Origin of the sequence: Roseibium sp., from assembly GCF_048260565.1 — a bacterium.
GTDB lineage: Bacteria > Pseudomonadota > Alphaproteobacteria > Rhizobiales > Stappiaceae > Roseibium.
Genome location: NZ_JBLXGP010000009.1, coordinates 56,893 through 113,408, shown reverse-complemented (window position 1 = coordinate 113,408; position 56,516 = coordinate 56,893). Strand labels below are relative to the sequence as shown.

Here is a 56,516-nt window from a genome sequence, read left to right as displayed (position 1 = left end):
GGGCAAGCATGGCGCCAACGAGCTCAATTATTCGTCCGATATCGACCTGATCGTTCTCTACGATCCCTACAAGACGCCGATGGTCGGCAATGCGGAAGCGCCGGTGGAGTTCGTTCGCCTGACCCGGCGGCTGGTCAAGATGATGCAGGAGCGCACCGCCGAGGGCTACATCTTCCGCACCGACCTGCGCCTGCGTCCCGACCCGGGCGCGACCCCGCTTGCCATGTCCGTGCCGGCGGCTCTGGCCTATTACGAATCCCTCGGCCAGAACTGGGAGCGGGCGGCCTTGATCAAGGCGCGCCCCTGTGCCGGCGATATTCCCGCCGGCGAAGCGTTCCTGCGGGAGATCGTGCCGTTCATCTGGCGAAAGTATCTCGACTTCGCGGCGATCGCCGACGTGCAGTCGATCAAGCGCCAGATCCATATGCACAAGGGCCATGGCAAGATTGCGGTTGCCGGCCACAACGTGAAGCTCGGCCGCGGCGGCATCCGCGAGGTCGAATTCTTCGTCCAGACCCAGCAGCTCATTGCCGGTGGCCGCAATCCGGCGCTGCGTGGCCGGCGCACGCTCGACATGCTCAATGGTCTCCTGGAGGCGGGCTGGATCGAACAGGACGCACGCGACGAGCTCGACGAGGCCTATGTCTTCCTCCGGAACGTCGAACACCGCATCCAGATGCTCAACGACGAGCAGACCCAGCTGCTGCCCAAGGACAATGAAGGCCTGACCCGCGTCGCCTACCTGATGGGCTTCGAAACCCTGGAGGCGTTCGAGGCGGCTCTGTTGCAGCGGCTGCAGACGGTGCAGGGCCATTACGCCGGCCTGTTCGAGGACGAACCAGAGCTGGCCTCCAATCTCGGCAATCTGGTCTTCACCGGCGACGACAACGATCCCGACACGCTGGAGACGCTCTCACAGCTCGGCTACAAGCAGCCGTCGGAAGCGGCCAACATCATCAAGTCCTGGCACTTCGGCCGCTATCCGGCGACAAGATCCACCAAGGCGCGCGAACGGCTGACCGAACTGCACCCGGTGCTGATCACCGCACTGGCGGAGACCGACAATGCCGATGCCGCGCTTCGGGCCTTCGACAGCTTCCTGGCGAAGTTGCCCGCTGGCGTGCAGCTCTTTTCCCTGCTCAAGTCCAATCCACAGCTCCTGACCCTGCTCGCCACGGTCATGGGCTCCGCGCCGCGCATGGCCGAAACCGTGTCGCGCCGGATCCACGTGCTCGACACGGTGCTGGACCCGGCCTTTTTCGGCGCCATGCCGAGCGTCGACGAATTCCGTGAAGGCCTGGACCGGACGTTGGCCATGGCGCGTTATTACGAGGAGGCGCTGGACCGGGCACGGATCTTTGCCCAGGAACAGCAGTTCCTGATCGGCCTCAGGCTTATCTCCGATACGCTGGGCGCGGAAAAGGTCGGCTTTGCGCTGGCGCGCCTGGCGGAAGTGGTGGTCGACCGGGTGCTCGCCCGCGTCGTCGATCATGTCGCCGAAAGCCATGGCATGGTACCCGGCGGAAACCAAGCGGTGCTCGCCATGGGCAAGCTCGGCGGGCGGGAAATGACCGCCGCCTCGGATCTCGACCTGATCCTGCTCTATGAGGCGCCTGCCGACGCCAAAGAGTCCGACGGCGCACGCCCTCTGGCAATCTCGCAATATTATATCCGCCTGACCCAGCGGCTGGTCACAGCGCTCAGCGCCCCGATGGCGGAAGGCAGCCTCTACGAGGTCGACTTCCGCCTGCGCCCCTCCGGCAACGCCGGGCCGCTTGCCACCAATCTGGACGGCTTCGTCGCCTATCAGAAAAAGGAAGCCTGGACCTGGGAACATATGGCGCTGACCCGTGCCCGTGTCATAAGCTCCTCGTCGCAAGGCTTCGAAGACAAGATCGACAGCCTCCTGCGCAAAACCCTGGCCACAAAGCGTGACAAGGCGAAACTCGCCAATGACGTCCGTTCCATGCGCGCCCGGATCGAGAAGGAAAAGGGCACCAAGGACGTCTGGGACCTGAAACAGGTCGCCGGCGGCCTGGTCGACATCGAATTCCTCTCCCAGTTCCTGCAACTGGTCTATGCCCATGACCATCCGGAGGTCCTGGCCCAGGGCACGGAAGACGCGCTGGAAAACCTGCGCGCGGCAAAGCTGCTGGAGCCGGGCGACGCCGACCTGCTCCTGCAGGCGCTGCGCCTCTACCACCGCCTGACTCAGGTGTTGCGCATGGCGCTGTCGGGCAAATTCAGCGCCGCAGAGGCCCCCCGTGGCGTCATCGACCTCCTCACCCGCGCCGGCGGTGCGCCGAACCTCGCCCACCTGGAACTGGAACTCGCCGACATCCAGAAATCGGTCCGGGCGAAGTTCGAGGAGATCGTCGGCAAGGTGGAGATGGGGGAGGGGAGCTAACCCCTCACGCAAACGGATCGTTCATCCCGAAAAAACTGCGGACCGGGCGTTCCAGGACCATGCAGCAGGTGAGGAAGAAGACGCCCAGACTTAGGATGAGCATCGTGTTGCCTTCCTCGCGAATGGCGCCTTTGGTGATTTCCGTGACGTCCGGCTTTTCCGGGTCGTAAGGGACGTCGATCGTGTCGCCGATATCGTGGCTTTCATAGGTCAGCCGTTCGACATTGGCGATGCTGGTATAGGTCGTCGGGCTGCCGGGTTCGGCAAGTGTATATTCCAGCGTGAAGGCCAGCCCCGGCTTGCTCACGCTGCGACCTGACCGATATTCCTTGGCAACGATTTCCGCAGTTACATGCCCCGGATCCGCCGCAAGGCGTTTGGCCGAAGCCATGGTCTCGGACCCGAGGTAAACCATGTAAAGGCCGACCATCAGGAGCGCGCCGATGAAAAACCACGGGTATTTGTAATAGAAACGAAACTTGGACATGACGGATTGGAAGGAATTGCGGACCGGAAATCGGCATGGCGCCTTGAGCGCAGTCAATCACGAAGCGCCCAAGAAACCGTTTTCCTGCCGAATGCTCCGCCTGTGTCCGGGCCGAAAAACCGTGCGCAGCCCACTTTATCCGGGACCGGTTTTCTCATATAAGCCCCCCGTTCCCCGCGTTTTGCGGGGCACCGGCGGCCAAATTCGTTCACCCTCAATGATTTCAACGCGTGGGCGATGTGCGTCCGCGCTGCATCTGGATTCCTTTCCCATGACACTTACAGACAACGGGCCCGCGATTCGTCCGGCGGAGCGCCGCAATACGCTTATCCGTCCCGGCAACCGCAAACTGGCCTGGGCGGAATGGGGGCCGGTGGATGGCCGCCCGGTCCTGTTCTTCACCGGTGCGGGTATGGGGGCTTCGCTCGGCTTCGGTCTCGAACACCTCGACAGCCTCCGCATTCGCTTGATCGTACCCGATCGTCCGGGGCTCGGACAATCCGGTCCCGATCCCGAAAAGTCTCTCTTTAGCCTGTCGGAAGATATGTCGGCACTCCTGGACGAGCTTGGAGTCGAACGGATTCCGGCGGTCGGTTTCTCACAGGGCGCGGTATTCGCTTTTGCCTTCGCCATGACCGGGCGGATCTCGCGGCTCGCCGTCGTGGCCGGTCAGGATGATCTCGGCAGAGGGGAGTTCGCCGGGATGCTGCCGCAAGAGGTCCGCTCGATGGTGGAAACGGCTGCCTCCGATCCGGAGGGATTTATGGCTTTCCTGGAAGGCTTCGCCGATGCCGAAGGCCTCTACGATCTGGTATTGGGCATGAGTTCCGACGCCGACCGGGAGATTTATTCCACCGATCCTGTGGGGCCGGCCTACAGGGCCGCGCTTGCGGAGGGGTTTGCCCAGGGCAATACCGGTTACGTTCGCGATACGCTTCTGGCGCTCGGGCCCTGGCCGTTCGACGTGGCGGAGATGCCGGTGCCGGTCACCCTCTGGTATGGGGAGAAGGACACCAGCCCGGTCCACGCGCCGGATTTCGGCCTCTCGCTTTCAAAAAGGCTGCCGCAGTCCCGCCGGGTCGTTGATCCCGACTGCGGCAGCGCGATCCTGTGGCGGCGGGCGGATGAGATCCTGACGGATCTGCTCGACTAGGCGGAAAGCCAGGCCTCCAGCTTCTTCCCGTCCGGCAGCCCGCCCGCATGAACCAGCTTGCCGTCGATGGCAATGCCCGGGGTCGACATGACGCCAGCCATGGCGATTGCGCGCGGGTCGGTGACCTTTTCGACCGAGACGTCGACGCCGAGCTTTTCTGCCGTCTCCTTCACCATGGCTTCGGTGGTTTCGCAGCGCTTGCAGCCGGGGCCGTAGACCTTGATGTCTTTCATGGGGGTAGTCCTCTTAGAAGATGAGATTGAACAGGTAGCCGACGGCGAGGATGCCGGAGGCGACCACGCCGATGAACACGGCGATCAGACGCAGGGTGAGCACCTGGCGCAGGATCAGCATTTCCGGCATGGACAGCGCGATCACGCTCATCATGAAGGCGAGCACGGTGCCGAGCGCCGCCCCCTTGCCGAGCAGGGCTTCCACGATCGGGATCACGCCGGCGGCATTGGTGTACATCGGGATGCCCATGACGACGGCGGCGGGAACGGACCACCAGGCGTCGGCGCCCATGATCCGCGCCATCAGGTCCTGGGGAACATAGCCATGGATAAGCGCGCCGGCGGCGATGCCGAGTACGATCCAGAGCCACACCTTGGCGAAGATCTCGCGCACGGCCTCGATGCCGAGCCGGTATCTGTCTGACAGCGTCAGGTGGTCGCCCTCGATGGCCTCCACTGTGGTGGCGCCGGAGTGAATGTCTCGCACCCAGTCCTGCAGCCAGCCTTCCAGGCGCAGCTTGCCGATCACCCAGCCGGCGACAATGGCAACGCCGAGACCGAAACCGAGATAGGTCAGTGCGACCTTCCAGCCGACGAGACCCACCAGCAGGGCCAGCGCGACCTCATTGACCATCGGCGCGGCGATCAGGAAGGAAAAGGTGACGCCGAGCGGAATGCCGGCGGAGACGAAACCGATGAAGAGCGGTACGGCGGAGCAGGAGCAGAACGGCGTCAGTACGCCGAGGCACGACGCCAGCACATTGCCCGCACCCTCGCGCTTGCCGGAGAGAAACGCCCGGGTTTTTTCCGGGCTGAAGAAACTGCGCACCACACCCATGGCGAAGACGACACCGGTCAGGAGCATCATCACCTTCGGCACGTCATAGAAGAAGAAGGCCAGTGCCTCGCCGGTGTGGCTTGAACGCTCCACGGGCAGCAGCGAGACCAGCCACTCCGCGAACGGTGACAGTTGCTGGTAGATCAGCCACCACAGAACGGCGAATGCGGCAACACCGACGCTCCACAGGAGCGCCTCGTTACTTTTCGGTTGCGGTTCGGAAACGGGGAGGCTCATGCGGCTTTCCTTTCGGCGCCTTGTTGGCCGGCGGCAACGGCGGCTGCCACGATGTCGTGGACGCTTGCAGGCATTGTCGGGTTCAGCCGGTAGCGCACCCACTGGGCGTCACGCCGGTCGATGACGAGACCTGCCGTTTTGAGCGTGGCCATATGCCGGGACATGCGAGACTGGGTGGCGGAAAGCTTGCTCATCAGCTCGCAGACACAATGCTCGCCGCCGTCGAACAGAATGCCGATTGCGGCAAGGCGGGTAGGCTCTGCAAGGGCGCCCAAGACCCTGATGGTATCGGTCATCTTCGCTTATCCGTTTATGCGCTTGTGCGCATATACATGAGCCTACGACCCGGCCCGGTCAATCGGCCGGACCGGTGACAGGGTGTCACATCGGGAAGATACCTATACGGCGTAAGGGGGACTTTAGAGCAGTTCGGCCTGTGCCGGGACGGTGGTGCTGGAGGCTGCCAGGGTGAAGCTGACGGCCGTGCCCTTGGAGACTTCGGAAGCAATTTCCAGTTCGCCGCCGTGCAGCTCGATCAGCGAGCGGGCAATCGCCAGACCCAGACCGGAGCCCTTGTGCGACTTGGTGAACTGGTTCTCGACCTGGACGAACGGCTTGGCGAGGCGTTCGATGTCGGCTTCGGCAATGCCGATGCCGGTGTCCTCGATGGTGAAGCGGATCCGGTCGTCGGCCCTTTCGGCGGTGAGCGCGACCATGCCTTTTTCCGGCGTGAACTTGACCGCGTTGGCAAGCAGGTTGAGCAGGATCTGCTTCAACGCGCGCCGGTCGCCCAGCACGGTCAGGTCTTCCGCCACGTCGCAGCTCACGGTGATGGCCTTTTCGGCGGCGGCGGCGGTGATGATCCGTGCGGCGTCGGCGGCTGCCTCGGCCGCGTTGATGTCTTCCGAGTTGATGGACATACGTCCGGCTTCGATCTTCGACATGTCCAGAATGTCGTTGATTACGTTGAGCAGATGCCTGCCGCTTTCGTGGATGTCGCGGCTGTATTCCGAGTAGCGCTCTGTGCCGAGCGGGCCGAACATCTCCTGGGTCATGATGTCGGAGAAGCCGATGATTGCGTTGAGCGGCGTCCGCAGCTCATGGGAGATATTGGCGAGGAACTCCGACTTTGCCTTGTTGGCCTCTTCGGCCTTGGTTTTTTCGTGGGCGTATTTGTCGGCCAGTTCCACGAGTTGCTGGGCCTGGACTTCGAGCGTCTGGCGGGACTTGCGCAGGTCCGTGATCGTCGCCTTCAGCTTGCGCTCGCTGTCCATCAGCTTTTCTTCATGCCGCTTGAGCGCGGTGATGTCGGTGCCGACGGAAACGAAGCCGCCGTCCTTTGTGCGGCGCTCGGAAATCTGCAGCCAGCGGCCGTCGTCGAGCTCGACCTCGTAGCTGCCGTCGGAAGCTGTGTCACGCTGGCTGACCGACATCGCCCGCGGTGCGATCTGCGTATTGGCGGCGGCGCTCATCACGTCCTGATAGGGGGTGCCCGGCTTGATGACATTGGCCGGCAGGCCGTGCAGGGCCTGGTAGTTGGAATTGCAGATCACCAGCTCGTTGCGGGCGTTCCAAAGCACGAAGGCTTCCGAAATGGTCTCGATGGCGTCGCGCAGGCGCAGGTCTGCGGTCCGGCTCTGTTCGGCGAGTTCATGCTGTTCGGTAACGTCGATGCAGATGCCGATCAGGTGCGGTTCGCTTCGGCCCGGCTCGCGCTGGATCTCGCCGCGGGCGCGCAGCCACACCCAGTTGCCGTCCTGGTGGCGCATGCGGAGCATCTGGTCGATCATGGTCTCGCCGCTCTGCAGCAGGTGCTCGGCCAGGGCCATCAGGTCGACGTCTTCCGGGTGGGCGATCGCGTTGACTTCGGAAAAGCTCAGGATGTCGTCCTTGGGCTCGCGCCCGAGCAATTCGTAAAGCGAGGCCGACCAGAACATCCGGCCGCGCGACAGGTCCCAGTCGAACAGGCCGCAGCGGCCATGGGTCAGGGCGGTGTCGATCCGGCCCCGGGTCGCGGCATACATCTCGTCCGCCTGTTCGGCGCGGGTAGCCTGGGCGAAGAAGGCATAGATCAGGACCAGGAGAACGGAGGCTGTGCCGACGAACAGGGTCACATTGGCCGATACGTCCGCATGCCACTCGGCATAAATGTCCTCTTCCGGCTGCAGCACGGCGATCATCCCGAGGCGACCGTCCAGATGATGGACCGTGGCCATCGTGTCTTCGCTGACCCCGTTTCTCAGGAGCGCGGCCTTCACCGTCAGGACGCCGGCACGGGCGCCGAAGACGGTGAGTGGCTGCGACGCGCTGAAGATGTCGGTGATCTGCATGCCTTCGAGCGTCGGCTGCAGGGGCGCGCTGGCGACGATGGTTCCATCCTTGTTGGCGACGAGAATGGTGCGCCCGTTGCTGGTCGCGCCCGCCGGAAGGCTGTCGGCGAGCACACGCTGCAGGGCGGAACGGTAGCCGAGTTCGGGAAGGTTGTTTTCCTCACTGGCCAGGTGCGACGAGATAACGGTGGCGGTCAGGGCGATTTCGTCGCGTGCCTGACGGGCGGTGGCCTGATGGTCGTAGTAGAGCTCCAGGCTCCGGTAGACGGCGAGGCTGGCGATGAAGACCAGGCAGAGCGCGGGGATCAGGCGGCGCATGAACGGCTCGGAACGCAGCAGGCGCTGATAGGTCGGCTCGGCGAGCATGCGCAGGTGGCCGGTCAGCGACGTGCGGTCGCCGTTCTGGCCTAGAAGCTGTCCCTTGATTTGGGCAAGGCGTCGCATGGACGCGCTGCCGGCAAATGCCCGCGCCATCGGAAAGGTGTCCCGAATGTTTGTGATGTCCCCGCTCAGGCGAATTCTGTCGCCCGAATCAGTTTCATTTGAATCCAGCTTTTCCGTTTTGTCCAGAGGCTTTGAAGAAAAAAATGGTTAACGGATCAAGCATTTGACGGGCTTTGTATTAACCTTTTCCAGTAACGTCAGGATCAGCAGTCTGTTTGGCGCAGATTATGGGGCTTTGAGCCAAATTATTGCAGACATCTATCTGCGATATCCCGGCTGTCACGCGACAGATTATCTGTCTCCGAGATACGTAGAAGCGCGGATTTCGCAAGCGCTGCGCGTTCAGATTCATAGGCGCGCCAGGAACGGAAGCAGGTCAGCAGCCTGGACGCGACCTGCGGATTGCGGGCATCGAGCGTCAGTACATTGTCGGCGACGAAGTCGAAGCCTTTACCATCGCTCCGACCGAACTGGGTCGGATTGCCTGTGGCAAAGGCATGGATCAGCGACCGGGCCCGGTTGGGGTTCGAAATGTCGTAGAGCGGATCGGCGGTCAGCGCCTTGACACGCTCAAGCCCGTCGGCAAGGGGCGCCGTCGCCTGGACCATGAACCATTTGTCCATGGCGAGAGACATCGTCTCGTAGCGTTTGCGGAAATCGTCGAGGGCTTCGTCGGCTCCGGAAAGTCCCTGGTGCACGAGCACGGTAAGAGCGGCCAGCCGGTCGGTCATATTGGTCGCGTCGCGGTAGCGCCGTTCCACAAGCGTCTCGGCGGCTTCGTTTCCGCTCAGGATGGAATAGGAAAGAGCCCGGTTGGCGAGCGCGCGCCGCCCGGCGGAGGCCGCATCGGGCGAAAATTCCGCGGACGTGTCGGTATCATCGGCAAGCGCCATGAACGTCTCCGCATGCGCCTTGGCCATGGCCTCGCGCAGGGCATTGCGGGCACCATGGATCGCATCCGGATCCACGTCCCGACCGATCTCGCGGGCAATGTCCGCTTCGCCCGGAAGATCGAGGACTTGCGCCTTGAAGGCAGGATCCAGGTCCCGATCGGCGAGAATGGCGCCGAAAGCGGTCACAAGCGCCCCGTCCGTCTCCGCCTTGCGGCCGGCACGGATATCCGACGTGAGCCGTGTCAGGTCGTGGCTGGCGAGCGACTGGACCGCCTGCCAGCGATTGAACGGATCGCTGTCGTGGCGCGCCTGGAACAGGAGGTCATCGGTGGTCTGGTGGAAGTTCAACCGGACCGGCGCGGAAAAGCCGCGCAGCAGGGAGACCACCGGCCGGCTTGGAACATCCGAGAAGGTGACTTTCTGGCTCGCTTCCTCCAGCACCAGAACGTCGTCCTGCATCTTGGCGCCGGTAACCCGGCCGAGGGGCATGTCGGAGCCGTTCGGGCCGATCAGCCCGAAGCGGATCGGAATGACCGAAGGCTCGCTGGTGTCCTGGCCCGGCAGGGGCGGGATTGCCTGGGACAAGTCCAGCGTCAGCTCGCGCGCCGTCTTGTCATAGTGGCTTTTGACCTCGACATGCGGCGTGCCCGCCTGGTCGTACCAGCGGGCGAACTGACCGAGATCCGTCGCCGTTGCTTCCGAGAAGCAGGTCAGAAAGGCCTCAATGGTGGTCGCCTCGCCGTCGTGGCGCTGGAAATAGAGATCGATGCCGGCACGGAACCCGTCGTCGCCGAGCAGCGTTTTCAGCATGCGCACGACCTCGGCGCCTTTTTCGTAGACGGTCGCCGTGTAGAAGTTGTTGATTTCCCGGTAGCTTTGCGGGCGAACCGGATGGGCGAGTGGTCCGGCATCCTCGGGGAACTGATGCGACTTGAGCAGCCTGACATCGCCAATGCGCTTCACCGGCCGGGAGCGCTGGTCGGAGGAGAACTCCTGGTCGCGGAAGACGGTCAGGCCTTCCTTCAGGCACAGCTGGAACCAGTCCCGGCAGGTGATCCGGTTGCCGGTCCAGTTGTGGAAGTATTCGTGGGCGATCACGGCCTCGATATTGGCGTAGTCCTGATCGGTGGCGGTCTGCGGATCGGCCAGCACGTATTTGTCGTTGAAGACGTTGAGGCCCTTGTTTTCCATCGCACCCATGTTGAAGTCGGAAACGGCGACGATGTTGAACACGTCTAGATCGTATTCGCAGCCGAACACCTCCTCGTCCCATTTCATGGAGCGCTTCAGAGAGTCCATCGCCCAGCCGCACCAGGGCTCGCGGCCGTGTTCGACATAGATCTTCAGGTCGACCTTCCGGCCCGAGCGGGTCGTGAACGCATCGGCCACATGGCCGAGGTCGCCGGCGACCAGCGCAAACAGATAGGACGGCTTCGGGAACGGGTCGTGCCAGACCGCATAGTGCCTGTCGGTGCCTTCGATGTCGCCGGACGCCACCGGGTTGCCGTTGCCGAGCAGGACCGGGGCCTCCGACTTCCGCGCCTCGATCCGGGTGGTATAGACGGCAAGCACGTCCGGACGGTCGAGGAAATAGGTGATCCGGCGGAAGCCTTCGGCCTCGCACTGGGTGCAATAGGTGCCGGACGAGCGGTAAAGCCCCATCAGTTCGGTGTTGGCATCCGGATCGATGGTGGTGCGGATCTCCAGTTCGAACGGATCCTCCGGCAGCTTCGTGATCTCCAGCCGGTCCGGCGTCACCGTATAGGCGTCATCGCTCAACGGGAAACCGTTCAGGGACAGGCCTTCGAGGACCAATCCGTCGCCGTCAAGGACGAGCGGCGTTCCGGGGACGGTGTCTTCCTGCCGGCGCAGGGAAAGTCGCGCCGTAACTGTTGTCGCCTTGGGAGCAAGGCGGAAGTTCAGGTCGACCTTGTCGATCAGGTAAGGCGCGGGTGTGTAGTCGTCCAGGCGAATGACTGGGGCCGCTTCCGGGCGCATGGGGAACTCCTGATCGGGTGATGACGGATGCGAAAAGAACAAACAGGACTTAGGCGACGCCCGGCGATGCGGCAAGGGCGAGATCGCATAATGCTGCAACCAATGCGCTTTGCGGGTCGGCCAGCGGGTTGATCACCGTGAAGTGGTCGGCGCCGTCCTGGATGTCCAGGCTGCCGGTCAGTCCCGGTCCGTTCCAGGTCTCGACCAGCATACGGCTCTGGCGCAGGTATTCAGCCGATTCCTTTGCCCCGACGACCGCGCGGAAGTGCCCGCCTTTCGGCTTCGGCCACAGGATGGGCGAGGCTTCCCGGGCCGTTTCCGCCGTCATTCCGACCGCCTTGTTGATGCTCGTCTCCACCAGCGGCTCCAACTCGAACAGGCCGGAAATGGGCATGCCGGCCGAAACGAGATCGGCGGGAAGCCCACGGTCTGCCCAGTCCGTCGCCATCAGCGCCGCGGTCAGATGGCCGCCGGCGGAGTGGCCGGTGACCAGAAGCTTCTTGCCGAAGGTATTGTACAGATGGCTCGCAAGCTCCTGCATCTCCGCAATGATGTCGCCAACGGCGACCGCGGGGCACAGGCTGTAATTGGCGAGCGCCACGTCGAACCCGTGGGCATTCAGGCCCCGGGCCATATGGGAGAAGGCGCTTTTGTCGAGTGCCTGCCAGTAGCCGCCGTGGATGAAGAGGGCGAGCAGGGGCTGTTTTTCCTCGGTGGAGGCGGGGAACAGATCGTAGCAGTTGCGCGGTGCCGGCCCGTAGGGCTGGTCGAGTACGGCATTTTCCTGCGCACTTCGATAGGCCTCGGCGTCTTCCTGCCAGCCTTCGATAATCGCCGGATGCTCGGGAACCCGCGCCCTGTTGTTGTATTCCGCTTCCATGTCGACCGTGGTCATTCCTTTCCTCCCCAGAAACCGGCCTGAAGCCGGAATCCCCTTCAAACATCACCGGCGCGATCTGGCAAGCCGGAAGGTGCGCGCGAAGTTGTGATCGCAGCGGCAAGCCGACCCACTTTAAAGCCTGTTTACCGGCCCTAAGTACAAGTCTCCCATCTCTTTCGTAAGGGACATTTGAGCATGAATTCCTTCAATCGTACTCTACTGGCCGCCGGCGCGGTTCTGATTCTGGGCAGTGTCGCTGCCCAGGCCCGTCCGAGCCTCTACACCATGTCCTGTAGTCAGGCTCAGGCATTTGTCCAAAAGCAGGGCAGCGTTGTGGCCAACACCGGTCCCATGACCTACGAGCGGTTCGTTTCGGACGGAAAATACTGTGACCGGAGCCAGAGAGCTGTTTCCGCCTATGTAAAGACCCGCGACAACGGACAGTGCCGGATTGATTATCGTTGTGCAGGCCGGCCTCGGGACACGAACGGCCGTTGAACTCCGAACCAGGTATAGGGAAGAGATCCATGCGATCAGCAACAACAGCCGTGGCCGTTACGGTGCTGGCAATCCTTGCTGCGTCTCCGGCCGGCGCGCGTCCCAGCGTCTATACGATGACCTGTGCCCAGGCGCAGGCCTTCGTCAAACAGCAAGGCGCGGTCGTGGCGAATACCGGCCCGCAGACATTTCAGCGGTTCGTCACCGACCAGCGCGGCTGCAGCCGACAGGAGGTCGCCTGGCCGGCCTACGGCAGGACCCGTGACAATCCGCAATGCCTGATCGGCATGAAATGCATCGACGCGCCCGAAGCCGTCGGCGACGCGCGTTAAAAAGCAAAGGCAGCGATCGAGCCAAGTGCCTTGGAGCCAAGAGCCATCAAGAAGGAGAGCAAACATGCAACCGATAGCCCGTAAGGTGTTTATCGCGGCTCTGGTTATCCTGAGTGCCGGTGCCGCACAGGCTCGCCCGAGCCTCTACACCATGACCTGTTCTGAAGCCCAGGCCTTCATCCAGAGCAAAGGCGCGGTCGTTGCCGACACGGGGCCGCAGACCTCTGCCCGGATCGTAGCGAACGGCAGTTATTGCGACCGCATGCAGATCACAAAGGTATTCTTCGGCAAAACCCGCGACAATCCGCAATGCCGGATCGGTTTCCGCTGCGCGAATGACCAGATGAGTGTGGAATGACGACCGTTTAGGGCTTTCCCGCGGCGAAGCGGGTATCGGCAGGCGGTCGGGACCGAAAGGGAGACCATCCATGCGACCCTCTGCGTTCTCGACCGCCGGATTTGTGATTGTCGCGGGCATTTCCCTTCTGGGTGCCACTGCCACGCAGGCCCGTCCGAGCCTCTACACCATGACCTGTTCTGAGGCTCAGGCCGTCGTCCGGAGCAGAGGCGCGGTCGTGGTCGATACGGGGCCGAATGTCACGCGGCGGCTGGTTTCGAACGCAAGCTATTGCGATCGCCTGCAGAAGACGAAACCGTTCTTCGGCAAAACCACCGACAATCCGCAATGCCGGATTGGCCTCCGCTGCGCCACGGAGCAGATGAGCGCGGAATAAAGACCCCACCGAATTTTGACGCGGCTGCCTTGCCGGGCTAAGAGACAGGTCTTACCCGATTACTCGCCCGACAGAACAGCAGGGATATCTCCATGAGTCGCCTCGACAGCTTCATTCGCCGTCTGAACGCGCAGAAAGCGCTGCTGGAAAACGTCGCCGCGCGTCTCGGCGATCTGGAGGGGCCGGTGCTGGAACTCGGCCTCGGCAACGGCCGGACCTACGATCACCTGCGCGAAATTCTGCCCGACCGGGAAATCTTCGTGTTCGACAGGGACCTGTCCTGCCATCCGAGCTGCATTCCCGATAGCGAACACATGATCTTCGGGGAAATCCATGAAACGCTCGCCTTCTGCGGGCCGCGCATCGGCTCCCAGGCGGCCCTTATCCATGCGGATATCGGCTCCGGCGATCCGACCACCGATCTTGCCACGTCCTCATGGCTGTCGCCGCTTGTGGGTATCCACACCAAGGCCGGAGGCTACGTGCTTTCCGGTCTTGCGCTGGACCTCAAAGATTTTAAAGAGCTGGATCTGCCCGAGGGCATCCGTCCCGGACGCTACCACATCTACCGCAAGGTCGACTGACAGACGTCGGTCGTTCCTCTTTTTCAGGAGACACTCCATGACAGCCCCGCTTCACGGCGTGAAGGTCGTCGAATTCGCCCGTATACTGGCGGGCCCCTGGATCGGTCAGACCCTGGCCGACCTCGGCGCCGATGTCATCAAGGTGGAAGCTCCGCAGGGCGATGATACCCGAGGCTGGGGCCCGCCCTTCGTGGAAGGCGAGAACGGCGAACAGCTCGATGCCGCCTATTTTCACGCCTGCAACCGGGGCAAGCGGTCGATCACCGTCGATTTCCGCGCAGAGGAAGGCCAGCGGATCGCGCGCAAGCTGGTCGAAGGCGCCGACATTCTGGTCGAGAACTTCAAGGTCGGCGGGCTGGCCAAATACGGCCTCGACTACGACAGCCTGAAAGAAGTGAACCCGCGCCTGATCTACTGTTCGGTGACCGGCTTCGGCCAGGACGGGCCTTACGCCCATCGGGCGGGCTACGACTTCATGATCCAGGGCATGGGCGGCATCATGGACCTGACCGGCGACCCGGACGGCGAGCCGCAGAAGATCGGCGTTGCCTTCGCCGACATCTTCACCGGTCTCTACGGCGTGATCGGCATCATGGCGGCCCTGAGAAAGCGCGACGAGACGGGCAGGGGCGAGCATGTCGACATGGCCCTGCTCGACAGCCTCACCGGCGTGCTCGCCAACCAGGCGCTCAACTATTTCGTCTCCGGCAAGTCGCCGAAACGCCTCGGCAACGCCCACCCAAACATCGTGCCCTATCAGGTCTTCGCCGTCAGCGACGGCCACATGATCCTGGCCGTCGGCAACGACGGCCAGTTCAAAAAGCTCTGCGCCATTCTGGGGAGGCCGGAACTCGGCGAAAACCCGACCTACGCCACCAACGCCGCCCGCGTCGCCAACCGCGCGGACCTGGTGCCGATCCTGGAAGCCGAAATCGCCAAATTCACCCGCGACGACTTCCTGAAGGCGCTCGAGGACAAGGGCGTCCCCGCCGGCCCGATCAACTCCGTCGCCGACGTCTTCGCCGACCCGCAGATCGCCCACCGCCACATGAAGGTCGACCTGCCGGCTAGCGGAGTCAAAGGCGGCACCATCCCCTCGGTCCGCACCCCGATCACCTTCTCCGACAGCGAGCTCGTGCTGGACCACGCAGCTCCGGCGCTGGGCGAACATACGGAGGAGATTTTGAAGGAGATCGGGGAGGGGGAGTGAGGTGCTTTAGGGGTTTTCGCATGAGGCCGTTTATGGAGCAATTCTAGCTGAAAACTGTCAGGTTCCCGAATGGCTGGTCGGGATGAAATCCACCATCAATAAAAGGCTAACCGGAAGTGCACTCGCAATGATTATTAAAGCTACCAGCAACAACCAAATTATAGTTGCTGGCTCCGCCTGGTCCGGATCGATACCAATCTTCGCGTAATATTTTTTCAGTTCTCGAACATTACCATCGAAAGTCCTTTTGATTACAAACATAGTCGAAAGGCCGACGAGAGCGATTAGCCCAAATCCTATACTGAATAACACTTCCGCACTATCCGAAGATTTCGCACGGGTAGAAAGTGTAACAAGGCCAAAGTTGGCCACTGCTACAAAGGCAGGAACTCGCAAGCGTGCATTTTTTAAGTAATCTATTTTCGTATATAGCCGCTCAATTACCATTTTGTCACGATCTGTTTCGTAACTTCCTTTTTTCATATCTTTAAATCCAATCCGCCTCAGATAAAAAAATAATACTGTAACAAATTCAATTATTCACCAATTGAAATACGCTAATCATTGAGCGCGCAAGACATCAAGGCCTTCGTTAATTCGCATAATGTACGATATGAAATATTTTTAAAACGCGGTTCAACTAATGCTCCGTTTAAATGAAGCAAACAACCAACGAGAGCTTTTTTGACTTATTCTGCAAAATAGATGAAGGTCTGATTTCCAGAAACGAAGAGCCTTGACGCCGCATCTTTGCGAGGTGTTATCAACACTTGAACGGGGATGTGCGCAATGGGAGTATTCGCAGGATATCCAATTTGAATTCGCGCTGAAGAATTAAACATATGAGCGAAGATGTCTTAGCACGCCTTTCGGGAAATCCGTTTTCACCGAAATTCCTCGCGCAAGTGGGCATTGCTGCGCTGCTTCTTTTGGCTTCTTCTTTTCATTTGCTTTTTCACCTAGACAATATTCCGGATATTTCGAGCCTTGGCGCTTTTACGATACTTATTGGCACCCTATTTATATTTGCATCGATTACCGTTTCAACTGTTTTCCCTTATATGTTTTGGATCGGCTTTGGCCGACTTACGGATCATCTAGTTGTATGGATAATGTTTAGCCAATTTTGTAATAAGGGCTTTACCCGACTTCTATTTGCTGGCCTAGTGGGTGAGTTCTCGAAAGGATACTTTATTCCAGAAATATTCAAAAGATTCAGGATAGGTGAAGAAAATTTTATTACAATGTCCATGCGAACAAGCCACATTATTTCGGACTACAAACAATACAAACCTCCATTTAACGAAATAATCTACCTAACTGCAAGCATTCAAATTGTTTTTACGCTTAATTTTCTAGCTTCCATACCTTTTTTATGCGACGTTCTGATGTTATCAAGCGCCGTGACTTCCCTAATAGCATCCATAATTCTGTTGATTGTCTATGTTTTCTTGACTATCGCATCGTATATTGACGCACTTAGAGTAGCGTACCAATACTGTATGGACATATCTAATGATGAGTCTTTAAGCGAGTCTGAAATATATACGAATATTATGAAACCGAAGAAGACTATTGAATCATCAACTGATTCACATCAGAGCGCTTAGGCGGTTTTTTTTCAGGCATGATCAAAAGTGTGCTTCTTTTCGTGAAGGTTTGCTGTTCTAAATCCTTTAGATTGAAAAAATCCTTTCTATGGTCAATAGCAACATAAGGCGAGGCTTCAAATGCAACGCACTGCGCTGTTGGAGAGTAGGTTTTCTCCAAACATTCTCTAAGAGTACGCAGATTTTCCTGTATATCAATGTCCTTGTACTTGTAAGTCAAAATCCCCAACGCACCAATCTGCCAAAGAACCAGATAGGTCGAAGAATCAGCTAGTCGGTCGAATAGAACAAAATTTGTTGCCTCATAAGATATCCAACCGTGAAAAGAGGGGTCAATTTCCAGTGCGGCAAACAACCAGTCTTCGGCAGAGCACCCAGGATAAACGCTAACCGTCGCTTTGTCTCGTGGGCATCTTTCCAAGAACTGAACAATCGGATTCACATAAATAGTAGGGTGTCCGTATATCAGTATTGACACACTAATTGACTCATCAATGACGCCAATTATGTGCTCACATATTTCATCGTAGATCTTATTCCGAGGTACATCTTCTCGATAAAATCGATAGATATTCTCCACATTCGGATTGATCGACTTTATAAAGTCGACTGTACCTGTGTCCGAAGCGAGTATGAGTACTCGTTCGGATATCCGAACGGTTTCGATACAATGATTCGTTAAATCAGTATAATACGCTAGACCGAGGCCAAAGACGCTGACTTCCGTTTTTGCCAACGCTAAGACACTTTCTCGCCGGTAGTCATCGCTGAAAGTGCTATGTATTCTTTCGGGAGCCTTGACATAAGGTGCGAGCAATCCTTCTCGAGGATCTCTACTGATGCACTGTCGTACACTCCTAGGCTATTAGCATAACCCGATTTGTTCCTACGGAACTCCATCAATGCCTTCGGATTCCGGGACAGATCGCGAAGCAATGTTACTACGTCGGGCATCTAATCCACTCCTTGTTGCAATTTTATAATAGCGCAACGTTCCCGATCTTTCAATTGATAGTCAGATCTTGCTCCGGCGCCGGACAGAACAGACATTGGACTGTCGACTCGCAAAGTCGGCTCAGTCCCCATTACGGGCATTCGGTCACACGAATGCGAATGTCCGCTTCGCTACATTCTGAATAGCTCTTAGAATTGTATGTCCACTTAACCTTCTTTCCTCATTTTGAGGCAAAGAGATCGATGCCTCCATTTGCTTTACGTGGCATGCGGAACGTCCGCATTCTCCAGTTCCCACCTTAGCTGCTATGTAGCCGTCTCCATCTTGCGGATAACTGCAGAAAGTCAGCAAAATCCCAAGGAGAGAACAGACATCGGCAAAGACGCGCCCAGTTCCTATTTCGAACTTGCACGACAACTGAATTCATTCGCAATTTTCATATGGCGGTTTTAAGAATGCCTTCGATCCTTGACATTTGTGCCAAACGAAGTTGCGCGGTCTCTCCCGCCGTAGATCGACACTGCCCATCCGAAATAGCCGAATACCGCTAATTATCGGATTTTCTCGGTTATTCCCGAAAAGGCCCTTAGTGCCATCCGTTCTTGCGCGTTACAGGTAGGAGCGTCTGCGGAGGAGGATTCGCATAACGTGGCATATGTAATCTCAGATTGTTCAAATACGTTGAAAATCCAGCGCCCGCAGGTCGGATTCAAACCAGCGATGTTATTCATCAACTCCCAGCGCCGCCTCAATCGCCTCGATCTGCTTCACCGTATCGACGAACACCTCGCTGGTGTTCTGCAAGGCGCGGTCTTCAAGAAACTCTGAGCCGGGATAATCCTGGGCAAAGGCCTCCAGCGTGGTGTCGCGGACTTTCAAAAGCGCTTCCATCTGTGGCCGGTAGAGGGTGACCAAACTGGTCAGCCACCGGTTCACGGCCTTGCTCGGGTGGTCGAGCTCAATGGCGAAGTGGTCGAGCAGGGAGATCACGTCTTCGGCCCGGTAAAGCGTCTCGTTGGTGACCCAGCGGTTGGTGGTGAAGATCCGGATGAGACGGCCCTGATTGTCAACGCTGACTGCGCCGATATGAGCGAAGCGGGCGGTCGGATCTTCGGGGACGACCGCGCCGGGCAGGCTCCACGGCTCCATATCCGGGGCGATTGCCGCCGGGCGCACGAACAGGTGGAAGTGTCCGTTCTCGCCGTCCGCCATCTCGTCCGCCATATGGGCGTGATAGAAATAGTGGCTGTGGTTTTCAAGATCGAACAGATCGCCCTTGGGATACCGTTCCCAGATCAGGAAATCGCCCTGGTCGCGCAGCACTTCCATGACGACGCTTGAGCCCGCCTGCGCAAGCTCCCGCTCGCAGTCGAGCACCGTCGCCGCCGCATCGTGCATGGCTTCCAGTTGCGCTTCCGGAAGACCGGGGAGATCGGCCGGGAAGGGCAGTTGCGGGGCTTTGATTTTCGTCTCGCTCATCGGTTCGGTCCTGATCCCGGAAAATGCGTCTTGATACAGCTGGCGAGCCTGTCGATTTGCGATCTTCCGCCTTGATGCCGGCCAAGGATACCTACCAGACGGCAGGCTCCAACTTACCTCTCCCGTGGGGAGAGGTCGGGCCAACGGCCCGGGTGAGGGGGCTCAAACTCACAGTATGCTACAAACGCTGTATCCCCTCACCCTAACCCTCTCCCCATGGGAGAGGGGACTTTCGGGGCGCCGTCCCCAAAACAAAACAGGGCCGGTGTTTGGCCGGCCCCGCTGTCATTTGTCGCCGAGGCCGGCGCTTAGAGCGCGGGCATGCCGAGCTGTTCGCGCACGGCCTTTTCGCGGCTGGTCTTCAGGCCGACGGTGCGGCCTTCCTGAATGGCGATGTCCTTCGGAATGCCGGTGGAGGCACGGTAGAGCGCCCACAGCGCGCCGACACGGTTGGAGGATTCGCAGTGGACCAGGATCGGATAGTTGTTCGGATCCTCGGCGATCTTGGCGAATTCGGCGACCTGGTCGGCGGTGGGAGCCTTGGTCGGGACGGCGATGTTGATGTAATTCATGCCGGCGTTTTTGACCATCGGGCCTTCCGCGGTCGCGCCTTCGTCGGCCGTGTTCAGGTTGACAATCGTCTTGAAGCCGAGGGCGGCCAGCATTTCCATGCCTGTCGGCTCGATGACGCCGCCGGTGCCGATGTAAGGCGTGGCGCGCAGGTAGTTCTTGACGATGTTCGGCATCTTGTTGCCGTAGGCCGCCTGCGTGTACTTGGTGGTCGTGTCGTACATGTCCTTCGGCAGCGCGGCCTCTTCGGCCTTAGCGGCGGGGGCTGCGGCCGGCGCGCACGGATTGGCGGCCGGCGAGGCTGCCGGTGCGCAAGGGTTCGCAGGTGCCGCTGCCGGGGCGCACGGATTGACCGGGCCGGCCGCCGGAGCGCAGGGGTTGGTCGCCTGGGCAAGCGCGGCAGACGGCACGGCGGCGCCGACGGCAACGGCGGTCACCGGCACGATGGCGGCGCTGAGCAGGCTCTTGCGGATTTTCTTTTTCATGGGTCGCTTCCTCCTTAGGCCTTTAAGGCCTGTGTTGTGTGTGAGACAGACTTCTCAGCGCCCGTCCCGGCATCGGGCGCACAGACGTCCCTGGCGGTAAAGGGACCGCCGCGGGCGCGTTCAAGCTTGGAGCCGAGAACGAAGCCGGCCATCGCGATGACGATCAGCACGGCAAGGATCAGCCATTCCGGCAGACCCAGAAGATCCGGCAGCCGCTGGGCGTCGGGGCCCTTGGCTGCGAAGTAGAAGCCGGTCAGCGGGTCGAACAGATAGGCGAACACGGCGGTGCCGGCGATCATGCCGACGACGAACACCACCGCATCGACCCGCCCCGAGGCGACGCCGACGACCGAGGTGCCCGGGCAATAGCCGCCAAGGGCAAAGCCCGCGCCGATCAGGATGCCGCCGGCGGCGATGGCCCAGAAGAACAGGGTCGGAATGAACACCGCATTGTCGGCGATCACGCCACCGAGTCGGAGCAGGTACAGGCCCACGGCGGTGACCAGAACGGCGGTGAACATTACCTTGAAGACGGCGAAGTCCTTCAGGGAGAACTGGCCGGTCAGCTTGCGGGGACTGCCGAAACCGGCGGCTTCGAGCACATAGCCGAACAGGATGCCGGACAGGAGGCCGCTGGCAATGCCGCCATCGTAAAACGGAATGCTCATTGCCAGACCCTCCGTGCAAGCATGCTGACGACGAAACCGGCGATGAAGAAGCCGGCCAGGAAGACGAAACCGGCAACGGCCAGGGTCGCTCCACCGGACAGGCCGATGCCGCTGGTGCAGCCGCGCGCCAGACGCGCGCCGAAGCCGACAAGGGCGCCGCCGATGAAGGCGTAGGCGAAGCGTTGGCCGCGCGAAACCTGCGGGCCGCGCTCGACCTGGACGCTGGAGCGGCCGGCGCTGCGGGCGCCCACATAGGCGCCGATCAGAACGCCGATCACTTCCCAGGTGATCCAGGAGGCAAGCGGAGCACCTGCCTTGACGAAGGGGCCGAAATAGCTGTTGGCAGCGGTCGCGGCGGGTGCCAGCCATTCGCTGATCTGGGCTGCAAGCCGGGTGATGAAGCCCGAGGCGCCGAGGCCATGGCCTGTGATCAGGAATGTCGCCAGCAAGGCGATACCCAGCGCAAATCCCGCGACCAGTGGCGGCCAGAACGGGCGTGGACTTGTGGTCATCGGCGTTCTTCTCCCTCAAGATGTTTCATTACATTCGAAAATAACAATATACAGGGTCGAGGCATAGGATCAATCGGTTTGATCCCGGATCCCGGTGGCGGGTTTCACCGGCTCAGCAAAGGAAACGCGGCGCATACCGGATGTTACTTAGCTGGTATTCTGCTGGTGTTTCATTATATACAGATATATGAATATATTCTCGCCTGCTTTGAGTTGTCGCAACGACACAACTTGCGGGCGGGTAATCATAGTACTGATGCTTTGGGCTGCGGCTTGCGGGCCGCTGAAGCAGTCACCGGGCATGAACAACAATCCCGCCAGCGGCAGAAGAGGAGTCTGCCGCTCAGGCAGGGAGGCTTGAGGAGGAAATACCAAATGGCTCATATCGTCATTCTCGGTGGCGGCGTCGCCGGCGTTTCGGCGGCTTACGAAGTGCGCGAAGCCCTGGGCAAGGCCCACAAGGTGACGGTCGTCTCCAAGGCGCCGTACTTCCAGTTCACCCCGTCCAACCCGTGGGTCGCCGTCAAGTGGCGCACCAAGGAAGACATCACGGTCGATCTGGCGAGCACCCTGCCGCGCCACGGCGTCGACTTTGTCCATGCGTCGGCGGAAAAGGTGCTGCCGGAGGAAAACAAGGTCGAACTGTCGACTGGCGGGCCGATAGCCTACGATTATCTGATCATCGCAACAGGGCCGGAGCTCGCCTTCGACGAGATCGAGGGCCTTGGGCCGGAAGGGTTCACCTCGTCGGTCTGCGACGTCGACCATGCGGTCAAGGGCGCATCCAAATGGGAAGACTTCTGCGCCAATCCGGCGCCGATCGTGGTCGGCGCGGTGCAGGGCGCGTCCTGCTACGGTCCGGCCTATGAATTCGCCATGATCATGGACACCGACCTGCGCAAGCGGAAGATCCGCAACCAGGTGCCGATGACTTTCGTCACCGCCGAGCCTTATGTGGGCCATCTGGGCCTGGGCGGCGTCGGCGACACCAAGGGCCTTCTCGAAAGCGAGATGCGCGAGCGCCACATCCGCTGGATCACCAACGCCAAGGTGGACAAGGTCGAGGACGGCAAGATGACCGTCTCCGAGCATGACGAGGACGGCAAGGTCAAGAAGATCCACGAGCTGCCGTTCGGCTATTCCATGATGCTGCCCGCCTTCCGCGGTATTCCGGCGGTGCGTGGCATCGAGGGCCTTGTCAATCCGCGCGGTTTCGTCATCGTCGACAAGCACCAGCGCAACCCGAAATATCCGAACGTCTTCGGCGCGGGCGTGTGTATCGCCATCGCCCCGCTGGAAGCGACCCCGGTGCCCGTCGGCGTGCCGAAAACCGGCTATATGATCGAGAGCATGGTGACGGCGATCGCCCAGAACCTGAAGGAGATCGTCGCCGGCAAGGAGCCGACCCACGAGGGCTCGTGGAACGCCATCTGCCTCGCCGATTTCGGCGACGGCGGCGTGGTTTTCATTGCCGAACCCCAGAACCCGCCGCGCAACGTCAACTGGTCGTCGAGCGGCAAATGGGTGCATCTGGCCAAGGTCGCCTTCGAGAAGTATTTCCTGCGCAAGATCCGCAAGGGCACGACCGAGCCCTATTACGAGAAGATCGTCATGCAGGCGCTCAATATCGGCGGCAAGCTGAAAGCCAAGTAGGCGTCTCTTTGTACTGAGGGTGGCTTACCCCTTCGGCCTCTCAAACGCTTTCCGCGCCGCTTCGACCTCGGCGCGGATGGCACAGCCCTCCGCGTGATCGTTGATCAGACCCATGGCCTGCATGAAGGCATAGACCGTGGTCGGGCCGACGAATTTCCAGCCCCGTTTCTTCAGGTCTTTCGACAGGGCAACCGAGGTCGCCGAAGTGGAAGCGGTTTGCGGCGTGCCGAGATCGGTCGGGTCGGGCTCGAACCGCCAGACATAGGCGGCGAGGGATCCTTCCCGGTCGATCAGTTTAAGGGCACATCTGGCGTTGTTGATCACCGCTTCGATCTTGCCCCTGTGGCGGACGATTCCTTCGTCCCGCAGCAATCGTTCGATGTCCACCTCGTCGAACTCGGCGACCTTCTTGAAATCGAAGCCTTCGAAGGCTTTGCGGAAATTCTCGCGCTTGGCAAGGATGGTCCGCCAGCTCAGGCCGGACTGGAAGCTCTCCAGCGAGAGCTTCTCAAAGAGGCGCCGGTCGTCGGCGACCGGAAAGCCCCACTCGCGGTCGTGATAGGCAAAGAACTCCGGCGCGGCCGCGCACCAGCGGCAGCGCGGGCGCCCGTCCGGGCCGGGGATGGTCGTGCTCATGGGATCGTTGTTCCTGAAGGGAAAGGGCAGGGCGTCAGTTCAGCAGAAACGTCAGCCGGTCGTCAGCTTTCGAGGCGGCCATGTCGAGGATTTCCGCGGTTACGACATTCTCGGCGACAAACGGGTCTTCCGCGACCCGCGCCTCGATCTCCTCAAGCATTCCCCCGCTAGCCAGGATGCCGCCGCCGACGCCGGGTTGAAGCGAGCCGGCCAGCAGGAACACGCCGTCGTCGAACCCGCGCTGGAGCCAGGCCTTGTGGCCCTCCATGAAGTCTCCGGCCCGGGCCTTGTTGTCGGAAAATCTGAGCAGAATGATAAACATGCCGTGTCCTCCCTATTGTCTAGTGTTCGCCTGAAATCTTGTCATCCAGCCAGGCGCACATCTTGTCGACTTCCCGGATGACGAAGGCTTCGTCGTGAAAGGCATTGGCGAGCGTGGCCACGCCCTGGCTGCCCGCCAGCAGATGCATCGCCAGTTGATCGGCGTCGGCTGTCCGTCCAAGGGCCGTAAACTGTTCGGCCAGCCACTTGCGGAACAGGGTGAACAGCCGGCCGGCGTCGGACTGGGCCGGGTGGCCGAGCTTGGCCAGCTCGCTGGTCAGCGTGCCGACCGGACAGCCGTAGGCCATGATCTTCGCCTGGTTGGTAATCAGGATCCTGATGAAACACTTGATGCGCTCGGCCGGTGTGGCGCCATCGGCTTCCCACTGGTCGAGCATCGCCCGCGTGTTCCTGAGACGCTGTTCGATCACCGCCTCCAGGATCTCGTCCTTGGTCTTGAAGTGATAGTAGAAATTGCCGCGCGAGATTTTGACGGCGCCGGCGATATCGGAAAACGACGTGTGCTCGAAGCCCTGCCGGTAGAAAAGCTGGTCGGCCGCCTCGACGATCTGTTCGCGCGTTTTCTGACTGCTCACGATCTGCGATCCCCACCGGTCTCTTGCATTCCACGCCCACCCCCGGACCCGATCGCGGGCGAAGGGAGATCATTAGGACGGTCATCCTAATTTGATGAATAGGACAACTGTCCTAGAAGGTCAAGTCTCGGGGTTTCGGGATGGTGGACGCCTCAGCGGCGAGCGAAGCTCAGGGGCGCGGGGTATGGCCGAGTGGGGGCATGAAAAGGCCGGGGCGGTGTTTCCGCCCCGACCTGCTTTGTGATTACGAGATCACCGTCCCATGCCTTCGCTCAGCTTCTTCTCGATGGCCGAGAGGTTGAAGGAGCCTGGTGTCTGGCTGGGCGGATACTCCTGCATGGTCGTCAGGAATTGCGCGGCAAGTGCCTGCACGGGAACGATCACGAAGGCCCGGTCCAGCAGCCAGTCGTCGTAGATATTGGCGTTGTGCTGGGCTTTCTCGAACGGATCGCGGCGCAGGTTGAATATCAGCGGCACCCGCAGTTCGATGAAGGGCTCGCGCCACACGCCGAAAGCCTGGCCCCGGTTTTCCAGGAACACCACCTTCCAGTCGTCATAACGGGCCGCGACGATCTGGCCATCGTCATTCACGTACCAGAACTCGTGACGGGGGGACTGGTCGGTTTCACCGGTCAGATAAGGGACCAGATTGTAGCCGTCGATGTAGTTGCGGTAATTCCGCCCGTTCAGATCGACGCCGTCGCGCAGCTTTTCCTTGATATCCGGAGCCCCGGCAATGGCCGCGAAGGTCGGCAGCCAGTCCTCGTGAGCGACGATGCCGTTCAGCGTCTTGTTGGCCGGAAACTGGCCGGGCCAGCGCACGAAGGTCGGAACGCGGTAAGCGCCCTCCCAGTTGGAGTTCTTTTCCGAGCGGAACGGCGTGGTGCCCGCATCCGGCCACGTGTTGTAATGCGGTCCGTTGTCGGTGGAATACATCACGACGGTCTTGTCCGCGATCTTCAGTTCATCCAGCAGGTCAAGCAACTGGCCGACCTGCATGTCGTGTTCGACCATGCCGTCCTGGTATTCGTCGCCGCTCGGGCCGGATATGCCGGTGTGCTCTTCCTTCACATGGGTTCGGAAATGCATTCGTGTCGCGTTCCACCAGACGAAGAAGGGCGTGCCGGCCGTGTTGGCGTCGCGGATAAAGCGCATGGCCTCGTTAAGGGTTTCCTCGTCGACGGTCTCCATGCGTTTTTTCGTGAGCGGACCGGTGTCCTCGATGCGTTGGGTCCCGTCCGGATTGGCCCAGGAATGGATGACGCCACGCGGTCCGAACTGTGCAAGGAAGGTTTTGCCATTGGCGAGTTTCATATCACGAGGATAGTCGCGGTTTTCCGGCTCTTCCTCGGCGTTCAGGTGGTAGAGGTTTCCATAGAACTCATCGAACCCGTGCATCGTGGGCAGGTGTTCGTCCCGGTCCCCCTGATGGTTTTTTCCGAATTGGCCGGTCGCATAACCTTGGGACTTCAGGACCGTGGCCATGGTGACATCGGTCTTTTGCCATCCCTGTTCGGCGCCGGGAAGGCCGACCTTTGTCATGCCCGTTCTGACCGGCACGTTGCCGCCGATGAAGGCTGCGCGACCGGCGGTGCAGCTCTGCTGCGCATAATAATCGGTAAAGGCGAGGCCCTCATTGGCGATGCGGTCGATGTTCGGGGTCTCGTAACCCATCATGCCCCGGTTGTTGTGGCTGATATTCCAGGTGCCGATATCGTCGCCCCAGATCACCAGGATGTTCGGCTTCTGATTTTCCTGCGCCTGCCCGGTGCCCGAAAGGGCAAGGACAGCGCCGCAAACGGCGAGTGCTCTCGGGATGGAAAACAAGGTCATTCGTCATCTCCTCCAGAAGTAAAACAAGGAAAATTATCCGAAAGACAAATATATTTAATTACTATTTTTAATTAAATGGAATAAATTCCCTAAATTAGAAGGTGGGAATATGATGATTATAGAATATATATAATTCTTGAGGCTATTTCTGTCGGTTGATATATAATTGCAAGCCTTTTATTGTAATTATAGCAGAATATTTCCCTAAGGGAATGTGTGAAAGGCGGGGCTGGTATGATTTTTTATGGCGTTCAACAAACCGGTGAATCAATCATTAGAATTGGGAATTACTTCTTTGGAAAAATATGTTTCATCCAAATTGGAGAGGCGTGAACAGTAAAATTGGGTTTTTAATAGTTATTGTGTTTCAAGTATAAATCTTTTCAAGATATTCAGCGTTAATCAGAATTGATTTCGGGTTGGCTGGCTTGATGATACAACTAAAAATTTAATAATGGCTTGGATGGATGCGCTGCTTACTTCGTAAGCGCAAGGCGTTCCGAAATCCATATAGTGCCCTCAAAGTGTCGAGCCTGCGGCCTCTCGCATGCCAGGCATTTGCTTCTGCTTTACCCGATTGCCATATTTTACCCACGGCACCGGCTTAAGGGCCGGTTTAAAGGGAAAAGCAGGCGCATGACGAAGAAGTTGGGAGCCAGACGTCATTTCAGGATGCCGCTCACCCGCATTGTCGGGCTCGGGTTCGGCGCCTTCGTGGCCATTGTCCTGGCCCTTGTGCTCGTCATGTCGGTTTCGGCGAATTTCCAGAACACCTTCTCCCTCCTCAATGACAAGGCGATCCTGATCACCCGCTCGATGGAGAACCAGGTCCGGCGCCACCTGGATGCGGTGGAGCGGGCGGTCATTGCGATCAAGCCCTACTTCGACAAGGGGTCGCTAGGCTTCGACAACGTGGATGAGGCGCTGGAGAGCCTGTCGGTTGCCGTGTCCTCCAACCCGGTTCTGACCATTATGGTCGTCACCGATCTCAACGGCGAAAGATTCGGTGTTTACAAGGCGCCCAACGGCAAAATCTGGCCGTTCAAACGCAATGTTCCGACCAGTGGCCATGAAATGTACGTCTTGCCGGCACTGGACAAGGACAGCGGACCGGTCTGGGGACCGCTTTTGTCCAACAAGTTCGGCCAATTTGCCAATGTTTCCGTCCCTCTCGTACGGGAAGGCGCCAAGATCGGGACGTTGACGGCGGCCAGCTCGCTGGCGGAACTGGGATTGAGCATCCAGAATCTGGATGAAGGCCCGGATACCACCAACTTCATCATCGCAAACGGTGATGAAGTCGTGGTTCACTCCGACATGACCGGTTTCCAGACCGGAGAAAAACCCGCAATCGAACTTCCGGCCAAGCGGGATGCCCTTGGAGATCCGGTTCTCGCCACGAATGCCGAGACCGAGGTCATGTCGGCCTTCCAGAAAGCGGCCAAGTTCGGAATCGACGTGGCCGATGTCCGCGCCGAAGGCGAAGAGTTCATCATGCTCAGCGTGTCGGTGCCGGGCTACAGCGATCAGCCCTGGATCGTCGGTCAGTACATCCGCAATACCTCGATTTCACGCGAGGTCCGCCGTCTGGCCGGATCCGCCTTCGTCGGACTTGCTGCTCTTGTCGTCTCCGTGCTTGTCGCCGTCTGGCTGGGCAAGCGGGTCGCCCGTCCGCTGAAGGCCCTGGCCGAACAATCGGAAAAGGTCGGCAACCTGTCCCTGTCCGACGTGGAGCCGCTGCCGCGCAGCCGGGTAAGCGAACTGGATCAGGTGGCGCAGGCGTTCAATTCCATGGTGGAAGGCCTGCGCGCGATGAACACCTATGTACCGCGTTCCCTGTTCATCAAGCTGATGCGCTTGGGGGGAAGTTCCGCCGCGGACGCCCGCGAGGCGGAACTGACGATCCTGTTCACCGATATCGTCAGCTTCACGACCCTGTCGCAGAACATGACCGCGGCGGAAACCGCGCGTCACCTCAATGAACATTTCGCCATCCTGGTGGCGGCCGTGGAAGCCGAGGGCGGCACTGTCGACAAGTTCGTCGGCGACGGCATGCTGGCCTTCTGGGGCGCGCCGGATGAGCGGCCCGATCACGCAGAAGCCGCAGTGAGAAGTGCGCGGCATATCGCCAGGGCGCTTCATGCCGCGAACCTTGTCGCGGCCCAGCACGGAGGCCCGCAATTCCACGTCCGTATCGGTATTCATACCGGTCCGGCCGTGGTCGGCAATGTCGGTGCGCTCGACCGGTGGAACTACACGGTTGTCGGCGATACGGTGAACATTACCGATCGCCTGCAATCGCTCGGTCGGGAAATCGGCTCCGAGGAGGAGATCGTGATCCTGGCGAGTGCCGAAACCGTGGCCCGTCTGCCCGATGAGACGGACAAGACAGCGGTCGGATCGGTCAGTCTGCGCGGCCGCACCGGCGCTCTCGATGTGTGGAAGCTGGATCCCTTCGCAACGCCGGAACATGCACGCAGCGTGGATTTCAAAAGCGCATCGACTTCGGCGGCGGAATAACCCTCAAACGGACTGGGCCGGCTTTTCGCTGTCGCCAAACTGTGATCTTCATCACATAAAGCCGATTTGCGTGACAGCCATTGCTAAGCGATTGGAAAATGTGGTTGTCTTTTTTCTCGTGCAAAGGCTTAGTGACGGCATGCCGATCTACGGCAGGTCCGGGAGGGATGTGAAAGTGGATGTACTGTCGATCGAGGGTTTGACGGTCGATTTCAAGACAGCCGAGGGACGTGTCCGGGCTGTCGATAATGTCTCCTTTACTGTGCCCCAAAACAGGACGGTCGCCCTTGTCGGCGAATCCGGGTCGGGAAAGACCGTTATTTCCCAGACTATTATGGGGCTTCTGCCTCCCACGGCTGAAATCGCATCCGGAAAGGTGCTCCTGTCGGATCCCGCCGGCGGCGTGCCGCAGGTCGACATTGCCTCGCTTGACTTTTCCGGTCCGAAGATGCGCGACCTGCGCGGCAACCGGGTCGCGATCATCTTCCAGGAGCCGATGACCTCCCTGTCGCCGTTGCATACCATCGGCGACCAGATCGGCGAGGCCGCCCTCCTGCATCGTAATGTGGATAGCCAGCAGGCCAGGGAACTGACCCGTGACATGCTGCGCCTGGTCCAGTTCCCCGAGCCGGACCGCGCGCTGGATTCCTATCCGTTCGAACTCTCCGGCGGCTTGCGCCAGCGCGCCATGATCGCCATGGCCATGATCTGCCGGCCCGCGCTCCTGATTGCGGACGAGCCGACGACGGCCCTCGACGTGACGATCCAGGCGGAAATCCTCAAGCTGATCAAGGATGTCCAGGCCGAGCTCCATATGTCGGTGCTGATGATCACCCATGATTTCGGCGTGGTCGCCAACATGGCCGACGAGGTCGTTGTGATCTACCACGGCCGGATCATGGAAAAAGGCACGGCCCAACAGCTCTTTTCCGATCCGCGCCACGATTACCTCAAGGCGCTCCTGAACGCGGTGCCGAGCTTTCACATGGACAAGAACGAGCGGCTCGTGCCGATCCGTCCGATCGAGGTGAAGGCGGACGATCTCAAGAAAAGCCGGGTCGAATGCAAGGTCGCACCGGGGACCCCGCTCGTGGAAATGCGCGATGTGACCAAGCGCTTCACCTTGAGAAAGGGCGGAATTCTCGGAGGCCGCCCGAAGGCAATGACCGCGCTTGATTGCATCAATCTCACCATCCGGCGCGGCGAGTGCCTGGGGCTGGTCGGCGAATCCGGGTCCGGCAAGACGACGGCCGCCAAGGCGATCCTGCGCGCGATCGATATCGACGGCGGCGAAATTCTCTATAACCGCGGCGAAGGCCTGAAGAATGTTTCGGAGTTGTCCGGTGCAAACCTGATGGATTATCGGCGCCGGGTCCAGTTCATCTTCCAGGATCCGTTTTCCTCGCTCAATCCGCGCATGACGGTCAATGACATCCTGAGCGAACCCCTGCAGATCCACGGCGTCGGAACGCCGGAGGAACAGGCGGAGCGGGTGCGCAGCCTGATGAACCTGGTCGGTCTCGACCCCCGTTTCCTGCGCCGTTATCCGCATTCCTTCTCCGGCGGCCAACGCCAGAGGATCGGCATTGCCCGCGCGCTGGCGCTCAATCCGGAATTCATCCTGTGCGACGAGCCGACATCGGCGCTCGACGTTTCGGTGCAGGCCCAGATCCTCAACCTGCTGCAGGATCTGAAACGGGACCTGAACCTGACATATCTGTTCGTCAGCCATAATCTTGCCGTCGTCGACTATATCGCGGACCGGATCGCGGTGATGTGCCGTGGCCGGATCGTGGAAGTCGGGGAGACGCGCGAAGTGGTGTCGAACCCGCTTCATCCCTATACGAAGGCGCTGCTGTCGGCAGTGCCGGAGCCGGATCTTTCCGCGCCTCTCGATTTTACCGCGCTGGGCGACAATCGGGCATCCGAACCCGGCGCCTGGCCGGAGCCGTTCCGGTTGACGGACGGCATGGTGCCCACGCTGGTGGAAATGGAAAAAGAACATTTTGTCTGCGCACCCGGTCTGGAAACCGGTGCGATCAGGGGGACTGCAGCATGAACTCTTCGAAATGTCGGAGCTGGAGCGTCTTCGGCGCCGCCGCTCTGGTCGCGGCAATGATGATCGCCGCACCCGTCAATGCACTCGACTACAAGGAAATTCCCGGCCTGGATCCGAATCTGCCGCCGACCGCGGAACGCGTGCCGGCGGAGCCGCTTGTGGTCGACATGGAGGCCAATGGCCGCGTGACCGGAAAGAACGGCGGTTCGCTTCATACCCTGATCGGCCGGTCCAAGGACGTCCGCCTGATCAATGTCTGGGGATATGCGCGCCTTGTCGGATATAACGAGGCGCTCGACCTCGTGCCGGATATTCTGGAAAGCGTAGATGTCGAAGACGGGCGCGTCTTCACCCTGCATACCCGCAAGGGGCACAAGTGGTCGGACGGCGCGCCGTTTGGCGCAGAGGATTTCCGTTACTTCTACGAGGATATCGTCCTCAACGAAGAGCTGACGCCCTCGGGCCTGCCGCCGTTCCTGCTCGCCAACGGCAAGCCTCCGAAATTCGAGGTTCTGGACGAAACGACCGTTCGTTACACCTGGGAAGACCCCAATCCCCTGTTCCTGCCGGAACTGGCGAAGGCCCGTCCTCCGTTCATCTATCGCCCGGCGCACTACCTGAAGAAGTTCCACGACAAGTACGGCGATCAGGCTTTCATCGAGGCCGAGGCGGCGAAGACCAAGGCACGCGGCTGGGCGCCGCTGCACAACAAAGTGGACGACATGTACAACGCGCGGAACCCGGATCTGCCGACGCTGCAGCCGTGGATGCTGACCTCCGGCGACAACGACCGCCGGATCACGCTGGTCCGCAATCCCTTTTACCACCGTGTCGACAGCACGGGGCAGCAGCTTCCCTATATCGACAAGGTCATCATGACCGTTGCCGACGGAAAGCTGATCGCGGCCAAGACCCAGGCGGGCGAAAGCAACCTCCAGGCCAGGAACCTGAGCTTTTCCGACATCACGGTTCTGAAGCAGGGCGAAGCGCAGCAGAATTACACGACGGCGCTCTGGCCCAACTCGAAGGGGTCGGAAATTTCCATCCTGCCGAACCTGACAACCAATGATCCCGTCTGGCGCAAGCTTCTTCGGGACAGCCGGTTCCGTCATGCCTTGTCGCTCGGGATCGACCGGACTCTGATCAACCGCACGCTTTTCTTCGGCCTTGGCAAGGAAGGCAACGACACGGTCCTGAGCCAAAGCCCGCTCTACAAGGCCGAGTACCGCACCAAATGGGCGAATTACGATCCGGAGAAAGCGAATGCGCTGCTGGATGAAATCGGTCTGACGGAGCGCGACGGCAGCGGGACCCGCATTTTGCCCGACGGCCGTCCCCTGGAAATCATCCTGGAAACCTCCGGCGAACGGCAGGTCGAAGAGGATGCGCTGGAACTGGTGAGCGAAAACTGGAAAGATCTCGGCGTCAAGCTCTTCGTCAAGCCGAGCCAGCGCGACAACCTGCGTGAGCGGGCCGTGTCCGGCGACCTTGTCATGTCGGTCTGGTGGGGTTTCGAAAACGGCATACCGACATCGGAAATGCCGCCGTCGGACTATGCGCCGACCCGCGAGGACGATCTGACGTGGTTCCAATGGGCGGACTATTATGAAACCGCCGAAAAAGGCGGCGAAAAGCCCGATTGGGAGCCGGCGGCACGCCTGATGGAACTCTACAAGTCCTGGCTTGGATCGACCTCCAGGGAAGAGCGGACGAAGATCTGGGAGGAAATGCTGCAGATCCATGCCGATGAAACCATCCACATCGGTCTGGTTTCCGAAGTTCCGCAGCCGGTTGTTATCAACGGAGTGCAGAACGTGCCCCTGACGGCGATCTACGGCTGGGATCCGGGCGCGCAATTCGGCATTCACCGCATGGATGAGTTCTTCATGGCCGACTAAGGCCAATTGAAATCCAAAGATCGATCAGGGTCCGGCCGCCGGACCCTGATCGGAATGACGAAGGGCGCACGGGGGCGCCGGGGGCAGTCTTTATGATTTATTACATAGTGCGGCGGATCCTCACCATGATCCCGACGCTGTTTGTAATCAGCTTTTTGATCTTCTTTATCATTGAACTTCCTGCCGGGGATTACATCTCCAACCAGGTTGCCGCCTTGAAGTCGTCTGGGGAAACTGCCTCGATCGCCAAGCTGGAGTTCATGCGCAAGGAATTTGCGCTCGACCGTCCCTTCTTCGAACGCTACCTGATCTGGGTCGGGCTCTGGCACGGTCCCCATGGCTTCGACGGGCTGCTACAGGGCAACTGGGGCTGGTCGTTCGAATTCGCCAAACCGGTCGAGGACGTGATCGGTCCGACGCTGCCGTTGACCGTTATCTTGAACTTCGCCACGATCCTGTTCGTCTATGTGGTCTCGTTCCCGATCGGAATCTATTCGGCAACGCGGCAATATTCCTGGGGCGACTACGGCTTCACGTTCCTCGGCTACATCGGTCTCGCCACGCCGAACTTCCTGCTCGGACTGATCATGCTTTATCTGTTCAACAGATGGTTCGGCCTGTCGGTCGGCGGCCTGATGGCGCCGGAATATCTCGATCAGCCCTGGAGTGTCGCCAAGGGACTGTCCGTTCTGGCGCACCTGATCGTTCCGACCATCGTGATCGGCACGTCCGGAACGGCCGGCATGATCCGGCGTCTGCGCGCCAATCTGCTTGATGAACTTCATAAGCAATATGTGACGACGGGCCGGGCGAAGGGCCTGAAGGAGCGCCGGCTCCTGGTGAAATATCCGCTCAGGATGGCGCTGAACCCGTTTATCGCCGATATCGGCAACCTGATCCCGTCCCTGGTCTCCGGATCGGTCATTGTCTCCGTGGTTCTGAACCTGCCGACCGTCGGTCCGGTCCTTCTGACCGCTCTGCAGTCGCAGGATCAGTACCTGGCGGGTTTCGTCCTGCTTTTCGTTGCCGTTCTGACCCTCTTCGGCATGCTGGTCTCCGATCTGCTGCTGGCGGTACTTGATCCCCGAATTCGTCTTGGGGGGAGGGCTGCGTCATGACCGGAACACGTACGGAAAATGAAAATGCGGTCGAGCATTATGTCGACCCGACGCCGTTCAATCCGGCAACGACCGAAGCGCTGACGCCCGAGCAGGAACGCTACTACCAGGCGTCCCAGTGGAAGATCATGTGGTGGAAGTTCAAGCGCCACAAGATCGCGGTCTGGTCCGGCGTGGTGCTGATCCTGTTCTATCTTTGCGTGCCGTTTGCCGAAGTCATCGCGCCCTATACGCCGAACACCCGCGACAGCCTGCACCTCTATGCGCCGCCCCAGCCGTTGCATCTTTTCCACGAGGGCAAGTTCGTCGGCCCCTTCGTCTACGGCATGAAGTCCGAAATCGACATGACCGCGATGAAGTGGGTGTTTACGCCCGATCCGACCCAGGTTCAGCCGGTCCGCTTCTTCTGCCGGGGTGACAATTACAAGTTCTGGGGGCTGTTCACCGCCGACTTCCACCTGTTCTGTCCGGCCAAGGGGGGAACCCTGTTTCTGGCCGGTACAGACCGGCTCGGTCGGGACCAGCTTTCGGGCCTGATCTACGGCGCGCGCCTGTCGCTCACCGTCGGTCTGGTCGGTGTCGCGATTTCGATCGTCCTCGGCCTGTTCTTCGGCGGGATCGCCGGTTATTTCGGCGGTATCCTGGACAGCGCGATCCAGCGCCTGATCGAGATCATGCGCTCCCTGCCGGAACTGCCTTTGTGGATGGCGCTGTCGGCTGCCCTACCGGTGACCTGGAGCCCGGTCTGGATCTATTTCGGCCTGACCATCATCCTGGGCCTGCTCGACTGGCCGGGGCTTGCCCGCGCCGTGCGTTCCAAGCTGCTCTCCCTGCGCGAAGAGGAATACGCCAAGGCGGCCGTCCTGATGGGGGCAAAACCCGGGCGCGTGATCGGGCGTCACCTGTTGCCCGGCTTCACCAGCCACATCATCGCTTCCGCGACCCTGTCGATTCCCTCCATGATCCTCGGCGAAACGGCGCTCTCCTTCCTGAACCTCGGGCTCAGGCGGCCGTCCGTTTCCTGGGGCGTCCTGCTCAACGAGGCGCAGAATATCTCGGTCGTCACCGTCTATCCCTGGCTGATGGCGCCGGTTATTCCGATCATCATCGTCGTGCTCGCCTTCAATTTCCTCGGTGACGGTTTGCGCGACGCGGCAGATCCCTATAAGTGATCGTCTGATAGCTTGACTGCGCCCGGACGTGCCTCGTGTGCGCCGGGCGCCATGAGAACCGGAGAAACCATGTCGAAGAATGCCAGTACCGCCGAAGGTTGGGACGAGGAATACGAAGCAGGCCGCTGGGCCTTTCTGCGCTCTCTTCCCGAAAGCGGCCGCTACGGCATCATCGGCATGTGGCTGAGCCTGACAGACACGCTGTCGGACGTGCTCGATATCGGCTGCGGCGAGGGGCTTCTCTACGAACGCCTGGCACCCATGGGGCTCAAGCGCTACGTCGGCATGGATCTGGCGCCCGCCGCGCTGGAAATCGCCAATGTCGACCCGAAGATCGCCGCCCTTCGTGCCGGCGACATGCACAGCTTCGAGCCGGAGCCGGGCGAGACCTTTTCCGCCATCGTCTTCAACGAGGTCCTGCATTTCGCCGAGGATCCGGGCGCCGTTGTTGCGCGTTACGTGCCGTTCCTGAAGGAGGACGGCGTCATTGCCCTGTCCATGTACTCACCCAAGCGCCCCGAAAGCGGCGCCAACAAGCTGATTGCCCGGCTCTGGGAAGCGACTGACGACGAGACGAAATGGGACGTCCTCGACGACTACCGTCTGGTCTCCGACAAGAAAGGCGTCACCTGGCGGATGCGGCTGGTCAAGCCGGTCCGATAGATCTCCTGACGTCGATCAGCCTCAAGTACTCAGGAAACGCGCCTTGATGGTCGGGTCGGCCGCAAGTTCGGCGCTGCTGCCTGTCCAGACCGTGTTGCCCTTCTCGATGATCACGTGCCGGTCGGCGAGCTTTTCCAGGGCGGAAACCGTCTTGTCGACCACCAGAATGGCCTGGCCGTGGTCCTTGAGCCCTTTCAGGCAGGCCCAGATTTCGGCGCGGATCAGCGGGGCCAGGCCTTCGGTCGCCTCGTCGAGGATCAAAAGCTTCGGATTGGTCATCAGCGCCCGGCCAATGGCGAGCATTTGCTGTTCGCCGCCGGAAAGCTGGTTGCCGAAATTGCGCCGGCGTTCTTCGAGGCGGGGAAACAGGCCGTAGACGGTCTTGAGCGTCCAGGCATTCCCGGCACGCCGGGCAGCCGTGGCGACGAGATTCTCCTCGACCGTCAGGTTCGGAAACACCTGCCGGCCTTCCGGAACCAGTCCGAGGCCGGTCTGCGCAACCCGGTAGGAGGGTTTCCCGGCCATATCCGTACCGTCGATGCGGATCGCGCCGGCGTCCGCCTTGAGCATGCCGAGAACAGTCTTGATCGTCGTCGTCTTTCCCATGCCGTTGCGGCCCATCAGGGTCACGACCTCACCCGGGTTGACGGTCAGCGAGATATCGAACAGGACCCGGCTGTCGCCGTATCCTGCCTGAAGGTTTTCAACCTCGAGAAGCGGCGCACTCATGCGGTCTCGTCCTCCCCGAGATAGGCTTCGCGAACCTTCGCGTCGTTGCGGATTTCGTCGGGTGTTCCGGTTGCGATGATGCCGCCATAGACGAGAACCGAGATCCGGTTCGCGAGCTGGAACACCGCGTCCATGTCATGTTCCACCAGAAGCATGGGAATGGTAGCCTTGAGGCTCTGCAGGACCTCCACCAGGTTTTTCGTTTCTTCCGGTCCGGTCCCGGCCATGGGTTCGTCCAGAAGAAGCAGTTTCGGCTCGCCTGCCAGGGCGATCGCCAATTCCAGCACTCGCTTCTCGCCATGGCTGAGATCGCCCGCGCGGATGTTCGCTCGGTGGGACAGCCCGACCGTCTTGAGAATACCGAGTGCCTTGCTGTTGAGGCCTTCGTCCGACGTTGCCGGTTTGAAGAAGTGGAATGAATGTCCCTGATGCGCCTGAACGCCGAGGGCGACATTTTCCAGGACGGAGAACTCCGGCAGGATCGCGGTAATCTGGAACGAGCGGCCGAGGCCGAGTTGCGCCCGCCGTGCCACCGGCAGGGCGGTCACTTCGCGGCCCGCGAAAATCACCTTGCCGCTGTCGGAGTGGACATTGCCCGCGATCTGGCCGATCAGCGTCGTCTTGCCGGCACCGTTCGGACCGATCACCGCATGGATTTCGCCCGGTAAAACCTCGAGCGACAGATCTTTCGTCACCCGCAGGGCGCCATAAGCCTTGTTGAGGTTCTTCAACTGGAGAATGGGAGCGGTCATGACTTTTCGCCTCCCTTCAGCAGGCCCAGAAGACCGCCCTTGCCGTAGAGCACCACCAGGATCAGGAGCGGGCCGAAGATCAGCCGCCAGTGCTCGGTATAGCTGGAGAGCACTTCCTCCATCGCCAGATAGGCAATGGCGCCGAGAATGGCGCCGTGCAGCGACCCAAGGCCACCGAGGATCACCATGACGATCAGTTCGCCGGACCGCTGCCAGGACATATAGGCGGGCGAAACGAATTCCGACTGGTTGGCCATCAGCGCACCGGCAAGCCCGGCGATCATGCCGGCGATGACATAAGCGGCCAGCCGGTAGCGGTAGGGATCGATGCCGATGGCATGAAGCCGAGCCTCGCTCTGTTTGGCGCCCGTGAGCACCCGCCCGAAGCGGGAGGCGGCGATCCGCTTCAGAAGCAGCGTGACGGCCAGCAGCACCCCGAAAACCAGATAGTAGAACGAGGTGTCGTCGGAAAAGAGTGCCGTGCCGAAGAATTCGCTACGGCTCCACAGGGTCAGCCCGTCATCGCCGCCATAGGCGGAGAGCGACGTGGCGGTGAAATAGGCCATCTGCCCGAAGGCGAGCGTGATCATGATGAAATAGACGCCGCGCGTCCTCAACGAGATCGCACCGGTGACCAGGGCGAACAGGCCCGATACCAGCACGGCCACCGGGAACGAAATCCATGCGGCCCAGATATCGCTGTCGGCCAGAATGCCGACCGCATAGGCCCCGAGGCCCAGATAGGCGGCATGGCCGAAGCTGACCATGGCGCCGAGACCGAGGATGAAATCGAGGCTGACGGCAACGATGGCCAGCACCAGAATGCGCGTGAAGAACAAAAGGAGGAACCGGTCATCCATGATGGTCGCATAGACGGGCACCAGGGCCAGCAGCGAGAACAGGAGGACCGGAACGATCCGGTTGCGGAAAAGGGAGGGGGTGCCGGTCATGCGCTTCTGACCGGAAACAGGCCGCTCGGGCGGAAAAACAGGACGCCTGCCATCAGGATGTAGATCAGCATGGAGGCAATGGCGGGACCGACATCATTGGCGGCCGACGGCGGCAGGACGAGCCGGGCGATGTCGGTTGCGAAGGACCGCCCGAGCGTATCGACAAGGCCGATCAGGAGGGCCGACAGAAAAGCGCCGCGGATCGAGCCGATGCCGCCGATCACGATCACCACGAAGGCCAGGATCAGGAGATTGTCGCCCATGCCCGGTTCCACCGACAGGATCGGCGCCGCCATGATGCCGGCAAAGCCTGCCAGCATGGCGCCGAAGCCGAAGACGATCATGAAGAGCCGGCGGATGTTGACCCCCAGCGCTGCCACCATCGGTGCATTGCTGGCGCCCGCTCGCACCAGCATGCCGACACGGGTCCGCGTCACCAGCACATAAAGCAGGACGGCCACGCCAAGCCCGGCAGCCAGCAGGGCCAGCCGATAGACCGGGTAATTGAAATTCTCCATTAGCCGGATGGAGCCGTCCAGCAGTTCCGGGACCGGAACGGAGAGCGGTGCGGCTCCCCAGATGGCCTTCACGGCTTCGTTGAGGAACAGGATCACGCCGAAGGTGGCAAGCACCTGGTCCAGATGATCCCGGTCGTAGAGATGGCGGAAGACCAGAAACTCCAGCAGCAGGCCGCAGGCAAGTGCTGCCAGTAGCGCCAGCGGGAGGGTCAGCCAGAACGAGCCGGTGAGCTTGTAGGCAGCCACAGCCAGATAGGCGCCGAGCATGTACTGGACACCGTGGGCGAGATTGATGAAGTCCATGACGCCGAAGACCAGCGTCAGCCCGGCCGCGATCAGAAACAGAAGGATGCCGAGCTGCATTCCGTTCAGGGTCTGAACGGCCAGAAGTGTCGTGCTCAAAACGAAGTGTCCGGTCGATTGAGGTCGTATGGGGAAGAGCCCGGACACACGGCCCGGTCTCTTCCGCGGTGGTTATTACATGCGGCAGGAGCCGGCATAGGCGTCGCCGAAGTCGTCAAAGACCTTCTCGACAGCCTCCGTCACATAGCCGTTTCCGTCCTTGACCGCTTTCGTCAGATAAAAGTCCTGGATCGGGAACTGGTTGGTGTTGAACTTGAAGTCGCCGCGCACGCTTTCGAACGGAGCCGCGTTCAGAGCCGACAGAAGGGCCGTCTTGTCCTTGATACCGGCCATGCCGACCGCCCCGTCGATCAGCTGAGCTGCGTCATAGCCCTGGGCGGCGTAAAGGGAGGGCGCATAACCGTATTCCGCCTTGAAATCCCGCACGAACCTGGCGTTTGCCGGATTGTCGAGGTTCGGAGCCCATTCGGCGCCCGAATAAAGACCGACGGCCAGATCCTTGGTGGCCGGCAGCGTCGTCTCGTCGACGGTGAAAGTGGACAGGAACGGGATCACGTCCTTGAGGCCGGCCTGGGAGTACTGCTTCACCAGGTTCACGCCCATGCCCCCCGGCATGAAGGTGAAGATCGCGTCCGGTTTCAGGTCCGCGATGCGGGCGAGTTCCGCGGAGAAGTCGAGCTGGCCGAGTTTGGTGTAGACTTCGGCCGCGATTTTGCCGGTGTAATGGCGCTTGAAGCCGGCGATGGCGTCCTTGCCCGCCTGGTAGTTCGGCGCAATGACGACCATCTTCTCATAGCCCTTCTGGCTGGCGTAGCGGCCCATGACCTCGTGGTTCTGGTCGTTCTGATAGGAAGTGGAGAAGAAGTACTTGCTGCAGCCCTTGCCGGCGATCGGAGACGGGCCCGCATTGGCGCCGATGAAGATCGTTTCTGATTGAATGACCGGCTTGTAGACCGCCATCATGACGTTGGAGAAGACGACGCCGGCCATAAAGTCGACCTTGTCGCGCTCCAGAAGTCCCTGAACCTTGGTCAGCGCCGTATCGGGTTTCAGTTCATCGTCAACCACGATGACCTCGGTCTCCATCCCGCCGAGCTTGCCGCCGGCCTGTTTGACGCCGAGCAGAAAGCCGTCCCGCATGTGCTGGCCCAGGACCGCCGGCGGACCCGACAGGGTGGCCAGGAAACCGATTTTCAGGCTTTCGGCGCTGGCCGGGGCGGTGGCTGCTCCAAGACCGGCGAGGCCGATCGATGCGCCAACCGCAAGCGCGGACAGAATGTGTTTCATGATAGTCTTCCCCTCTTGAATTCCTGATTGGGCAGTTTCCCGACTCATTTGTTTTTCTTCAGGGTTCTGCCGGCTCAGAGCCAGATTAATAGCAAGGCAGTCCGGCACACAATCGTTCAGACTTCGCAAACGGCGAAAGCGGCTCCCGCCTGATCGTGCTTTCCGTCCAGACCCTCCTTTCGACATCCAGCATATGTTTTAAGCTTAAAATATTTACCGGGTCTTCCGCAAGCGTCCTGCCGTTCGGAGCAACAGAAAATGTCATGCGAATACCAGACGCTCGCCCGATTTCGGTCCGGATACCGCCACATAGGCGCGAATTAATGAGAGTCCGGGTAGGGGGAAATGGCGTTCGAGTGCGATGACATTGCGCTCGGCAGGTCCACGGAGGGCACCATGTTCAAATATTCCGCGCCATCCGCGCAGCCGATCGTTGCGCCCGAATTTCACAGTAATCCCGACTTCTCGAAAGAAGGGCACGAAAAGACCCGGGAGCGTCCGGAATTGGCGGTCGTCCGGGCGCCTGCCGCAGCACCGCCCCGTTTGCGAGGTGGCGAAGCTGAAGACGACGGCGATCTGATGATCCCGGACGTTCTGCGAAAGCCGCCGGTGGTCCCCATCAGCGAATTCGCTGAAAACGCCGGGGACAAGCTTGCCGAACCACGTTTCCGCCTGTCGCCGATTGCGGCTGCCTCGGTTGCCGGGCTGCTGCTTGTTGTTGCTGCGGGAACGACGATTTACGCCGCTGGTCATCTGTCGAACCGGAACGCCGGGACGATTGCCGTAAAGACGGTGTCGCTTGAAGGGCAGACTTCAACGGACCAGACACAGGCGACCGGGACAGTCGTATCCGCCCCGGTACAGGCGAAAGGTTTGGGCAAAACGGGGTTTGACCTGCGGTTCAGTTCCGCAAAGGCGGCGGAAGCCAATTCGGAAGCGATCAGGATAAAGATCAAGAACCAGGACCGTCTCGCAAAAATACCGCTGGAAGGGACCGGAAATGCCGGCGCCGTCAGGCAGGCGGGGGCATCGGAACGTTCCCTCGCCCGGTCGTCTCCGCCTGTTCTCGGTTACGCATCGGTCCCCAATCCTCATGCGGGCCGGGATGATGCCCAGCGGGCGATTTCTTCCGCCGCGCGCAAGTCGTCATCGGTAGGCTTCGGAAATGCGGTGCAGGAAGGACCAGGCGAGGCAGCCAGCGAGACCGAAATTGCCACAGCGGCACCTGTCGTCACGCCTGGCTTCCCGGCAAACTCTGAAAATACATTGGCGGCGGGGCCGATGACGGAAACCTCGACGGTGACGGCCGACGTCAATCTTCGCAGCGCGGCCGAAAAGGACGCTCCGGTTCTGACGGTCGTGCCGAAAGGGACCTCGGTCGGTGTCGGATCCTGCGATAATTGGTGGTGTGCCGTAAACATCGGTGGTCAGACCGGCTTTGTCGGTAAGAAATATGTCGACGGCAAGGGATAACGTTCACGGGAACAGAGGAATCTGGCCGGGATTGAAAAGTATCCGGATGTTAGGATTTCGGACCTAACATCCGGCTTGCATGTTCCCGCGACAGACAAGGGTGAGGCAAGCCGGATGAAACACACTCCGGCCGACCAAACCAAAAAGTCGAGAGAGGTTCCCATGATCGGATCCGAACCGGATTATCTTCATTCCGCCCAGGCCGCGAAATTCAGTCTGAGGTCGCTTGCCATGCTGTTGGCCGCGACATCGGTCCTGCTTGGCACGGCGCAGAGCCACGCCGGCGGCAGTATCTCAAGTTGCGAAGACTACGCACGAGACTATGCCGACGCCCACGCAGGCAGTGGCGACCCGACGGGGGACATGGTCGACGAGGGTATGCGCGGCGCCATTGTCGGAGGCGCATGGGCCGGTCGCAGCGGCGCGCGACGTGGCGCGCGTGCCGGAGCTGCGCTGAGCGTCCTGGATAACATGGGGTCGACGCCCGAAGGCTGGCAGTCGCTTTACGATATGGCCTACCAGATGTGCGTCAATGAAAACTCTCCGGCGAATTACCAACCGGACCCGACGGTAAGCCCGAACGTCACGCCCGGCTGTACGTCTTCGGCGACCACTCAGCCGATCCCGCCATTGCCGGATGGAACAATCCGTGCGGGTAGCGGCTGCCCCTGAGTGAAAGGTGCGCTGTTTTCCTGCTGTTTGGCCTGTGTCTCCGTGGAGAATTCCTGAAAGCCTGTTGACGTTGTGGATACGGCAACGTCAACTGTGCCCGAAAATCTTGTCTGTTTTGCCCTGAATGTCGTTCGATCAGAGACCGCCCATGAACCTTCTCTCGCGCACCGCCGTTTCCGTCCTTGCCGGCCTTACGGTCGCAGTTGCTTCGCCAGCTTTTGCCAAAGTCCCCTGCGGTGGCGACTTCAGGCAGTTTCTGGAAGGCGTCAAGCAGGAGGCGGTCGCCTCCGGCCTGTCGGCGCGGGCAGCGGACCGCACGCTTTCCGGGGCGCAGATCGATCGCAAGGTCCTGTCCCGCGACCGGGCGCAAGGGGTGTTCAAGCTGGACTTCCTGACCTTCTCCAAGCGCGCCATCTCAAGTTACCGGCTGCAGCACGGCGCCTCCAATATGAAAAAGTGGGCTCGCGTCTTTAACCGCGCGGAAAAGGACTACGGCGTTCCCGCGCCGGTGATTACCGCTTTCTGGGCGCTGGAAACCGATTATGGCGGGTACCAGGGCGATTTCAATACGGTGAACGCATTGGCGACCCTGTCCCATGACTGCCGCAGGCCGCACTTGTTCCGGCCTCAGCTGATCGCGGCGATCGAAATGGTCCAGCATGGCGATCTCGACCCGCGCGGCACCACCGGGGCCTGGGCCGGCGAGATCGGCCAGGTGCAGATGCTGCCGGCCGATATCATCCGCTTCGGCGTGGACGGCGACAATGACGGGCACGTCAACGTCAAGGCCAGTTCCGCCGATGCGATCCTGACCGGCGCCAACTTCATTCAGCATCTGGGCTGGAAGCGCGGCGAGCCCTGGCTGCAGGAAGTCAGTCTTCCCGGCAATTTCCCGTGGGAAACGACTGGACTCGATCAGCGCCGGAACGGCAGCGAATGGGCTGGTATGGGTGTGAAGGCGCGCCAGGGCTCGATCGCCAACGTGCCTGCGGCATTGATCCTGCCCCAGGGGCGCAAGGGACCGGCGTTTCTCGCCTATCGGAACTTCGACATCTATCTGGAATGGAACCAGTCCTTCGTCTACACGACGACAGCGGCCTATCTGGCGACCCGCCTGGGCGGCGCGCAGGTCTATAACCACGGCAATCCGGAGCCGGGCCTGAGCGATCCGCAGATGAAACAGCTCCAGACGAAGCTTCAGGGCCTCGGCTATGACGTCGGCAAGATCGACGGCATCCTCGGTTCGGGCACGCGCCATGCGGTGCAGGAGGTGCAGAAGAAACTCGGGATGCCTGCGGACGGTTGGCCGACGGAGGATCTGCTTGCGCGGCTGTAAAAGCCGCGCGGCTTGAAACCCGGGCTCACTGCGAGCCGCTTGGTGCCTTTTCCGGGATCGTCGGCTTGTCGCCGTCTCCGGTGAGAAACACCGCAAGGATACGCACGGGGGTCGTGCCCGTGTTATGCCCCTGATGGGTCACGTGCATGGCCTCCAGGAAGCCGTCGCCCGGTTTGTAGTGGCGTTCGCCGATGCCTTCATAGGTCACCGTGAGGTCCCCTTCCAGGATATAGGCGTAAAGAGGGGTGCCGTGCTGGTGCCAGGCGGTCTTCTCGCCCGGTTCCATTGTGACGATCAGGGACTTGATACCCGGATTTTCCACCGGAAAGCTCACCTTCTCGCCGGCGATGGTGGTGTCGCCGGTGAAGACGTCGATGACCTTCTTGTAAGGTGTTTCGGCGGGAGCCTCGGCGGGTTTTTCTTCCGAAGCGGGCAGCTTCGGCTTTTGAACGGCCGGCGGCTCCGGCGACTTGGGTTTTGCGGCCGGTGAAATCGAGACATCTGCCGCATGTGACATTGACGTCACCGCCGGCAGGCCCGGGATCGCAAGCACTGCGACGGCGGCCAAGAGGCGAATGTGATTGCAAACCATGTTTTGTCTCCCGCTCTGTTGGCAGAAGACTAGCCGCAGACATGAAAAAAGAAGTTACCGTCCCGTCTTTTCCTGATCGGCCTGCTCCAGGTCGGAAGGCGAGGGTCCGATCACGAAACGCGGTCCCGTCCCGCTGTGGCCGGCGCGGTCTTGCGGATTGTAAAGCGCACAGCTTTCCAGCGAGAGGCAACCGCAGCCGATGCAGCCGTCGAGGCGATCACGCAACCGGTTAAGGGTTTCGATCTTCCTGTCGAGATGACCGCGGAAAGTCCGGCTGATCCGCGTCCAGTCCCGTTTCGTCGGTGTTCTGCCTTCCGGCAGGGACTTCAGGTGATCGGCGATTTCGGCGATGGTGAAGCCGAATTCCTGGGCGATCAGCACGAAGGAAAGCCGGCGGATATCGGAGCGCAGGAACCGGCGCTGGCCGCCGGCATTGCGCGCCGGCGTCACCAGCCCTTTCGTCTCGTAAAAACGGATCGCGGACACGGACAGGCCGGTCCGTGCCGCCAGGTCGCCGATCGAAAGCAGGTCGCTGCCTCTGGTGCGTGCCATAATTTTTTGCCTACCCCTTGACCTCAAGTAAGGTTTAGGTCGTAGATCAGGAACCTGTTCAAGTCAAACAGGAGGAAGGCCGATGGCCGAAGCATTTCTGGAACACGTCAACATCACCGTCAGCGACCCGTTGAAAACCGCGCAAAGGCTCGCCGATCTTTTTGGCTGGCATGTCCGCTGGCAGGGCGAAGCCAAGGCCGGTGGCTTCACGGTTCATGTCGGCAACGGCAGTTCCTATGTGGCGGTCTATTCGCTCGGAAAGCCGAAGGATCCGCCGGACAGCTACACCACACGGGGCGGGCTCAACCATGTCGGCGTCGTCGTCGACGACCTGGATGCGACCGAGGAGAGGGTCAAGGCCATGGGCTATACGCCGCACAACCACGCCGACTACGAACCGGGTCGCCGCTTCTACTTCGACGATGACGACGGCATCGAGTTCGAAGTGGTGAGCTACCCCTAGGGACCGGTTGCCCGGCCGCGCGGGTGAGTGTGCCGGAAACAGTCATGATGCGCATGCAAAAGGCGGCTTGAGGACAAGCCGCCTTTTGCGTGAATTCTGGCGATCCCCTTCTGGCCTGAGGCCAGAAGCACAGACCTACCGGGGCGCCATGCGGATGGCGCCGTCGAGACGGATGGTTTCGCCGTTCAGCATGTCGTTTTCGCAGATAGACTTGACGAGTTGGGCATACTCCTTTGCCCGTCCCAGACGGGAGGGGAAGGGCACCTGCTGGCCGAGACTGTCCTGCACTTCCTGGGACAGGCCGAGCAGCATGGGGGTTTCGAAAATGCCCGGTGCGATGGTCATGACACGGATGCCCGCCTTGGACAGGTCGCGGGCGACCGGCAGGGTCATGCCGGCGATCCCGGCCTTTGAAGCCGCATAGGCGACCTGTCCGATCTGACCGTCAAAGGCGGCGACGGAAGCGGTGGATACGATCACGCCGCGCGCGCCGTCCTCGTTCAGCGGCTCCAGTTCCGCCATGGCGGTGGACGACAGCGCAATGCAGCGGAAGGAGCCGACCAGATTGACGGCAATCACCTTCTCGAACATGTCCATCGGATGGGGTTCGCCGCGCGAGGTGGTCTTGGCGACCGGGGCGATCCCGGCGCAGTTGACCAGAATGCGCTCTGTCCCGTGGGCCGCACGGGCGGTCGCAAAGCCGGCCTCGACGCTTGCCTGGTCGGTGACATCGACACTGACGAACAGGCCGCCGATTTCTTTTGCGACCGCTTCGCCCTGCGTCTGGTCGCGGTCGAACAGCGCCACCTTGACGCCCTCTGAAGCCAGCATACGTGCCGTTGCGGCACCCAGGCCGGATGCCCCGCCGGTGACCACCGCGGCGATTTTATCGTTAAGTTGCATATTGCCTCCGCACCAATCTCAATAAGATATTGATATTACGTCATATTTTTTATTCTTATTACTTTGACGTAAACTGAAGGTCGGAAACTGGCCTGAAATACACGTCAGGTCAAGGGCAGAAATACAATTGCGAATGCAACCGGCGGGATGAAATCGCCCGATGCTCTAAGCGAGCACCTTGAGGTCCAATGGGACGGCAAGACCGCTGATCGGGCGGGACATGCGGTCCTGCGCAGGCGTCCCGTCATACCCCTGGGCAACGGCCAGGTCCCAGGTCGCGGCATCGGTGAGTGCCTGGGAGGCTTCCTGCTTGTTGGCGTCTTCCAGTTTGGCGGCGCGGTTGACTGCGTCTCCGATGACTGTGAATTCGAGGCGGTCATGGGCGCCGACGACACCCACGGTCACAGGACCGGCGGCAACGGCCGTCCCGATCCTGAAGTCGCCCGGCCAGCCCGCAGCCTGAAACAGGTCCTTGTTGTCCCGGGTCGCCAGGACAACCGCCCGGGCGGCTCTGAGGGCATCCGCGGCGTAGGTCTCTGACGGCTGGATCGCGCCGAAGGTCGCCAGGATGCCGTCGCCGAGGAACTTGTCCACACGGCCGCCGGCCCGTTCGATTACGGCGACTGACGTATCCTGATAGGCGGCCAGCACGGCCATGACTTTTTCAGGCGGCAGGTTGCTGGCCGTCCGGGTAAAGTTGCGGACGTCCACATAGAGAATGGCCGCGTCCCGCAAGACGCCTTCGCCGGCCTGCAACCGGTCTTCGGCGCCCGTGATGGAAGCGGCAACCTCCGGCGCGAAGAAGCGGCGAAGGTCGCTTGCCGCCGTCTGTTCCCGTATGGAGGCCATCATCATCTTCCGGCCCCGGTAGAGCGCGGCGGTAAGGATCGCGGTCACCGTGATGATGACGACGGTCTTGTCCAGTTCCGCACCGATCAGAATGGAATTGCTGGTCAGGTATTCGACATAGTTTCGGGTGACGCGCATGCCGCCCATGTCCGCGACAACCGCATAGAGCACAAGGCCGACCCAGCCGCACACCGCGACGAAGCCGGTGGTCAGCACGAAGCGCGGATCGAAGCGCAGGGCGCGAAGGCTGATGAAGATGAACATGTACATCAGCGTCGGCGCCTTCAGATAGAAGGTCGGGTGCTGATTGTACTGGATATGGAAGGAATAGATCAGGCCGACCAGCAGCGCCATGTCGACGCCGATGGAGACGATCAGATACCAGGTCGGCAGGATGATCCGGTACGAGAGAACCAGCCGGACGAGTGTGAAAAGAAAATAGATACCAAGCGCAAGCGGAACGAAATTGAACCCGGCGGTACCTTCGGCGCGCGGGGCAATGGCGTAAAGAGTGGAGAAGAACAGGACAAGGGCAAGCTGAACCCAGCCGATCAGCCGCTCCGACTCCGCTTCGCGCTTCCGGAATTCGACACGGACCCGTTCGGGTATTCCCGTTTCCGGAAGTCCGCCGCGAAAAATCGATCTGACCGTATCTCGAATTCCCGCCATCGCCGTCTCGCCTGTTTCGTATCGGGCATGATACGGTAGTTTCGTCCGGAATTGGACGGTTTGCGGGCGACGGCAAGCCTTCTTCACGCTTTGTGATCCCGCGTGATCGGCAGAACGCGGCTATGGCGTGAGCAGCATGCCCTCGCTCGCAACCAGCGTTCCCGGATAGGCTGCGTCTGCGGCCAAGCCGATCTCATCGAGTTCGTCGTCGGACCGGCGCGGGTCGTGATGGAACAGAACCGGCACCGTGACGTTTGCTTCCCGGGCAAGGGCGACGGCTTTTTGCCAGGTGGAATGTCCCCAACCCTTGTAGGTTTCATATTCGTCGTCAGTGAACATGGCATCGTAGATCATGACATCGGCCCCCTCCACGAACCCGCGGACATTGGCATCGATCTCCGGGTCGCCATGCTCGTGGTCGGTGATGATGCAGATCGACTTGCCCTGGTAGTCGAACCGGTAGCCGCAGGCGCCGCCGGGATGATTGAGGCGGACCGTCCGGATGACCAGGTCGTCATTGCGCGGCAGGATCTCACCGGCCTGAAACGTGCGGAAGTTCACCGCCTTCAGGGTTTTCGCGGCAACGGGAAAGATCGGTGGCGACATGATCCGTTCGACGATATCCACCAGGCTGGTTTCGTCCAGGAAGTGCCCCGCCCACGCGTTCACCTCGAAGCGGGGGTCGTAGGCGGGTTTGAAGAACGGCAGTCCGCAAATGTGGTCCAGATGGGTGTGGGTGAACAGGAGGTCGAAGGTGACTGGTTCGCATTTGCACAGATCCGCGCCGAAATTCCGCGCGCCCGAGCCGCAGTCGACCAGCACAAGCGAATTGCCGGCGCGAATTTCGAAACAGGTCGTTTCGCCGCCGTAGCGGAGCGTGCTGGCACCTGGCGTCGGCGTTGAGCCGCGCGCACCCCAGCAGCGAAGCGAAAACTGGTCGGCCACTCAAAACTCCTTCAAGCAGCCGCGCCCGAACGGGCGGCGGCAAGATCGCGCGTGGTCTGCTCCAGCCTGAGGGCAAGAGTCCGCATGACCTCAAGGGCCATGTCGGGAAACTCCTTCAGGAGCTTCAGGAAATCATCCTTGGAAACCGTAAGCACATCCATGTCATTTGCCGCGACAAGGGTTGCGGTTCTCGGCACATCGCACAGGATGGCGATCTCCCCGACGATGGAATTGGCATCGACCTTCGCCACGGCCTTTTCCCCATCGGGTGTGTTGACAAGGACGTCCGCGGACCCCTTCAGGATGATAAAGGCGGAATCGCCTTCTTCTCCCTGTGTGCACAACCGTTCACCGGTCTTGTACTCCATCCGGTCGCTGATGAAGGCAAGAAGTCGCAGCTTTGTATCGTCGATACCTCTGAACAAGGGAATCTTGCGCAGGGCCCCGACTTCGCTATCCAAAGACACACTAACCTCCTTTGCCGTCAGAGACGGCGAGACATCTGCCGGCCGTCTCCGGCAAGCGGGTTCCAGAAAAGCATCTTGGTTGCCGATCCTCAAGCATCCTGAGTGCCTTTCGATGCGATCCGACCCTGATCAAGGGTAACCGCATGGTCGAATTCGGCGGCAACCACTTCGTTCGGCGTGCCGAACAACAGGGTCCGGCCTTCAAGAACGGTACGGATCGACTGGCGCAACGCCTTGTCCTCGTCGCTGAGGCCGGTGGCGATATCGTCAAGAATGGTCACCTTCGCATTCTTCAGAAGACCGCGGACAAGCGCCAGGCGCCGGCGTTGCTGGGCGGACAGGCGCGAGCCGGAAATACCCACATGATAGTTGAAGCCGGCATAGGTGATCGGTTCGCGCAGGCCTGTTTCCTCCACGACCGAGCGCAGGACCTGGTCGATCCTCTGGCGCGCATCCCGACGGTCGACACGGGCGCGACCGAACAGGAGATTGTCTTCGATGGTCAGCGGCGGCAGATAGAGGTTCGGATCGATCGCGATGAACTTGTCGTCCTTCTCGACCACCTGATCGCGGAATTGGGCGCGGGCCGCAATGATCTGGGACTGCAATTCATCGTTCATGATACCCAGACGATGGCGAGCCGGTACCAGCTTGAAGGCCAGGGACAGGAGCCGGACCTTGTCGTTTTCCGAAAGTCCCGGCTTCTGCTGTCCGGAACGCGCGACCCGGATCATGCGTTCGAAGTCCGGCAGCTCGTCCTGGGTAATGAACGAGTAGTTGCCGAGCAATCCGCTGTCGCCACTGACGTTCGCAAACAGTTCGACCATGGTTTCGGCGATCTTGAGGCCGATTTCCTGGAATTTCTTGTCGAGGCCTGCGCTGGTCAGGAAGTCCTTGACCTCCGGAATCTCCGGCATCATGTCCGGTGTGATCTCCGGGTCGGTCGGCACCGCGAAGAACAGGTTTTCCGCAAGGCTGGCGCTGGGATTGAAGGTCTTCATGTCCCACAATTCGACCAGGTCCTTGAGCTTGGGATCCTGGGCGATCCGGTCGGTCAGTTCCCTGCGGACCGTCAGAATTCTCTCCGCAAACGTTTCGTTCATTCCCGGATCAAAGCGGGACTGGAGACCCAGCCGGTAGACATCCGCATCCAGGCCGACCGCGGCGAGCAGCTTCAGTGCGCTGGCATCCAATGCTTCCTCATTGTCGGCACCGGTTGCCGAAAGATCGTCCCAGAGAGCTTCGATGTCGTAGGTCGGGTTCTTGGTCTCCCTGGCCTCCAGGAGCCGGCGATTGTATTCCCGCAAGGCATCGCCCGTACGCTCGAGCGTCGTGATGGGGCGATGACGAAGGCCATAATAGAGGTTGTCCCGGATGGTTCCCGTCCAGATATGGATGGCGCCGCCGACATAGGCGATTTCCCGGCCGAGCGTCGCAGCCGTCAGCCGGTCGAGATCCTGATCGCCGATCTCGACGCGGCCCGATGCCGGGCTGACCAGCCCTGCCGCGAGCTGCAGGACCTCCGACCGGCCCGAGCCGTCCTGTCCGACGACGGCGCAGGATTTGCCTGCCGGCACGGTCATGGAGATATCCATGACCTCCTGGCCGGCAGCACCGCCCGAAAAGGAGACATTGCAGAGTTTCAGGTCTCCGGACAACTCGATGTGTTCGTCGGAGGTCAGTCGCTCAACCGGATAGATGTCGGGCGGATCGAAGTTCTCGACCACGGTCTGGTATTTCACATCCACGTCGGCCACGATCTGGTAATAAGCCAGAAGTTCCTTCCAGGGGCCGGCAAGGTCCTTGTACGCGGCAATGACCGCGAGCAAAGCGCCGATGCTCATATTGCCTTCAATTACCAGATAGCCGCCGATCAGATAGAAGAAGAACGGCGTGAGCTGGTTCATGAAGTTGTTGAGGAACTTGATGAAGTATTTTCGATTGAAGATCTCGTAGCGAAGCTTGAAATTTTCGTAGAGCCGGTCGGAAAAATCCGCAGAATGCCAGGCCGACGTGTCGTTTGCGTGAATTTCCGGCACCCCGGAAATGCTCTCGCCGATCTTGTCGGAAATCAGTCGGACGTTTTTCACCCGCTTGCGTGCCAGAAGCACCACCTTGCGCTGCAGTTTCGGGATCACGTAGCCCTGGATCGGATAGGAACTGATCGCGGCCAGACCGAGCAGGGGATCCTGCATGAAGATGAAGCCGAGCTGCACCACCAGCATGCCGCCCTGGTAGGCCGGCAGCGCGATCGCCTCGCCGATGAACCCGCCCACGTCCTCGACCTCCGCCGTGATCATCGGGATGATTTCGCCCGAACTCACTTTCCGGAAATGCGGCAGCCGGAAACGCAGGACCCGCTGAAAGAGATCGAAGCGCAGCCTGCGAAGCATGCGTTCGCCGAGCCGGCCCTTGAACACGTTGATATAGAGCTTCAGCCCGTTGGAGGCTACGACCAGGGCCAGGAAGGCGGAGCACAACAGGAACAGATAGGAAATCTGGTCGAATTCCAGCCCGAGAATATCACGCGGAAAGCCGTCTCCCTGAACCGCGTCATTGACGATCAGCTTCGGCAGCTCGAGCAGAATATAGGTGATTGGATAGGAGATGATCGTAACGAGAAGAATGAAAATCTGCTGGCGTGCACTGAACTTCCATATGAAGCGAAACAGGCTCTTTTCCATGTCGGCATCCAAATTGATAAAGTGCAACTGCGTGCACACACAGCCAGTGAATTATATTAACCGGACAGCTAGGATGTGCTACCCGCGAATAACAAAGTCATAAACGGAAATGCCACACTGGCAAACTAGCTGATCATTTCCGTAAGACGAGACGTGACAAAACGGTCGTTTCTGGGACATAAATCCCCAGGGCAGTCAGGCGCAGATTAGGGAAAGTATGCGTTCCAATTCACCGAAGATCCTGATCTACAGCCATGATTCCTTCGGGCTAGGGCACCTGCGTCGATGCAGGGCCATCGCGCATTCCCTGGTGGGGACGTTCGATACCCTGTCGGTTCTGATCCTGTCCGGTTCCCCGATCATCGGCAGCTTCGAGTTCCGCTCCCGGGTCGATTTCGTGCGAATCCCCGGCGTGATCAAACTGCGCGACGGCGAGTACACGCCCCTGTCGCTGCACCTGAACATCGATCATACCCTGGCGATCCGATCATCGATCATCGAGCACACGGCGGAAGTGTTCGCACCGGACATCTTCATCGTCGACAAGGAGCCGCTCGGCCTTCGCGGCGAGGTTCTGGGAACCCTGGAGGCGCTCAAGAACACCGATACGCGCCTGGTGCTGGGGCTGCGCGATGTCATGGACGACCCGGATATCCTGAAACAGGAATGGGATCGCAAGAACGTCTTCCCGGCGCTGAAGGATCTTTACGACGAAATCTGGGTCTATGGCCCGGAGGGCGTGTGCAATCCGCTGGAGGGCATGGACGTTCCGCAGGTCGTTCTCGACAAGGTCCGCTATACCGGATACCTGCGCCGCGACTTGCCGGAAGGCGCGGAGCACTTGCCGAAACCGGCGCCTTTCGGCGACGAGCCCTATATCCTGGTCACGCCCGGCGGTGGCGGCGACGGCGTGGAAATGGTCGACTGGGTGATGCGCGCCTACGAGGCGAGAAAACGTCCCCTGTTTCCAGCGCTGATCATTCTGGGTCCGTTCATGCCGGCAGCCCATGTGGCTCATTTCACCGAACGGGCGGAAAACCTGCGCGATGTGTCGATCCTTCGTTTCACGCCGCAGATCGAACCCTATCTCGCCAATGCCACCGCGATCGTGGGGATGGGCGGTTACAACACCTTCTGCGAGATCCTGTCGTTCGACAAGCCGACGCTGATGGTGCCGCGGATCATACCGCGCCGGGAACAGGCGATTCGCGCCGACCGGGCGGAGCAGAGCGGCATCCTCACGGTGCTGCCGATCGAGCGGTATCCGAACCCGGGCCTCATGGCCGACGCTCTGGCCAGCTTGCCGAAAAATCCGAAGCCTTCGTCCGCCGGTATCGAGAATCTCCTCGGCGGGCTGGATATCATCGGCGCCAGGGTCGGCGAGATCTTTCGGGAAAACCGCACGGCACGTATCGACGCCAAACGGGCTGTTTTGTAAACATCGCCCGCGCCTCCCATCCGAACATCCCGTCACAGAACGCTGAGCCCGAGAAACCGCATGTCCCGTATCGCCGTCGTGGTCAAAGGCTATCCGCGCCTGTCCGAAACCTTTATCGCGCAGGAAATTCTCGGTCTCGAACGGCGCGGCGTTCCGATCCTGATCGTGGCGCTGCGCGAACCCTACGATCCTTATATTCACGAGTTACACCGGCAGATTTCGGCCGAAGTTCTCTATCTGCCGGAATATATTTCCGACGATCCGGCGCGGGTCCGGCGGGCGCGGCGCTGGGCCGAAGAGCAGCCGACCTACGAGGCGTCGAGAGCGCTTTTTGAAGCCGATCTGCAGCACGAGAAGAACCCGAGCCGCTACCGGCGCTGGGCGCAGGGCTGCGTATTTGCCCATGAACTTCCCGAAGACGTCGCCTGGATCCATACCCACTATCTGCACACGCCCTGTTCGGCGTCGCGTTACGCTGCCCATCTTTCGGGCCGGGGGTGGTCGTTTTCGGCCCATGCCAAGGACATCTGGACCAGCCCGGAATGGGATCTGAGGACCAAGCTCGACGATGCGGCCTGGGGCGTCACCTGTACGGGCACCAACGCGACCTACCTGAAAAGCCTGTGCCGGGAGCCGGACAAGATCGAACTGGTCTATCACGGTCTGGACTTCACCGGTTTTCCGATACCTGAAGGCGGGCATTCGACCCGCGACGGGTCCGGCGAGCCGGTGCGGCTGCTTTCCGTTGGCCGGGCGGTGGAAAAGAAGGGCTACAACGATCTTCTGACGGCGCTGTCGAAGCTGCCGCAGGACCTGAACTGGCACTTCACCCATATAGGCGGCGGTCAGCTCGCCGAAAAGCTGAAAGCTCGTGCAGAGAAGTTGAAACTGTCCAACCGGATCACCTGGCGCGGCGCGCAGCCCCGGGAAGAGGTCATCAAATCCTGCCAGGAGGCCGACCTGTTCGTTCTGCCGTCAAAGCTTGCGAAAACCGGCGACCGCGACGGCCTGCCGAACGTGCTGATGGAAGCCCAGTCGATGGGCCTGTGCTGCCTGTCCACCGAGGTGTCCGCCATTCCGGAATTGATCACGGACGGTGAAACCGGGCGGCTGGTGCAGCCGGGAGAACCGGCTATGCTGGCAAAGGCGATTGCGGACCTGATCCGGGATCCGGCTGAAAGGAACCGGCTCGGCTTCGCCTCGTCAAAGCATGTGCGGACGCATTTCGCTACCGAGCCGGGCCTCGATCGTCTGGCGGAGAAATTCAGGAAAGTCCTATAGAGCATCACGAAACGGAACCCGGCCCCTTGAGAATTGCCTTCACAGCTCCGATGAAGCCGATCGACGATCCGGTTCCGTCCGGTGACCGGACCATGGGCCGGTTGATCGTCAGGGCGCTGGAGACGGCCGGCCACGAGGTGCGGATCGCAAGCCGTTTCCGCTCCTGGCGCAAGGACGGCGGCGACGAGGTGCTGACGGCGGTCCGCGAAGCGGCGCTTGAAGAGGCGGAACGGGTTGCCGAAAGCTGGACCCGGGAAGGCTACCGGCCGGATCTGTTCCTGACCTATCACCTCTACCACAAGGCGCCTGACTGGATCGGCCCGGCACTCGCGGACCGTTTCGGACTGCCTTATGTGATCGTCGAGGCGAGCCGGGCATTGAAACGCAAGACTGGGCCCTGGGCACACGGTTTTAAGGCCGCAGACGAGGCGCTGCACCGGTCAGATGCGGTCGCTGCCATTCACAACTGGGACCGGGAACGGCTCCTGCCGTTCTTTACCGATCCGGGTGATCCGCGTCCGGGCGTGCTTCTTCCGTTTCTCGACAGCCGTGCGTTCGAGGAGGCGGCGAAAACGCCGCGCCCGCCCGTTCAGGCACCGCTGAAGCTCCTGACTGTCGGCATGATGCGCGAGGGCGACAAGACCCGTTCCTACGAAGTCCTTGCCGAGGCGCTTGGGCTTGTCCGGGATCTGCCGTGGCAGTTGACGATCATCGGCGATGGTCCGATGCGGGATCATGTTCTGGCGCTGTTTCCCGCCGACCGTATCCGCTGGCTCGGCGCGTTACCGCCCGAACAGCTTGCCGCCCGATATGCCGCCCATGACCTGTTCGTCTGGCCGGCCATCCGCGAGGCCTTCGGTTTCGTTACCCTCGAGGCCCAGGCGGCCGGGACCGGTGTCATCTGCGGCGATGCGCTCGGCGTGCCGGAAATCGTTCGGGACGGTGTCACCGGGCTGCTGGCCCCGGAAGGCGATGCGAAGGCCTTCGCGGACCGGCTGCGCAGTGTTCTGCACGACCCCATGAAAGTCCGCGCTTTCGGGGCTGCTGCTGCGGCGCATATCGCGCAGGACCATTCGCTACAGGCCGGCGCCGCACGCCTTGACGCCTTCCTCAAAGCCGCGCAAGAGCATTATAAGACCGTCCGTTCCAAGCCAAAGCAGGACAATTGACCCCATGACCCAGACCGCCTTCATCTATGTCCAGCACCTTCTGGGAACCGGCCATGCGGTGCGCGCTGCGGCCATCGGCAAGGCGCTGGTGGCGCGCGGCGTCGAAGTGACCCTGGCCACGGGCAACCTGCTGCCGCCGACGCTTGACACCACGGGCCTGGAAATCGTCCAGCTTCCGCCGGCCAAAAGCGCGAATGCCGCCTTCAGCCGGATCATCACCCTCGACGGCGACGACATCGATCCGGCCTGGAAGGAAATGCGCACGGCCGCGACGCTGAAGGCGCTGGCTGCAAAGCCCTACGACCTGCTTCTGACGGAGACCTATCCCTTCGGCCGGCGTCAGTTCGAGTTCGAGCTGGCAAGCGTGCTGGATACGGTGAAAGCTCTTGATAAGCCGCCCCTGATTGCCTGTTCCGTC

General features: G+C 60.6%; 53 protein-coding genes (2 of these 53 only partly in view). 24 read left to right on the top strand and 29 right to left on the bottom strand.

Annotation, left to right across the window (positions count from 1 at the left end; genetic code table 11):
* Positions 1-2,407 carry the 3' portion of a bifunctional [glutamine synthetase] adenylyltransferase/[glutamine synthetase]-adenylyl-L-tyrosine phosphorylase gene (locus ACN0SO_RS18330; RefSeq protein WP_417680168.1) on the top strand. It extends 584 nt beyond the left edge of the window, so 2,407 of the gene's 2,991 nt are visible here — the last part of the coding sequence; the start codon falls outside the window, past its left edge; it ends in the stop codon at positions 2,405-2,407.
* Between the two features lie 4 nt (positions 2,408-2,411).
* On the opposite strand, the gene ACN0SO_RS18325 is transcribed toward ACN0SO_RS18330, so the two are convergent.
* Entirely contained in the window at positions 2,412-2,894 is a 483-nt protein-coding gene (locus ACN0SO_RS18325; RefSeq protein WP_417680167.1) for a DUF3592 domain-containing protein, read from the bottom strand.
* A 271-nt stretch (positions 2,895-3,165) separates the two neighbouring features.
* Here ACN0SO_RS18325 and ACN0SO_RS18320 point away from each other — a divergent pair, with 271 nt between their 5' ends.
* Positions 3,166-4,047 (top strand): alpha/beta fold hydrolase, encoded by an 882-nt coding sequence (locus ACN0SO_RS18320; RefSeq protein ID WP_417680166.1) that lies wholly within the window; start codon positions 3,166-3,168, stop codon positions 4,045-4,047.
* On the opposite strand, the gene ACN0SO_RS18315 is transcribed toward ACN0SO_RS18320, so the two are convergent.
* The 6 genes from ACN0SO_RS18315 to ACN0SO_RS18290 form a co-directional block, all read right to left on the bottom strand.
* Complete coding sequence (locus tag ACN0SO_RS18315) at positions 4,044-4,280, bottom strand: thioredoxin family protein (RefSeq protein ID WP_417680165.1); 237 nt, start codon at positions 4,278-4,280, stop codon at positions 4,044-4,046. The genes ACN0SO_RS18320 and ACN0SO_RS18315 overlap by 4 nt on opposite strands.
* A gap of 13 nt (positions 4,281-4,293) precedes the next feature.
* Entirely contained in the window at positions 4,294-5,355 is a 1,062-nt protein-coding gene (locus ACN0SO_RS18310) for a permease (protein ID WP_417680164.1), read from the bottom strand.
* On the bottom strand, positions 5,352-5,651 hold the full coding sequence (locus ACN0SO_RS18305) for an ArsR/SmtB family transcription factor (protein WP_417680163.1): 300 nt from the start codon (positions 5,649-5,651) through the stop codon (positions 5,352-5,354). The genes ACN0SO_RS18310 and ACN0SO_RS18305 overlap by 4 nt, the downstream gene beginning before the upstream one ends.
* A 123-nt stretch (positions 5,652-5,774) precedes the next feature.
* A complete protein-coding gene (locus ACN0SO_RS18300) occupies positions 5,775-8,159 on the bottom strand; it encodes an ATP-binding protein (RefSeq protein ID WP_417680162.1) in 2,385 nt (794 codons plus the stop codon).
* A 215-nt stretch (positions 8,160-8,374) separates the two neighbouring features.
* Entirely contained in the window at positions 8,375-11,020 is a 2,646-nt protein-coding gene (gene pepN / locus ACN0SO_RS18295) for an aminopeptidase N (RefSeq protein WP_417680161.1), read from the bottom strand.
* Positions 11,021-11,069: 49 nt separating this feature from the next.
* Positions 11,070-11,915, bottom strand: coding sequence for an alpha/beta hydrolase (locus tag ACN0SO_RS18290; protein ID WP_417680160.1), 846 nt, complete (start codon positions 11,913-11,915; stop codon positions 11,070-11,072).
* A gap of 180 nt (positions 11,916-12,095) precedes the next feature.
* Here ACN0SO_RS18290 and ACN0SO_RS18285 point away from each other — a divergent pair, with 180 nt between their 5' ends.
* The 6 genes from ACN0SO_RS18285 (at position 12,096) to ACN0SO_RS18260 (ending at position 15,258) form a co-directional block, all read left to right on the top strand.
* Positions 12,096-12,398, top strand: coding sequence for a hypothetical protein (locus ACN0SO_RS18285; protein ID WP_417680159.1), 303 nt, complete (start codon positions 12,096-12,098; stop codon positions 12,396-12,398).
* Positions 12,399-12,427: 29 nt separating this feature from the next.
* Complete coding sequence (locus tag ACN0SO_RS18280; RefSeq protein ID WP_417680158.1) at positions 12,428-12,730, top strand: hypothetical protein; 303 nt, start codon at positions 12,428-12,430, stop codon at positions 12,728-12,730.
* A gap of 64 nt (positions 12,731-12,794) precedes the next feature.
* Positions 12,795-13,088, top strand: a complete 294-nt coding sequence (locus tag ACN0SO_RS18275) for a hypothetical protein (protein WP_417680157.1) — start codon at positions 12,795-12,797, stop codon at positions 13,086-13,088.
* 70 nt (positions 13,089-13,158) lie between these two features.
* Positions 13,159-13,464, top strand: coding sequence for a hypothetical protein (locus ACN0SO_RS18270; RefSeq protein WP_417680156.1), 306 nt, complete (start codon positions 13,159-13,161; stop codon positions 13,462-13,464).
* Positions 13,465-13,556: 92 nt separating this feature from the next.
* Positions 13,557-14,048 (top strand): class I SAM-dependent methyltransferase, encoded by a 492-nt coding sequence (locus ACN0SO_RS18265; protein ID WP_417680155.1) that lies wholly within the window; start codon positions 13,557-13,559, stop codon positions 14,046-14,048.
* 37 nt (positions 14,049-14,085) lie between these two features.
* Positions 14,086-15,258: a CaiB/BaiF CoA transferase family protein gene (locus tag ACN0SO_RS18260; protein ID WP_417680154.1), complete on the top strand. Its 1,173-nt coding sequence runs from the start codon at positions 14,086-14,088 to the stop codon at positions 15,256-15,258.
* A 57-nt stretch (positions 15,259-15,315) separates the two neighbouring features.
* On the opposite strand, the gene ACN0SO_RS18255 is transcribed toward ACN0SO_RS18260, so the two are convergent.
* Positions 15,316-15,741, bottom strand: coding sequence for a hypothetical protein (locus tag ACN0SO_RS18255; protein WP_417680153.1), 426 nt, complete (start codon positions 15,739-15,741; stop codon positions 15,316-15,318).
* 359 nt (positions 15,742-16,100) lie between these two features.
* Between ACN0SO_RS18255 and ACN0SO_RS18250 the strand changes: the two genes are divergently transcribed.
* On the top strand, positions 16,101-16,868 hold the full coding sequence (locus tag ACN0SO_RS18250) for a hypothetical protein (protein ID WP_417680152.1): 768 nt from the start codon (positions 16,101-16,103) through the stop codon (positions 16,866-16,868).
* Here ACN0SO_RS18250 and ACN0SO_RS18245 read toward each other — a convergent pair.
* From ACN0SO_RS18245 to ACN0SO_RS18225, 5 genes are all read right to left on the bottom strand, one after another.
* Positions 16,831-17,685, bottom strand: coding sequence for a hypothetical protein (locus ACN0SO_RS18245; protein ID WP_417680151.1), 855 nt, complete (start codon positions 17,683-17,685; stop codon positions 16,831-16,833). The two genes, ACN0SO_RS18250 and ACN0SO_RS18245, sit on opposite strands and share 38 nt — an antisense overlap.
* 861 nt (positions 17,686-18,546) lie before the next feature.
* Positions 18,547-19,302, bottom strand: a complete 756-nt coding sequence (locus ACN0SO_RS18240) for a DUF6969 family protein (protein WP_417680150.1) — start codon at positions 19,300-19,302, stop codon at positions 18,547-18,549.
* Positions 19,303-19,610: 308 nt separating this feature from the next.
* Entirely contained in the window at positions 19,611-20,357 is a 747-nt protein-coding gene (locus ACN0SO_RS18235; protein WP_417680149.1) for a fused DSP-PTPase phosphatase/NAD kinase-like protein, read from the bottom strand.
* A 14-nt stretch (positions 20,358-20,371) separates the two neighbouring features.
* A complete protein-coding gene (locus ACN0SO_RS18230) occupies positions 20,372-21,025 on the bottom strand; it encodes a DUF6691 family protein (RefSeq protein WP_417680148.1) in 654 nt (217 codons plus the stop codon).
* Positions 21,022-21,537, bottom strand: a complete 516-nt coding sequence (locus ACN0SO_RS18225; protein WP_417680147.1) for a YeeE/YedE thiosulfate transporter family protein — start codon at positions 21,535-21,537, stop codon at positions 21,022-21,024. Before ACN0SO_RS18225 ends, ACN0SO_RS18230 begins: the two co-directional genes overlap by 4 nt.
* A gap of 375 nt (positions 21,538-21,912) precedes the next feature.
* On the opposite strand from ACN0SO_RS18225, the gene ACN0SO_RS18220 reads away from it, so the two are divergent.
* The gene (locus ACN0SO_RS18220) at positions 21,913-23,190 is read left to right on the top strand and encodes an NAD(P)/FAD-dependent oxidoreductase (protein WP_417680146.1); all 1,278 of its coding nucleotides are present in this window, start codon (positions 21,913-21,915) and stop codon (positions 23,188-23,190) included.
* 24 nt (positions 23,191-23,214) lie between these two features.
* Here ACN0SO_RS18220 and ACN0SO_RS18215 read toward each other — a convergent pair whose 3' ends face one another.
* The 4 genes from ACN0SO_RS18215 to ACN0SO_RS18200 all read right to left on the bottom strand — a co-directional run bounded on the left by ACN0SO_RS18215 (position 23,215) and on the right by ACN0SO_RS18200 (position 26,576).
* Positions 23,215-23,826, bottom strand: coding sequence for a DNA-3-methyladenine glycosylase I (locus tag ACN0SO_RS18215; RefSeq protein ID WP_417680145.1), 612 nt, complete (start codon positions 23,824-23,826; stop codon positions 23,215-23,217).
* A 34-nt stretch (positions 23,827-23,860) separates the two neighbouring features.
* Positions 23,861-24,148: a YciI family protein gene (locus tag ACN0SO_RS18210; RefSeq protein ID WP_417680144.1), complete on the bottom strand. Its 288-nt coding sequence runs from the start codon at positions 24,146-24,148 to the stop codon at positions 23,861-23,863.
* Positions 24,149-24,167: 19 nt separating this feature from the next.
* The gene (locus ACN0SO_RS18205; protein ID WP_417680143.1) at positions 24,168-24,743 is read right to left on the bottom strand and encodes a TetR/AcrR family transcriptional regulator; all 576 of its coding nucleotides are present in this window, start codon (positions 24,741-24,743) and stop codon (positions 24,168-24,170) included.
* A gap of 252 nt (positions 24,744-24,995) precedes the next feature.
* Positions 24,996-26,576 carry an arylsulfatase gene (locus ACN0SO_RS18200; protein WP_417680142.1) on the bottom strand — a complete coding sequence of 527 codons (1,581 nt, stop codon included), beginning with the start codon at positions 26,574-26,576 and terminating at the stop codon, positions 24,996-24,998.
* A 636-nt stretch (positions 26,577-27,212) separates the two neighbouring features.
* On the opposite strand from ACN0SO_RS18200, the gene ACN0SO_RS18195 reads away from it, so the two are divergent.
* The 6 genes from ACN0SO_RS18195 to ACN0SO_RS18170 all read left to right on the top strand — a co-directional run bounded on the left by ACN0SO_RS18195 (position 27,213) and on the right by ACN0SO_RS18170 (position 36,006).
* Complete coding sequence (locus ACN0SO_RS18195) at positions 27,213-29,096, top strand: adenylate/guanylate cyclase domain-containing protein (RefSeq protein ID WP_417680141.1); 1,884 nt, start codon at positions 27,213-27,215, stop codon at positions 29,094-29,096.
* Between the two features lie 175 nt (positions 29,097-29,271).
* A complete protein-coding gene (locus tag ACN0SO_RS18190; protein ID WP_417680140.1) occupies positions 29,272-31,155 on the top strand; it encodes a dipeptide ABC transporter ATP-binding protein in 1,884 nt (627 codons plus the stop codon).
* 56 nt (positions 31,156-31,211) lie between these two features.
* A complete protein-coding gene (locus ACN0SO_RS18185; RefSeq protein WP_417680273.1) occupies positions 31,212-33,053 on the top strand; it encodes an ABC transporter substrate-binding protein in 1,842 nt (613 codons plus the stop codon).
* A gap of 92 nt (positions 33,054-33,145) precedes the next feature.
* Positions 33,146-34,171: an ABC transporter permease gene (locus tag ACN0SO_RS18180; RefSeq protein WP_417680139.1), complete on the top strand. Its 1,026-nt coding sequence runs from the start codon at positions 33,146-33,148 to the stop codon at positions 34,169-34,171.
* A complete protein-coding gene (locus tag ACN0SO_RS18175) occupies positions 34,168-35,343 on the top strand; it encodes an ABC transporter permease (RefSeq protein WP_417680138.1) in 1,176 nt (391 codons plus the stop codon). The genes ACN0SO_RS18180 and ACN0SO_RS18175 overlap by 4 nt, the downstream gene beginning before the upstream one ends.
* Positions 35,344-35,412: 69 nt before the next feature.
* Positions 35,413-36,006, top strand: coding sequence for a class I SAM-dependent methyltransferase (locus ACN0SO_RS18170; RefSeq protein WP_417680137.1), 594 nt, complete (start codon positions 35,413-35,415; stop codon positions 36,004-36,006).
* 21 nt (positions 36,007-36,027) lie between these two features.
* Here ACN0SO_RS18170 and ACN0SO_RS18165 read toward each other — a convergent pair whose 3' ends face one another.
* The 5 genes from ACN0SO_RS18165 to ACN0SO_RS18145 all read right to left on the bottom strand — a co-directional run bounded on the left by ACN0SO_RS18165 (position 36,028) and on the right by ACN0SO_RS18145 (position 40,605).
* Positions 36,028-36,735 carry an ABC transporter ATP-binding protein gene (locus tag ACN0SO_RS18165; RefSeq protein WP_417680136.1) on the bottom strand — a complete coding sequence of 236 codons (708 nt, stop codon included), beginning with the start codon at positions 36,733-36,735 and terminating at the stop codon, positions 36,028-36,030.
* Entirely contained in the window at positions 36,732-37,487 is a 756-nt protein-coding gene (locus ACN0SO_RS18160; protein ID WP_417680135.1) for an ABC transporter ATP-binding protein, read from the bottom strand. The genes ACN0SO_RS18165 and ACN0SO_RS18160 overlap by 4 nt, the downstream gene beginning before the upstream one ends.
* Positions 37,484-38,437 (bottom strand): branched-chain amino acid ABC transporter permease, encoded by a 954-nt coding sequence (locus ACN0SO_RS18155; RefSeq protein ID WP_417680134.1) that lies wholly within the window; start codon positions 38,435-38,437, stop codon positions 37,484-37,486. The genes ACN0SO_RS18160 and ACN0SO_RS18155 overlap by 4 nt, the downstream gene beginning before the upstream one ends.
* Positions 38,434-39,318, bottom strand: a complete 885-nt coding sequence (locus tag ACN0SO_RS18150; protein ID WP_417680272.1) for a branched-chain amino acid ABC transporter permease — start codon at positions 39,316-39,318, stop codon at positions 38,434-38,436. The genes ACN0SO_RS18155 and ACN0SO_RS18150 overlap by 4 nt, the downstream gene beginning before the upstream one ends.
* 114 nt (positions 39,319-39,432) lie before the next feature.
* Complete coding sequence (locus ACN0SO_RS18145; RefSeq protein ID WP_417680133.1) at positions 39,433-40,605, bottom strand: ABC transporter substrate-binding protein; 1,173 nt, start codon at positions 40,603-40,605, stop codon at positions 39,433-39,435.
* Between the two features lie 396 nt (positions 40,606-41,001).
* Here ACN0SO_RS18145 and ACN0SO_RS18140 point away from each other — a divergent pair, with 396 nt between their 5' ends.
* The 3 genes from ACN0SO_RS18140 to ACN0SO_RS18130 all read left to right on the top strand — a co-directional run bounded on the left by ACN0SO_RS18140 (position 41,002) and on the right by ACN0SO_RS18130 (position 44,086).
* Positions 41,002-42,078 (top strand): SH3 domain-containing protein, encoded by a 1,077-nt coding sequence (locus ACN0SO_RS18140; protein WP_417680132.1) that lies wholly within the window; start codon positions 41,002-41,004, stop codon positions 42,076-42,078.
* 162 nt (positions 42,079-42,240) lie between these two features.
* Complete coding sequence (locus ACN0SO_RS18135; RefSeq protein WP_417680131.1) at positions 42,241-42,750, top strand: hypothetical protein; 510 nt, start codon at positions 42,241-42,243, stop codon at positions 42,748-42,750.
* A 148-nt stretch (positions 42,751-42,898) separates the two neighbouring features.
* Positions 42,899-44,086, top strand: a complete 1,188-nt coding sequence (locus ACN0SO_RS18130) for a lytic murein transglycosylase (protein WP_417680130.1) — start codon at positions 42,899-42,901, stop codon at positions 44,084-44,086.
* 25 nt (positions 44,087-44,111) lie between these two features.
* Here ACN0SO_RS18130 and ACN0SO_RS18125 read toward each other — a convergent pair whose 3' ends face one another.
* Positions 44,112-44,678, bottom strand: coding sequence for a cupin domain-containing protein (locus ACN0SO_RS18125; RefSeq protein WP_417680129.1), 567 nt, complete (start codon positions 44,676-44,678; stop codon positions 44,112-44,114).
* A 54-nt stretch (positions 44,679-44,732) separates the two neighbouring features.
* Positions 44,733-45,230, bottom strand: coding sequence for a redox-sensitive transcriptional activator SoxR (gene soxR / locus ACN0SO_RS18120; protein WP_417680128.1), 498 nt, complete (start codon positions 45,228-45,230; stop codon positions 44,733-44,735).
* Between the two features lie 82 nt (positions 45,231-45,312).
* Between soxR and ACN0SO_RS18115 the strand changes: the two genes are divergently transcribed.
* Complete coding sequence (locus tag ACN0SO_RS18115; protein ID WP_417680127.1) at positions 45,313-45,693, top strand: VOC family protein; 381 nt, start codon at positions 45,313-45,315, stop codon at positions 45,691-45,693.
* A 135-nt stretch (positions 45,694-45,828) separates the two neighbouring features.
* Here the strand turns inward: ACN0SO_RS18115 and ACN0SO_RS18110 are convergent, their stop codons facing one another.
* The 5 genes from ACN0SO_RS18110 to ACN0SO_RS18090 all read right to left on the bottom strand — a co-directional run bounded on the left by ACN0SO_RS18110 (position 45,829) and on the right by ACN0SO_RS18090 (position 52,210).
* A complete protein-coding gene (locus tag ACN0SO_RS18110; protein ID WP_417680126.1) occupies positions 45,829-46,596 on the bottom strand; it encodes an SDR family NAD(P)-dependent oxidoreductase in 768 nt (255 codons plus the stop codon).
* A 165-nt stretch (positions 46,597-46,761) separates the two neighbouring features.
* The gene (locus ACN0SO_RS18105; protein WP_417680125.1) at positions 46,762-48,114 is read right to left on the bottom strand and encodes an adenylate/guanylate cyclase domain-containing protein; all 1,353 of its coding nucleotides are present in this window, start codon (positions 48,112-48,114) and stop codon (positions 46,762-46,764) included.
* A 120-nt stretch (positions 48,115-48,234) separates the two neighbouring features.
* Positions 48,235-49,059: an MBL fold metallo-hydrolase gene (locus tag ACN0SO_RS18100; protein ID WP_417680124.1), complete on the bottom strand. Its 825-nt coding sequence runs from the start codon at positions 49,057-49,059 to the stop codon at positions 48,235-48,237.
* 11 nt (positions 49,060-49,070) lie between these two features.
* Positions 49,071-49,526 carry a cyclic nucleotide-binding domain-containing protein gene (locus tag ACN0SO_RS18095; RefSeq protein ID WP_417680123.1) on the bottom strand — a complete coding sequence of 152 codons (456 nt, stop codon included), beginning with the start codon at positions 49,524-49,526 and terminating at the stop codon, positions 49,071-49,073.
* 89 nt (positions 49,527-49,615) lie between these two features.
* On the bottom strand, positions 49,616-52,210 hold the full coding sequence (locus ACN0SO_RS18090; RefSeq protein ID WP_417680122.1) for an ABC transporter transmembrane domain-containing protein: 2,595 nt from the start codon (positions 52,208-52,210) through the stop codon (positions 49,616-49,618).
* A 217-nt stretch (positions 52,211-52,427) separates the two neighbouring features.
* On the opposite strand from ACN0SO_RS18090, the gene ACN0SO_RS18085 reads away from it, so the two are divergent.
* The 4 genes in view from ACN0SO_RS18085 to ACN0SO_RS18070 are tightly spaced (at most 60 nt apart) and all read left to right on the top strand, a layout consistent with a single transcriptional unit that may run on beyond the window.
* Entirely contained in the window at positions 52,428-53,648 is a 1,221-nt protein-coding gene (locus tag ACN0SO_RS18085; RefSeq protein WP_417680121.1) for a glycosyltransferase family protein, read from the top strand.
* Positions 53,649-53,708: 60 nt separating this feature from the next.
* A complete protein-coding gene (locus ACN0SO_RS18080; protein ID WP_417680120.1) occupies positions 53,709-54,929 on the top strand; it encodes a glycosyltransferase family 4 protein in 1,221 nt (406 codons plus the stop codon).
* Between the two features lie 26 nt (positions 54,930-54,955).
* On the top strand, positions 54,956-56,098 hold the full coding sequence (locus tag ACN0SO_RS18075) for a glycosyltransferase family 4 protein (protein WP_417680119.1): 1,143 nt from the start codon (positions 54,956-54,958) through the stop codon (positions 56,096-56,098).
* Positions 56,099-56,102: 4 nt separating this feature from the next.
* Positions 56,103-56,516, top strand: the start of a protein-coding gene (locus ACN0SO_RS18070) for a glycosyltransferase family protein (RefSeq protein ID WP_417680118.1). The gene runs 741 nt beyond the window's last position; 414 of the gene's 1,155 nt are visible here — the first part of the coding sequence; it begins with the start codon at positions 56,103-56,105; its stop codon lies beyond the right edge, outside the window.

Bases quoted from the DNA above. Each gene is read 5' to 3' on its own strand.
- ACN0SO_RS18180 (WP_417680139.1), top strand. From the start codon at position 33,146: ATGATTTATTACATAGTGCGGCGGATCCTCACCATGATCCCGACGCTG.
- ACN0SO_RS18090 (WP_417680122.1), bottom strand. From the start codon at position 52,210: ATGGAAAAGAGCCTGTTTCGCTTCATATGGAAGTTCAGTGCACGCCAG.
- pepN (WP_417680161.1), bottom strand. From the start codon at position 11,020: ATGCGCCCGGAAGCGGCCCCAGTCATTCGCCTGGACGACTACACACCC.
- ACN0SO_RS18320 (WP_417680166.1), top strand. From the start codon at position 3,166: ATGACACTTACAGACAACGGGCCCGCGATTCGTCCGGCGGAGCGCCGC.
- ACN0SO_RS18325 (WP_417680167.1), bottom strand. From the start codon at position 2,894: ATGTCCAAGTTTCGTTTCTATTACAAATACCCGTGGTTTTTCATCGGC.
- ACN0SO_RS18185 (WP_417680273.1), top strand. From the start codon at position 31,212: ATGATGATCGCCGCACCCGTCAATGCACTCGACTACAAGGAAATTCCC.
- ACN0SO_RS18150 (WP_417680272.1), bottom strand. From the start codon at position 39,318: ATGCAGCTCGGCATCCTTCTGTTTCTGATCGCGGCCGGGCTGACGCTG.
- ACN0SO_RS18155 (WP_417680134.1), bottom strand. From the start codon at position 38,437: ATGACCGGCACCCCCTCCCTTTTCCGCAACCGGATCGTTCCGGTCCTC.
- ACN0SO_RS18135 (WP_417680131.1), top strand. From the start codon at position 42,241: ATGATCGGATCCGAACCGGATTATCTTCATTCCGCCCAGGCCGCGAAA.
- ACN0SO_RS18235 (WP_417680149.1), bottom strand. From the start codon at position 20,357: ATGAAAAAGAAAATCCGCAAGAGCCTGCTCAGCGCCGCCATCGTGCCG.
- ACN0SO_RS18265 (WP_417680155.1), top strand. From the start codon at position 13,557: ATGAGTCGCCTCGACAGCTTCATTCGCCGTCTGAACGCGCAGAAAGCG.
- ACN0SO_RS18215 (WP_417680145.1), bottom strand. From the start codon at position 23,826: ATGAGCACGACCATCCCCGGCCCGGACGGGCGCCCGCGCTGCCGCTGG.
- ACN0SO_RS18260 (WP_417680154.1), top strand. From the start codon at position 14,086: ATGACAGCCCCGCTTCACGGCGTGAAGGTCGTCGAATTCGCCCGTATA.
- ACN0SO_RS18310 (WP_417680164.1), bottom strand. From the start codon at position 5,355: ATGAGCCTCCCCGTTTCCGAACCGCAACCGAAAAGTAACGAGGCGCTC.
- ACN0SO_RS18275 (WP_417680157.1), top strand. From the start codon at position 12,795: ATGCAACCGATAGCCCGTAAGGTGTTTATCGCGGCTCTGGTTATCCTG.
- ACN0SO_RS18240 (WP_417680150.1), bottom strand. From the start codon at position 19,302: ATGAGCGAGACGAAAATCAAAGCCCCGCAACTGCCCTTCCCGGCCGAT.
- ACN0SO_RS18130 (WP_417680130.1), top strand. From the start codon at position 42,899: ATGAACCTTCTCTCGCGCACCGCCGTTTCCGTCCTTGCCGGCCTTACG.
- ACN0SO_RS18140 (WP_417680132.1), top strand. From the start codon at position 41,002: ATGTTCAAATATTCCGCGCCATCCGCGCAGCCGATCGTTGCGCCCGAA.
- ACN0SO_RS18290 (WP_417680160.1), bottom strand. From the start codon at position 11,915: ATGACCACGGTCGACATGGAAGCGGAATACAACAACAGGGCGCGGGTT.
- ACN0SO_RS18210 (WP_417680144.1), bottom strand. From the start codon at position 24,148: ATGTTTATCATTCTGCTCAGATTTTCCGACAACAAGGCCCGGGCCGGA.
- ACN0SO_RS18230 (WP_417680148.1), bottom strand. From the start codon at position 21,025: ATGAGCATTCCGTTTTACGATGGCGGCATTGCCAGCGGCCTCCTGTCC.
- ACN0SO_RS18250 (WP_417680152.1), top strand. From the start codon at position 16,101: ATGAGCGAAGATGTCTTAGCACGCCTTTCGGGAAATCCGTTTTCACCG.
- ACN0SO_RS18220 (WP_417680146.1), top strand. From the start codon at position 21,913: ATGGCTCATATCGTCATTCTCGGTGGCGGCGTCGCCGGCGTTTCGGCG.
- ACN0SO_RS18125 (WP_417680129.1), bottom strand. From the start codon at position 44,678: ATGGTTTGCAATCACATTCGCCTCTTGGCCGCCGTCGCAGTGCTTGCG.
- ACN0SO_RS18105 (WP_417680125.1), bottom strand. From the start codon at position 48,114: ATGGCGGGAATTCGAGATACGGTCAGATCGATTTTTCGCGGCGGACTT.
- ACN0SO_RS18165 (WP_417680136.1), bottom strand. From the start codon at position 36,735: ATGAGTGCGCCGCTTCTCGAGGTTGAAAACCTTCAGGCAGGATACGGC.
- ACN0SO_RS18280 (WP_417680158.1), top strand. From the start codon at position 12,428: ATGCGATCAGCAACAACAGCCGTGGCCGTTACGGTGCTGGCAATCCTT.
- ACN0SO_RS18225 (WP_417680147.1), bottom strand. From the start codon at position 21,537: ATGACCACAAGTCCACGCCCGTTCTGGCCGCCACTGGTCGCGGGATTT.
- ACN0SO_RS18170 (WP_417680137.1), top strand. From the start codon at position 35,413: ATGTCGAAGAATGCCAGTACCGCCGAAGGTTGGGACGAGGAATACGAA.
- ACN0SO_RS18270 (WP_417680156.1), top strand. From the start codon at position 13,159: ATGCGACCCTCTGCGTTCTCGACCGCCGGATTTGTGATTGTCGCGGGC.
- ACN0SO_RS18115 (WP_417680127.1), top strand. From the start codon at position 45,313: ATGGCCGAAGCATTTCTGGAACACGTCAACATCACCGTCAGCGACCCG.
- ACN0SO_RS18175 (WP_417680138.1), top strand. From the start codon at position 34,168: ATGACCGGAACACGTACGGAAAATGAAAATGCGGTCGAGCATTATGTC.
- ACN0SO_RS18195 (WP_417680141.1), top strand. From the start codon at position 27,213: ATGACGAAGAAGTTGGGAGCCAGACGTCATTTCAGGATGCCGCTCACC.
- soxR (WP_417680128.1), bottom strand. From the start codon at position 45,230: ATGGCACGCACCAGAGGCAGCGACCTGCTTTCGATCGGCGACCTGGCG.
- ACN0SO_RS18145 (WP_417680133.1), bottom strand. From the start codon at position 40,605: ATGAAACACATTCTGTCCGCGCTTGCGGTTGGCGCATCGATCGGCCTC.
- ACN0SO_RS18255 (WP_417680153.1), bottom strand. From the start codon at position 15,741: ATGAAAAAAGGAAGTTACGAAACAGATCGTGACAAAATGGTAATTGAG.
- ACN0SO_RS18080 (WP_417680120.1), top strand. From the start codon at position 53,709: ATGTCCCGTATCGCCGTCGTGGTCAAAGGCTATCCGCGCCTGTCCGAA.
- ACN0SO_RS18300 (WP_417680162.1), bottom strand. From the start codon at position 8,159: ATGGCGCGGGCATTTGCCGGCAGCGCGTCCATGCGACGCCTTGCCCAA.
- ACN0SO_RS18200 (WP_417680142.1), bottom strand. From the start codon at position 26,576: ATGACCTTGTTTTCCATCCCGAGAGCACTCGCCGTTTGCGGCGCTGTC.
- ACN0SO_RS18085 (WP_417680121.1), top strand. From the start codon at position 52,428: ATGCGTTCCAATTCACCGAAGATCCTGATCTACAGCCATGATTCCTTC.
- ACN0SO_RS18160 (WP_417680135.1), bottom strand. From the start codon at position 37,487: ATGACCGCTCCCATTCTCCAGTTGAAGAACCTCAACAAGGCTTATGGC.
- ACN0SO_RS18110 (WP_417680126.1), bottom strand. From the start codon at position 46,596: ATGCAACTTAACGATAAAATCGCCGCGGTGGTCACCGGCGGGGCATCC.
- ACN0SO_RS18305 (WP_417680163.1), bottom strand. From the start codon at position 5,651: ATGACCGATACCATCAGGGTCTTGGGCGCCCTTGCAGAGCCTACCCGC.
- ACN0SO_RS18285 (WP_417680159.1), top strand. From the start codon at position 12,096: ATGAATTCCTTCAATCGTACTCTACTGGCCGCCGGCGCGGTTCTGATT.
- ACN0SO_RS18315 (WP_417680165.1), bottom strand. From the start codon at position 4,280: ATGAAAGACATCAAGGTCTACGGCCCCGGCTGCAAGCGCTGCGAAACC.